This window comes from Pseudomonas sp. Q2-TVG4-2, assembly GCF_013620795.1.
Classification (GTDB): domain Bacteria; phylum Pseudomonadota; class Gammaproteobacteria; order Pseudomonadales; family Pseudomonadaceae; genus Stutzerimonas.
In genome coordinates this window covers 284,164-340,466 of sequence record NZ_LGLW01000004.1, presented here as the reverse complement: position 1 = coordinate 340,466, position 56,303 = coordinate 284,164, and the positions used below count along the sequence as shown (strand labels likewise).

The following is a 56,303-nucleotide window of genomic DNA, read 5'->3' as shown; positions in this document are numbered from 1 at the left end:
CAATGCCCGCCTTCACGAACAGCAGGCACAGCCCTGACCGGCCAAGGACCGCCTGCCAGCGATGTGAGAAACCTATCGAGCCGATAGCCTTTCTTTTGCAGAACCCCTGCTGATTGGCGGCGCCTAACGATCTCCGCCTCGACTTTTCCGGAGCCGTCATGACTGAGGAACGAAACACACTCACGACCCGACAGGGCCACCCCGTCAGCGATAACCAGAACCTGCGCAGCGTCGGCGAGCGCGGCCCGGCGACGCTGGAGAACTACCAGTTCATCGAGAAGATTACCCACTTCGATCGCGAGCGCATTCCCGAGCGGGTGGTGCATGCACGCGGTACGGCGGCGCACGGGTGGTTCGAGCCCTACGGCACCATCGGCGATGAGCCGGCGAGCAAGTACACCCGTGCCAAGGTGCTGACCAAAACTGGCGTCCGCACCCCGGTGTTCTTGCGCTTCTCCACAGTGATCGGCGGCAAAGAGTCACCGGAGACGGCCCGTGATCCACGGGGCTTTGCCATCAAGCTTTATACCGAAGATGGCAACTGGGATCTGGTGGGCAACAACCTCAAGGTGTTCTTCATTCGCGACGCGATCAAATTTCCGGACATGATCCACGCGTTCAAGCCTGATCCTGTCTCCAACCGCCAGGAGCCCTGGCGCTTCTACGATTTCGTCCAGCACCACCCCGAAGCATTGCACATGGTCACCTGGGTCAAGAGCCCTTGGGGCATTCCGGCCAACTACCGCCACATGCAGGGTTCCAGCGTGAACACCTACAAGCTGGTCAATGACAAGGGCGAGGCGGTGCTCTGCAAGTTCTCCTTCGAGCCCAAGCTCGGCGTGAAGAACCTCACCGCCCAGCAGGCCGCCGACATTCAGATGAAGGACGTCGGCCATGCCACCCGAGATCTCTACGATGCCATCGAGCGCGGCGAGTATCCGGAATGGGAGATGGCGGTGCAGATCATGTCCGACGATCCGCACGAAGAGCTCGACTTCGATCCGCTGGATGACACCAAACGCTGGCCTGAAGATCAGTTCCCGCTGTTGCCGGTGGGCCGGCTGGTGCTCGACCGCAACCCGTCGAACGTCTTCGCCGAGACCGAGCAGGCGGCCTTCGGCACCGGCGTACTGGTGGACGGCATCGACTTCTCCGATGACAAGATGCTGCAGGGCCGGACGCTCTCGTATTCCGACACCCAGCGTTACCGCGTCGGCGCCAATTACCTGCAACTGCCTATCAACGCACCAAGAACCCCCGCTGCGACCAATCAGCGCGACGGTGCCATGGCGCACTTCGTCGACACCGGCGGCGAAAACCCACACGTCAACTACGAGCCCAGCTCGATGGGTGGGCTCAAGGAAGCGCCCAAGCCCAAGCCTGACTATCACCAATGGGTCGAAGGGCACCTGGGGCGCTATCAGACCACTAAAACTGCCGCGGACTATCGCCAGACCGGTGAGCGTTACCGCAGTTTCGAGGATTGGGAGCGTGACGACCTGATTGCCAACATCACCGCAGACCTTAAGGAATGCCCTGAGGAAATCTGCCTGAGGATGATTTGGCATTTCTGGCATTGCGATCCGGATTACGGGCAGCGTCTGGCTGAGGGTGTCGGCGTGGATATCGAAAAAGCCAAGGCGCTGCCGCCCTTGGAGGGGCGTGCCGCACCGGGGGACGATTTGGCGGGGGCAACCTACAGCAGCGGCGAGACCGAAGGCAGCGACAGGCACAACGCCACCCAGCCCAGTGTGAAGCGCTAGTAGCTGTCAGGTGCGGCAGTGGCGGCCCACTGTCGCACCTGGTGTTTGCCCGCTGGTGGCAATTCACTAGAATTCGCTGTTCCCGCGCGCGCGTTCAGCCCGTACCAGATCCGTTTCATTCCGTTGTAAAAGGACCGTCATGACTTCCGACCAACCGGCCGCCAGCGATCTCGATATCGCTGCCCGTTATGCCTGTGCCAAAGCCCTCTCTCTCGAGGCGGCACAGCTGGGCATGGACTACTACCGCAAGCGCGAGGCGCTGACGGTCGAGCACAAGGGCGACGATTTGCAGGACGTGGTGAGCATCGCGGACAAGCAGATCGAAGATTTCATTCGCGCCCGGCTGGCCGAACGCTTTCCCGAGGATGGCTTTCTCGGTGAAGAGAGCGGCTCAGCCGACCTCGGTGCCCGCTGCGTGTGGGTAATCGATCCCATCGACGGCACGGCCTGTTTCGTCAACGGGCTACATAACTGGTGCGTGTCGATCGGCCTGCTGATCGACGGCGAGCCGCATCTGGGCGCCATTGCCGACCCCAACCACAACGAGCTGTTTCATGGCTGTCTGGGCCAAGGCGCGTTCGTCAACGACATGCCTTTGAAGGTGAGCGGCGCTACCCACGTGGGCCAAGGCGTGACTGCCACTGGCACCTTTCACCCGCGCGGCAAAGAGCATTTCATCCCCTTCCTCGAGAAGCTGCTGGCTGAAGGCGGGATGTTCTTTCGCAACGGCTCCGGTGCGCTGATGACCGCTTACGTGGCGGCCGGACGCCTGCTCGGCTATTACGAGACCGAGCTTAAAAGCTGGGATTGCATGGCAGGGCTGGTGCTGGTGAAAGAGGCGGGTGGCCAGGTCAACGACTTCTTCCGCAATGACGGCTTGCTACGTGGCAATCCTTATCTGGTCGCCTGTCCGGGCGTTTATCCCCAGTTGGCCGAAATGATCGGACCATCGCTGGACGGTTGAGGCCGACGTTCAGCTTCAGTTCGCGAGCAAGCTCGCTTCTACGGGCGTGGTGTTGCGCTTATTCGTAGAAGCCAGCTTGCTGGCGATCAGGCTTACCGCTTAGCGCTGACCGCCAATCCAACCATTCGCTCAGGTGCGTAGCTCCGGCGGAACCGTGCCGCCGTGCTCGGCGAGCTTGTGCATGACGGTGCGGTGCAGCCAGACATTCATCTGCGCCGAATCGGCCATCTTGTCTGGCGGGCAACCCAGTTCGGCGGCGAGCTCCTTGCGTGATTCCAGGCTGCTATCGAGGCCCAGCAGCTTGAGCAGATCGACGATGGAGGTGCGCCAGTTCAACTGCTCCGGATGGTTCGCCGCCATGCCGTCGAGTTTGGCCGGTACGTCAATGGCATTGGTGGTGCCGCCAGCGGTACCCACCGTGCCGGTTGTGCCGGTCATGCCAGTTGCCGATCCGCCGGCAGCGGGGGGCGCGGTGGTGGCGTTGTTGGCCGTGGTGGGCCGTTCGGAATCCACAACCGTATCGGTGGCGTGTTGATTGGTGCCCGAATCTGGCGCGGCAGGTTTGTGCGCTTCGTTGCTTACGCCGCCCATGCCCAGTTTTTCTTTGATCGTGTCGAACAGGCCCATTACATGATCCTCGGTTGATGTAGGTCTTCGTTGGACCTTCGCGGCGTTCGGGTCATTCAGCTCCACAGGTCGGAAGGGAAGCATCGGAGCAACCGTCTGTCTGCCTGCGGGCGGAGGTTGCAAGCGGTTGGGCCGATGTACCTCCGCCGAGAGAGACATAGAGCTCGACCAGATTCTGCACCTGCGCGCGTTTGACCTCGATGAATGCCTGTTCGGCATCGAACAGATTGCGTTCGGCATCGAGCACCTGCAGGTAATTCACGGCTCCCTCGGCATAGCGCTCACGCGCCAGATCGGCGATGCGCCTCAGCGTGGCGACATTCTCCTCTTGCGCGACCACCTGCTCAGCCAGATAGCGGCGCCCTGCGAGCGCGTCGGCGACTTCACGAAAGGCGGTTTCGATGGCGCTTTCATACTCGGCGACGGCGATGTTCTCGCGAGCTTCGGCGACCGTCAGGTTGCCGCGGTTGCGGCCGAAATCGAACAGGGGCAGGCTGATTGAAGGCCCGATGCTCCAGGTGCGATTGTCCCGGCTAACCAGATTGTCGAGTTCATTGGAGACGTAACCGAAGCTGCCGGTCAGCGAAATCTGCGGAAAGAACGCGGCACGCGCCACGCCAATATTGGCGCGCGCGGCGCGCAAGGTCTGCTCGGCGCCGATGATATCCGGGCGCACCAGCAACAGTTCGGAGGGCAGCCCCGCGTCCAATGTCATCGGGTCGACCTGTTCGCTCAGCGGTAACGACCCTGGCACAGGCTGTTGCAGCGGGCCGCCTACCAGCTGGGTGAGATAGTTTATTTGCTCGGCCCGCAGCAGGCGCAGGCTCGACAGCTCGGTTTTGGCCTGCGTCAATAACGCCTGCGCCTGGTTAAAGTCCAGTGCCGAGGTGATGCCGGCATCGAAGCGCACCTGCGCGATGCGTAACCCATCGCGGCGGCTCTGCAAGGTTGCCTCGGCGAGATCGATGCGCGCCTCGGCGCCGCGGATAGCCAGGTAAGTCGAGGCCACGTCGGCAATCAAGGACAGCTGAAAGGCGCGCTGCGCTTCGATGGTGGACAGGTATTGCGCGCGGGCGGCTTCGGTGAGATTGCGCACCCGGCCCCAGAAATCGAGCTCGAACGCGGTAATGCCGAGGCCCACCGAGAACCGCTCGGTGATTTGTCCGCCCGGACCGGCGGAGCTGCCGAGTGTTCTGCCACCCGCCGAGCCGCTACCGGCTGAACCGGCGCCGGTCGTGCCTGCACCGCTGGCCGGAAAGCGGCCACGGCTAGCATCGGCGGTGGCGGCCAGGGTGGGGTAACGATCGGCGCCCTGCACACCGAACTGCCCGCGGGCTTCTTCGATACGCGCCACGGCGATCTGCAGGTCCCGATTGCGCCGCAATGCTGCATTCATGTAAGCGTGCAGGCGCTGATCGCTGAGAAATTCCCGCCAGGCAATTTCGTTGGCCTTCGCTTCGCCGTGCATCGGTTGGTACTCGGCCGGATACTGTGCGGCGCTGGGTGAGGGCGGTTGTTCATGGGGCGGGGCGAGCTGACAACTGGCAAGCAGGACGGCTATGAACAGCGGCGCGACCCGAACAGGCCATTGAAAAACGACCTGCGTTGGCAAGACTGCGTTTTTAAATGGCCCGTCATGCATTGTTCGGCTCCTCTCGAGCATCGGCCGGGTGCGCCTTGTCTTCGGCGGTCGGCGGGCGGCGCTTGGTCAGCCAGCGGCGCACCGAGAGATAGAACAGCGGGATGTAGAACAGCCCGAGCAAGGTGGCGACGATCATCCCACCCATGACCCCGGTGCCGACCGCGATTCGACCGGCCGCGCCCGCGCCGGTCGACAGCACCAGCGGCAGCATCCCTAGGATGAAGGTTAGCGACGTCATCAGGACGGGGCGAAAGCGCAGCCGAACCGCACTCATCACCGCATCGGTGAGGCTTTTGCCACGGCCCTCTTCCTCGATGGCGAACTCGACGATGAGAATCGCGTTTTTTGCCGACAGACCGATGATGGTCACCAGGCCGACATTGAAGTAAACGTTGGCCGGCAGCTCGCGAGCCATTGCGAACAGCACCGCCCCCAAGGCCCCGAACGGCACCACCAGCAATACTGCAATCGGCACCGTCCAGCTTTCATAGAGTGCCGCCAGCACCATCAAGACCATCAGCAGTGACAGGCCCAGCAGCAAGCCAACCTGACCGGAGGCCTGCTGCTCCTCCAGCGAGGCGCCGGTCCACTCGTAGCTGAAGCCTCCTGGCAGCTCGGTCGCCAGCCGCTCCATCTCGGTCATCGCCTCACCCGTGGACGAACCTGGCGCGGCACTACCGGAGAGCGTCAGCGCCGGGTAACCGTTGTAGCGCTGCAGCTGGGTCGGACCTTCGGTCCAGTTCACCGTCGTGAAGGCGCCGAAGGGCACGCTCTCGCCCTGATCGTTGATCACCTTCAGATCCAGTACGTCTTGCGGCGTCATGCGATAGGGCGCATCGGCCTGTAGCAATACCTGCAGCACCCGTCCGTCACGGTTGAAGTCGTTGGCGTAGGCGCTGCCGAAGGCCATGGCGAGGGTCGCATTGATCTCGTTGATAGAGAGCCCCAGGGCGCGCGCCTTGATGCGGTCGATATCGACCCGCAGGCGCGGCGCATCGTCAGCGCCTTCGGGGCGCACGTTCTGCAACACTGGGCTCTGACCTGCCTTGGCCAGCAATTGGTTGCGCGCATCGAGCAGCGCCTGGTAGCCCTGACCGCTGCGGTCTTCGAGCTTGAAGGTGAAACCGCCAGCCACGCCCAGGCCGGGAATCGACGGCGGGTTCAGGGCGAACACACGCGCTTCCTTGATCTGCGAGAAACGTCCCATGGCCTCGCGTACCAGCGCCTGGGCCGAGCCGCCATCTCCGGGGCGCTGCTCCCAGGGAATCAACCGCACGAAGGACATTGCGTGCGCCTGTCCTTGGCCGAAGAAACTGAAGCCGTAAACCGTGATGGCGTCTTCCACCAGCGGATGATCGGCATAGAACCCCTTGACCTGCTCGATGGCCTCCTCGGTGCGCTTGACCGTGGCGCCAGGGGGCGCCTGGATGACCGTCATGAGCGAGCCCTGGTCTTCGTCCGGGAGAAAGGCGCTAGGCATGCGCAGATAGAGAAACGCCGTCAGCGCCAGCAGTCCGACGAACGCCAGCAGGAACCAGAGCGGTCGCGCGAGCATGCCGCCAACGGCGTGGTGATAGCGATCAGTGGTGCGCTCCATCCAGCGGTTGAAGGGCGCGAAAATACGCTGACCCAAACCGGGCTTCTGTTCTTGCGGCCTGGGTTTGAGCAACGCAGCGCAAAGAGCAGGCGTGAGCACGAGCGCCAGTACCGTCGAAGTGGCTACGGCAATCGACAGGGTCGCTGCGAATTGGCGGTAGATTCCGCCGGTCGAACCGGGAAAGAACGCCAGCGGCACGAACACCGCGATCAGCGCCAGCGTCGTACCGATGATCGGCGCCGTGACCTGCTCCATTGCCTTGACCGTGGCCTGATAAGGCGGCAACTGTTCTTCGTCCATGATCCGTTTGACGTTCTCCACCACCACGATGGCATCGTCCACCAGGGTGCCGATCGCCAGCACCATGCCGAACAGGCTCAGCAGGTTGATCGAGAAGCCGGCAATCCACAGGCCGAGGCAGGTGCCCGCCAGTGTGATGGGAATGACAATGGTGGGGATCAACGTGGTGCGCCAGTTCTGCAGGAACAGCAACATCACCAGCACCACCAATGCCATTGCCTGCAACAAGGTCACCACGACCTGCTGGATCGATGAAGAAATGAACGGCGTCGAGTCGAACGGTACGCTCCAGGCGACATCCTCGGGAAAGCCTTCGGCCAGCTCGCGCATTCGCTGTTTGACGGCGGCGGCGGTATCCAACGCGTTGGCGCCGGGCGACAGCTGTACGGCGAGGCCCGCGGCTGGCTGACCGTTGAGCTCGCTGCGAAAGGTATAGTTCTGTGCGCCCAGTTCGACCCGGGCAACGTCCCGCAGCCGTATGGCCGAGCCATCCGGGCCGGCACGCAGGATGATCGCCGCGAACTCCTCCGGCGTGCTGAAGCGGTCGCGGGTTTCCAGCGGTGCGTTGATCTCGATGTTCTCGGCCAGCGGCAGATCACCCAGCGCGCCGCCTGCGGATTGGCTGTTCTGCTCCTGTACCGCCGCCAGTACGTCGGCGGCCGACAGGCCAAAGCTTGCCAGCCGGTCAGGGTCGAGCCAGATGCGCATGGCGTAAGCGGTGTAGAACTCGCGAATGTCGCCTACACCTTGAACCCGACGCAGCTCGTCGAGTACGCGTGTCGTGGCGAAATGGCCCAGTTCCAGCGTGCTCATTGTGCCGTTCTCAGAAAACAGCGAAATGATCAGCAGAAAGTCCTGTGACGCCTGGAACACCTGAATGCCTTGGCGGCGAACCTCCTCGGGCAGGCGTTGTTCGACGCGGCTCAGGCGGTTTTGCACTTCCATCTGGGCGATGTCGATATCGGTCCCGGCCTCGAACGTCAGCTCGATGGACGCGCTGCCGTTGGAGCGGCTCGATGAGTCCATGTAGAGGAAGCCCTCTACACCGTTGAGCTCCTGCTCGATCACCTGGGTGACGTTGGTTTCCAACACCGATGCGTCCGCGCCGGGGTAGGTGACGCTGATACGCAGGCTTGGCGGCGCGATACTCGGGTACTGCTCGATCGGCAGTGAGCGCACGGCCAGCAGGCCGCCAAGCAGAATGCCCAGGGCGATGACCCAGGCAAAGACCGGGCGGCGAATGAAGAAGGCCGGAGTCATAGGGCCGGTCCGGAGGGCGACGACGGTTCCGGCGGCTCCTTGCGCTCGTAGGCTATGGTTCGTACCGTTGCGCCGCTACGGACGTTGCCGCCGCCCTCGACGATCACTACGTCTCCGGCTTTCAGGCCGTCCTGGATGACCCAGTCGCTGCCTTGTAGCTCGCCCAGCTCTATCTCCTGCGGGGCCACCTTGTTATCCCCACCGACAAGCAGCACTCGCGCCGCCTGGTCGTTGACCATCACCGCACGCTGCGGAATCAGCACGCCGTTCGGGCGAGTGCCGGCATTGATCCGGGCGCGGACGAACTGGCCCGGCAGCAGCAATCTGTCCGGATTGGGGAATTCGGCGCGTACGGCCACGGTACCGGTGTTCTCGTCGATGCTCATGGCGTAGAAGTCGACGTAGCCCGGGTGCGGGTACTCGCTGCCGTTTTCCAGGGTCAGTTTCACCTCGACGCGCCCTTCGTCCGGCAGCTTCAGTTGTCCGGAGGCGAGCTGCGCGCGGATTTCCAATAGATTAGAACTCGATTGCGCGAAATTTACGTAGACCGGTGCGAACTGCTCCACGGTCGTCAGCAAGGTGCCTTCGCTGTCGCTGACCAGCGCGCCCTCGGTGACCTGGGCGCGGCCTGCACGGCCTTCGATGGGCGACTCGACGGTGGTGTATTCCAGGTCGAGTTCGGCTGATTGCACGTTGGCTTCGGCTTGTGACACGTCTGCTTTAGCCGTGCGCAGCGTGGCCAGCGCGGTGTCGTATTCCTGCTGGCTGATCGCCTGTTTGGCGACCAGACCTTTGTAGCGTCTGACGTCCTGCGCCGCATTCAGCGCGGTGGCTTCGGCGCGTTCCAATGCCGCCTTGGCGGCCTTGAGGTTGGCGCGCATTTCCCGCGGGTCGATCTGGAACAACGGCGTGCCGACTTCGACGTCGGTGCCTTCCTCGTAGAGCCTTTGCTGGATGATGCCGTCGACCCGAGCGCGAATCTCGGCAATGCGTACGGCCTGGACGCGTCCTGGCAGCTCGATGATATTAGCGATCGGCTGTGGGTCGACCGTCATGACCTCTACCTCGGGCGGAGGCGGAGCGGGCTGGTCGGCATTCTTGTCTTCCGAGCAGGCAACCAGCAGAAACGTGGTGGCCACCATTAACGCTGGGTTTCTCAGTAACTGCCTCATTCAGTCTGGCCTTCGTTGGGCTTTCGCACGGCTTCGCTGCGGGATTCCGCGCGGACTTATACTCGACCGCCGTGGGGTGAACGCGGTTCCGGCAAACTTCTGCTGGCGGCCGTGGGCCCTTGCGGATCGCTGCCGAACGCTGGCCGGTGGCTTGCCTCTGCTGCGCTCCTGGCGCGCCTCGGCACGTACAAGGGAAGAATGCCGGCGGCGGATTGGGGTTTGGTAAACGTTTGTGTCGGCGCTGTAGATCAGCCGTTCAGCTCTTCGGGGTGTGCAGCACCAGGTGTTGCCTTGCCTGGTCGGGCAGCGCCACGCCCGCGGCACGCAGGGCGACCACCAGTGCCTTGCGCACCTGCGACGCGGTCATGACGAAATCCGATCGCCGCGAATCGCACCAGAACTCCACATCGAACACCAGCTCGGCCGTGCCCAGTTCGCTGAGCTGCACCGAAGCGGGCGGCGTGGCGAGCACCCCGGCAGTGTCCTGCGCGGCCTGGCACATGACCTGGCTCGTAGCGTCGATGTCGATGCCGTAGCCGAGGGTGCAGACAACCTTGCCGCGGCGGATCGGTGCAGCGGTATTGTTGGTCACTCGGGAGGTGAAGGTTTCGGCGTTCGGCACCAGCACGCGGCGGCCATCGTAGGTGCGAATCTGCGTCGCCCGCAGTTCGATGCGCTCCACGCTGCCCTCGGTTTCACCGATGATGATCTGGTCACCCAGCTCAAAGGGTCGCAACGTCAGTATCAGCAGCCCGCTGACGAAGTTGGAGAGAATGTCCTTCAAGGCAAAGCCAAGCGCCAAACTGGTCAGGCCCAGGCCGGTGGCGAGCGTTCCGGGTTCCAGGCCGAAGGCGCTCGCCGCCACGATCAAGCCGAGCAACCACACGGTGTAGTAGCTGACCTGGCGGACTAGATTTTCCACGGTCCGATCGTCACCCAGGCGACTGAAGATCAACCGCATCAGGGCTCGCACGCCGACCGCCAGCCCCCAGAACAGCAGCAGTACCAGCACCGCGGCAAGGATCCGCGGAATGGTCTGGATCGCTGATTCGAGCAGGCGGGCGAAGGCCGTCTCGACGCTTGCCTGGACCGAGGTGACGAAGCGCCCGCGCTCCGAGTCGCGGCGCTCCACCGCTGTTTCCAGCGCGCTGTCGATCAGCGCCGCCCATTGCCGCGCCAAGGTTTCGATCGTCTCGCCATTGGCTTCTGCATCCATCGGCGTGACTTCCACTAGCGGCCGGCCGGCGACGCTGATCTGGCGATTCTCACCGTCTTCGCCGGCCTTCTCGATTCGCGCGCGGGTGATGCCCTGGGGCGTCTCCAATACGGCAGCCAGCTGCTTCTCGACCTGCCGCGCCCGAGGTCTGGCTTCTAGCTCGGCATCAGCGCCGATGCGAAAAAGCGTGCGGCCGTCGAGACGCACCGTGGCGACGCTTTCCTGCGCTATCGATGAGGGTGATATCAGCGCCTGGCAGACGAGCATCAGCAGGACCATCCACATGATGCGAGAGGGCTGCGGATCGGTAGTGGGCTTGTGCATGGGAGGGCTACGATCCCCAAGTGGCTGATCGACGGCTCATACAAACAGGCCGCCAAAAAAACTCGGCGGCCTTGTCGATAACGTTTTTCATCAATCCGATGCAGCGGCTGACCATGATTGGCTCGGTCGTGCGTTGCTCGGCTGGAGCGGTGTCAGAACACCAGCATGAACAGGCCGATCACCACCAGCAGACCGATCAGGAAAATGATGCCAATTGTGCTGCCCAGAAACTTCAGCATGAGGATGACTCCTGTTGCAGTGGGTACCTTAAATCCGACTGGGGCGGGCGGTGATCGTTCAGATATGCCGCGCCGCGTGCGCATCGTTCGGGATCGGTCGCGCCTGGCCGTGGTCAGCATGAACACAGCCGGCGTCGTACGACGCCGGTCTTGCCTCCGCGAAATCAACCAGACGGGTGCCACATGCTATTACCCAACTTAGCCGACTCGACCGCCCTCGCCAGAACGCCGCTGCGATGCCTTTTGTTCGGCTCGACGCTGCTCCTGACAGCTGCATTCGCCGGCGGAGCGAGCGCTCAAGAGGCGGATGAGCTGGTGAGTTTGATCAACGACTTTCGGGCTGCGGGTGAAGGCTGTGGGGGCGAAGAGGCAGAACCGGTCGGGCCGCTCGCACCGGTCGATGCGTTGGCATCGATACCTGCCGGCGCCGGCGCACAGATGCAGCAGGCGCTACGCGAGTCGGGCTATCAGGCCGCCAAATTGCAAGCCATGGCGGTAGCTGGGCCGGGCGATGCGGCCAGTGTGATGCGGCTGTTCAAGCAACGTTACTGCAGCGCGCTGTTGAGTGAGGAATTTGCCGAACTGGGCGTTTCGCGCGATGGCAACACCTGGCAGGTGATTCTGGCCAAGCCGCTGCTGTCGGATGACCTCGGTGACTGGCAAGAGGCGGGCAAAACGATTCTCGAAGAGGTCAACCAGGCGCGTGCCGAGCCACGTCGTTGCGGCGATCAGTCGTTCGAGCCGGCGCCGCCGCTGAGTTGGGATCAGCAATTGGGCGAAACATCGCTCGCCCACAGCCAGGACATGGCCGAGAAGGATTACTTCAGCCACCAGGGCCGGGACGGCAGCCAGGCTGGCGACCGGGCCAGGCGTCAGGGCTACAGCTGGCAGCGTATCGGTGAAAACATCGCCGCCGGCCAAGGGTCGGCTGAGCAGGCGGTATCTGGCTGGCTCGTCAGTCCAGGCCATTGCAAGAACATCATGAACCCTGACTTTACCGAGATGGGCGCCGCCTACGCGACCAACCCTCAGAGCGCAGCCACCGTTTACTGGACACAGGTATTCGGTACACCGCGTTAGGCCAGGGTTACGCCAGGCTTTCCAGCCAATTATGCGCCTCGGTGGTCTGGTGCTGGTCGAAGGCCTTGACCGTCAGACCAGGGATGAGCGCACCTTCGATCTCACTGGTTTTTCTCACCCACTCTTTGGCCGACACCACGGCGCATCGATCGAAGCGGCGCATGAAGCGAAACATTTGCGGTATCCGCGACAGCTCGACGCCGACCGCGCCGAGTGTGGGCATGTCGAAATCGCCGACGTGAAAGAGCATCTGCCCATGGCTGATACCCTCGGACTTTCTCATCAGCTCATCGAGCGCGAAGCGCATTTCGCTGCTGTCGAGCTTGCCGGAAAAATCCACATCGATACGGTTGTCGCCTATACGCGTTACATGGAACATCACGTCGCTCCTGGGAAAGGTGGAAGGACGGCAGGTTTCCTTTGAAGATAGTCGTTGTAGCGCGTTCGTCTGTAAAAACGCATCGCACGACGATTTCTTGAGTTGATCCGGGCTGCGGCGCTGGTGCAAAACCATAGCAACCAGTCCGTATCGAGGGCTTAGCGATAAACGCGGACGGAGCCGTCGCGCGGGTTGGCTGGCAGGGCGCACCGATCAGCTGGGAGGCGGGCTTCTGAAGGGAAAGCGAGGGGTAAAGCGAGGAGAAGCATCCCCGCGCCGTAGCGCGGGGGGGCGGAATCAATCCTGGCGGCTGGTCACTTCCAGCAGGTGGTAGCCGAACTGGGTCTTCACCGGACCCTGCACGACGTTGACCGGCGCGCTGAACACCACGGTGTCGAACTCCTTGACCATCTGGCCGGGGCCGAACGAACCCAGATCGCCGCCTTGACGGCTGGACGGGCAAGTGGAGTTGTCTTTGGCAACCTGAGCGAAGTCGGCGCCGCCTTCGATGGCAGCTTTCAGTTCGTTGCACTTTTCTTCGGTGGGAACCAGGATGTGGCGGGCAGTGGCTCGGGCCATGGGGAGTTACTCCGTCTTGAGAAGTCGCTGAGCCTACCGCAATCGGATGCGATCCGAAACGCCGCCATCGCAGGCCGTGAGAAAACGTCGCGAGCGAAGGTCAGAAAGGCAAAAGCAGGCGAAAAAGCGCAGTTTACGGGCGCTGTAAATGAGCAGTTTGACTGAGCTCGCAACCAAGCCTGTGTTCAACGCAGCATGACCGAGCGCAGTAGCTTTCACACAACCTGATCAGGCGGCGTGTACGTCGGTTGTCTTGGCTGCTGCAGGTTGCGCATCCAGGTATTGCTGCAGCTGGGCGGTTTCCTGGGCGGTGAAGGAAAGACCGAGCTTGGTGCGGCGCCAGAGAATGTCGTCTGCACGGGTCGCCCACTCCTGACGGCGCAGATAATCCACCTCCAGAGCATGCAGGTCCTGACCCAGCGGCTCACCCAGTTCGGCGACGGAGCGGACGTCACCCAGCATGCGCCAGATGCGATTGCCGTAAAGGCTCGCCCAACGCCGAGCCAGGGTGACATCGATGCCCTTGATCTTCGCCAGCAGTTCTTCGGTCAATACGTCCGGCGAGCCCATCCCCTCGCCACCGGGCAAGCTGGCGTTTGCCGTCCAGCGCTCGCCCATGTTCGGGAAGAATGGCGTGAGCTGCGCCATCGCCGACTCGGCCAGTTTGCGGTAGGTGGTGAGCTTGCCACCGAACACCGAAAGCAGGGGGGCCTGCTTCAGCTCAGCGGATAAGGACAAGGTGTAGTCGCGGGTAACTGCCGAGGGGTTATCAGACTCGTCGTCACAAAGTGGCCGTACACCCGCGAAGGTATGCAGGATGTCCTTGGGCTCAAGTTGCCGCCGGAAATGGCTGTTGGCCACGCCGAGCAGATAGACGATCTCTTCGTCGCTGATGCTGACTTGCGCCGGGTCGCCGTGATATTCGCGATCCGTCGTGCCGATCATGGTGTAGCGACCCAGGTAAGGGATAGCGAAGACGATGCGCCGATCCTCGTTCTGCATAATGAAGGCCTGCTCGCCTTCGTACAGCTTGGGCACGATGATGTGGCTGCCCTGAATCAGGCGGATGCCATACGGCGGGCGCTGCTGCAAGTTCTCACCGATAAACTGAGCGACCCAGGGCCCGGCGGCGTTAACCAGCGCCTTGGCGCGCAGGGAAAACCGGGTGCCGTCTTCGTGCTGCAGCTCGACGTGCCAGATACCGCCGGCGCGTTTGGCACTCAGGCACTGGGTGCGGGTATGGATGTGCGCGCCTTTCTCGCGGGCAGCCATGGCGTTGAGCACCACCAATCGCGCGTCGTCGACCCAGCAATCGGAGTATTCGAAACCGCGCTTGATCGCTGGCTTCAACGGGCTGTCGTCACCGAAGCGCAGGCTGCGCGAAGCCGGGAGTTTTTTCCGCTTGCCGAGGTTGTCATACAGGAACAGGCCGGCGCGAATCATCCAGGCGGGGCGCAGATGAGGGCGATGGGGCAGCACGAAACGCATCGGTTTGACGATATGTGGCGCCTTGGCGAGCAGCACCTCGCGCTCGGCCAAGGCTTCGCGCACCAGGCGGAACTCGTAGTGTTCGAGATAGCGCAGGCCGCCGTGAATCAATTTGCTGCTGGCCGAAGAGGTATGGCTGGCTAGATCGTCACGCTCGCACAGGAACACCGAAAGACCGCGACCAGCCGCATCCGCCGCGATACCCACACCATTGATGCCTCCGCCGATGACGGCGATGTCGTAGAGCTCGGAGACGGTCTCAGTCACGGATTTCTCCTCAAGAACGAACATTTATTTTCGAATGTGAACATCTTAGCGCACGAGCGAATGTCTCTCTAGCGATGATGTTCATTTTTTATATCAAAAGAAAATAAACGAACCGATATGAACTGCAAATTGTGCTGAGCAGCTCTGTGGGATACGCCCTGGCATTAGGGGGAAAGGTAAAAGCGGTTTGTGACATTCGGTTGGTGCTCGCTTGCTCGGCATTGCACCGAGCAAGCGGCTGGTCGAGATCAGCCAGTACGTTCTTTAGAAGCCAGGGGGGACGCCTAGGCCTTGCTGGCGATCGTCATCGCACCGTGCGGTGCTGGATCGCGAGCAAGCTCGCTCCTACGAAAGGCGGACCGCGATGTGCGGCGATCGAAGGAGGGCGGACCGCGATGTGCGGCTCATACACCCGAATTCCGTGCAATCACCAGATTTCAATCGGTGACTTCGAGTCTCACTTTGTGCCGAGTCAGTAATTCAATGAAGGCCTCCGGTGGCCGGGCTTCGGTAAACAGCATATCAATCTGCTCCAGCGAGCCGAGTCGGGTCATGGCGCTGCGGCCGAACTTGCTCGAATCCGCGGCGAGAAAGATCTTTCGCGCATTGCTGATGATGGCCTGGGAGACGCGCACTTCCTGGTAGTCGAAATCCAGCAGGGTGCCGTCTTCGTCGATGCCGCTGATGCCGATCAGGGCGAAATCCACCTTGAATTGGCTGATGAAGTCGGCCGTCGCCTGACCCACCACGCCCCCATCACTGCGCACGTTGCCGCCAGCGATCAGTACGTCGAAGTCTTCCTTGGGGCTGAGAATGCTCGCCACGTGCAGGTTGTTGGTGATGACTTTGAGGTCACGGTGATTGAGCAGGGCGTGCGCGATGGCTTCGGTGGTGGTGCCGATGTTGATGAACAGCGACGCCTGATCGGGAATGTGCGCGGCCATGGCATCAGCGATGCGGCGCTTCTCGTCGCGCATCTGTCGGGCGCGCTGGGTGTAGGCGGTGTTCTGTACGCTGGAATCGTGGGCGGCGCCACCGTGGTAACGGCGCAGCAGGCCGGCTTCGCCGAGTTGATTGATGTCTCGGCGGATGGTCTGAGGCGTCACCGTGAACTGTTGCGCCAGCTCTTCGATGCTGACGTAGCCGCGTTCGCGCACCAACTCGAGAATGCTCTGCTGTCGTGGGGCCAGACTCATGGAGGCTTCCTTGTTATCGATATGCCGGGAAGCATGCCGCAGTCTGGTCCGTGATTAAAGAATTGTTCGTTTGCGAATCGAGCGCCCGGCGAAATCGAATCCGGGCCGGGCGCCAATGGTGCGTGGCAGCTTGGGGCTGAGCTTATTCTTCTTCCCAGTCCCGGGTGCGACTTACCGCCTTCTTCCAACCTTTATAGAGCGCTTCGCGTTGTTCGCTATCGCAGGCCGGTTCGAAGATGCGTTCGATGGTGGCCTTGCTGCGCAATTCGTCCAGGCTGCTCCAGAAGCCGGTCGCCAAACCTGCCAGGTAGGCTGCGCCGAGGGCGGTGGTTTCCTTCATCTGCGGGCGTTCCACCTGCGTACCGAGCAGGTCGGCCTGGAATTGCATGAGGAAGTTGTTCGCCACCGCGCCGCCGTCCACGCGCAGCGAACGCAGGCGCTCGCCGGCGTCCTGCTGCATGGCATCGAGCACGTCGCGGGTCTGGTAGGCGATGGATTCCAGTGCCGCGCGGATAATGTGGTCGACCTTCACACCGCGGGTCAGGCCGAACAGGGCGCCGCGGGCGCGAGGGTCCCAATAGGGCGCGCCAAGGCCGGTGAATGCCGGCACAAGATACACGCCGTTGCTGTCCTTGACCTTGGTGGCGAAGTATTCGGAATCCAGCGAATCGTTGATTACCTTCAGCTCATCGCGCAGCCACTGCACGGTGGAACCGCCATTGAATATCGCGCCTTCCAGCGCGTAGTTGACCTCGCCCTTGGGCCCGCAGGCGATGGTGGTGAGCAGGCCATGCTGGGACTGCACCGCCTTGGTCCCGGTGTTCATCAACAAGAAACAGCCGGTGCCGTAGGTGTTCTTGGCCTGGCCCGGCTCGACGCACATCTGCCCGAACAGCGCGGCCTGCTGATCGCCGGCGATGCCAGCAATGGGGATGCCGGTGCTCTGGCCCGAGCCGAGGTAGGCATGGCCATAGATTTCGGAAGACGAACGTACCTCCGGCAACATCTCACGTGGGATATCAAGCGCTTCCAGCATGACCGGGTCCCAGTCCAGCGTGTGGATGTCGTAGAGCATGGTGCGCGACGCGTTGGTGTAATCGGTGACGTGGGCCTTGCCCTGGGTCATCTTCCAGATCAGCCAGCAATCGACCGTGCCGAACAGCAGCTCGCCACGGCGCGCGCGCTCGCGGCTGCCCTCTACGTGGTCGAGAATCCACTTGATCTTTGTACCGGAGAAGTAGGGGTCGATGACCAGGCCGGTGGTCCTGCGAATGTGCGCTTCCATGCCGTTACGCTTGAGCTGATCGCAGATCGGCGTGCTCTGGCGGCTCTGCCAAACGATGGCGTTGTAAATCGGGCGGCCGGTGACCTTGTCCCAGACGATCGTCGTTTCGCGCTGGTTGGTGATGCCGATCGCTGCGACCTGTTCGTTGGTGATGCCGGCCTGCGCCAGTGCTTCGACGAACACACCGCTTTGGGTGGCCCAGATCTCCATTGGGTCGTGCTCCACCCAGCTGGGCTGCGGGTAGATCTGCGCGAATTCGCGCTGAGCGATGGTCACCACGTTGGCGTTGCGGTCCAGTACGATGGCCCGGGAGCTGGTGGTGCCCTGATCGAGCGCGACGATGAATTGCTTGTTGTTCTGATTGCTCATGGTGTCGATTCCTTAACGAGCTTCTTGGGCGGTGACATCGGGCTTGGTGTAGCGCTCGGCCTTGCTGTCAGCCTCGAGATCTTCTGCGCAGGCGCCGGAGCCGAGGCCCGGCAGGTGCTTGCAGATCAATGCCTTGTAGCCGGCCGCACCGATGCAGGCGCCAAGCACCGGGGCGATCAGCGGGACCAGGAAGTAGGGGATGTCCCGCCCGCCGCTAAAGGCCACCTCGCCCCAGCCGGCGAAGAACGTCATCAGCTTCGGGCCGAAATCCCGCGCCGGGTTCATCGCAAAGCCGGTCAGCGGACCCATCGCGCCGCCAATCACGGCAATCAACAAACCGATCAGCAAGGGCGCCAGCGGGCCGCGGGGCAGGCCGTTACCGTCATCGGTCAGCGCCATGATCATCCCCAGCAGAATAGCGGTAATCACCACTTCCACCAGAAACGCCTGGCTGACGGACAGCGACGCGTGAGGGTAGGTGGAGAACACTGACGCCAGCTCGAGGCTTGCTAGCGTGCCGCGAGTCATTTGTTGCGCCTGTTCGAAATCGAAAAACAGACTGCTGTAAAGTCCGTAAACCAACGCGGCGGCACAGAAGGCCCCGGCGGTCTGCGACAGGATGTAGGCGGGCACTTTGTTGCGCTCGAACGTCCCAAATAGCCAGAGCGCGATGGATACCGCAGGATTCAGGTGGGCACCCGAGACACCGGCGGCAAGGTACACCCCCATGCTGACTCCAATTCCCCAAATAATGCTTATTTCCCAAAGACCTAGCTCGGCACCACCCAGCTTGAGCGCGGCCACGCAGCCGGTACCGAAGAAGATAAGCAGAGCCGTGCCGAGGAATTCGGCAATGCATTGCCCCCGGAGTGTCGGGGTGGAGGGGTTACTCATGCGCAGGACCTCTTGAAGACTGTTGTTTTTATAATCCGAATACTGCGAGGGTTCGGAAATGTTCGGAATCGAAAACTTAGGATCAAAGTAGATCGCTGTCAAAGTAAAAATATGAACATTTCGCTGGTAAAGGACGAACGGCCAGCCGAAGTGACGGCCTAACGTAAGGCCCTTCTTGGGAGGACCGTAATTTACGGCGCCTGTAAGAGGGCTGGATTTCGTTCAAGTTCGTTTTCTGGCAGGAAGGCGGCACGGCTACTGGTGAAAGGGCAGGCCGCTGCGCTGCATGCCTCGCGCCGCCGCATCACGACGCTTCGCTCAGGGCCGCAATCGCGACAGCGTGGCCGGGTCGGCTTCGCCATCGAAGAAAGCGTCCAGCACCTGCCGGAAGACCGGCTGGTCGGGCGCCGCAGCGGCGAAGAGGGTCATGCTTGAGCGCAGCTTGAGGTCGTCCGGCGAGCCCAGTATCTGTCTGGCCGAGCGCTCTATATGTAGCAGCATCGCCTGGGCACATTCATGCAGCCGTGGCCCCAGTACGTCGTGGCCGAGGTAGGCGCGCGCCTCGTTCAGGTCGGAAATCGCGTAGCGCCGAGCCATTTCGCTGCTGCCCAGCCCGGCGATCTGGGGAAAGATGAACCACATCCAGTGGCTTTGCTTCTGGCCAGCGCGCAGCTCTCCCAGTACACGGTGATACACAGGCGCCTGGGCCTCGACGAATCGCTGGAGTTCATCTCGATCGCTCATGGTGCCTCCGGGCGCTGGTTCGGGATGTTTTCTTGAGAGCGGCCAGGCGGCGCATTGATTCCCCGGCTCGTGTGCTCTGGCCTTTGATGTCAGGTTGTTTTCGGCGGCTTCGCCTTGGAGTGAGGTTGGCGCGTTGGTTGGCGGTCAAGCTTTTTCGCCGCGGGGCGCGCCTCCCACTGGACGGTGCAGGTCTGCTCGTCTGTGCAAGAGCCCAGCCCTGGGCAGCTCACACAGGTTGGTGCGGGCCTGCTCGATCTGTATGTGAGACTTGCCCTCGGGGCGAAGCTCTTTGGCGGTGGGTGCAGGTCTGCTCGTCTGTGCAAGAGCCCAGCCCCTGGGCAGCTCACACAGGTGGGTGCGGGCCTGCTCGATCTGTCTGGGAGGCCCGCACCGAGGCGAAGCTTTTGGGGTTCTCCGGCGACGGATCAGCGCCGCTCTTGTGTCGCGCCGTTCAGCCGGCGCTGTCCAGGCCGCCGAGACGCGCGGCGGCGATGTAGAACAGCTCTCCGCCACGCACCGGGGTGTCGTTTGCCGGGTTAATCGACGGCTGGGTCTGGCCGTCAGCGCGGTAGCCGATCAGCGTCGCGTTGTGCGTGTCCTTCAGCTGCTTGTACAGCGCGCCAATGGTGCTTTCGAAGCTATCGGGCAATTGCAGGCGGTACTGCGTCGCGCCACGGCCTACGCTGAGCAGCTCGTTGATGATCACTGACGAGCCCGGATCCTGCGAGGATCGCACCAGCATTTCGATGGCCATGCTCGACGTGCACTCCAGCTTCGGGGCGTAAGTACGGGCGAGTTGCGCGGTTTCGCTGCTGCTGAAATGTGCCACCACATGGCCGATCGGCTCGAGCTGGTTAATGGTCAGCACCACTGCCAGGGTCAGATCGTCCGAGCCGGTGCGCACCAATGTCCGCTCCGCCCCTTGTACGCCCGCGCGCTGCAGCAGTGCTGAGGAGGAGAGGCTCTCGCCGCGAATGAACTCGGCCTTTCCCGGCATCGGGTTTTCCTCCAGCACGGTGTCGCAGATCACGATCAGGTGATCGTTGGAGGTCTCGTCTTCGTGCAGCAGCTCGACGACGCGCTCGCTGATCGCGCCTTCCCAGCCCACCACGACGGTATGGCCCGTGCAGGTGGCGAACGTCCCTTTGCCTTTCATGCCTTTCCTCCAGAGTTCGATTGCGGAATTGGTGGTTTTGCCGATCACTGCGGTGAGCAGAGCGATGCCACCGATCATCAACCAGGTGGAGACGAAAATGCGGCCGCCGGCCGTTTGCGGCGAGAAGTCGCCATAGCCGACGGTCAACGCAGTGGTGAAATAGAAATAGATGAAGGTCCGCAGCTCGGTGAGGGCTGTCTCATCGAATAGCCGTAGGCCGAGGTATGACACACCGGCATGGACGCACAGTGCCAGCAACAGACCGACCCAGCCGAATCTTCGGCTGAACGCGGCCAGTTGCTGGCGCAGCTGAAGCATGATCGACATTGGCCCTTCTCCTTGGCAGGCGAGTGAAACGTGACGGTAACGATGCGGGTATCCGATCGCCGTGAGCCCGCCGCATCCTAAAGTCCTCTGCGCCCGCTGGCCAGCCCGGCAGACCCGTGCCGAGTCGCCAAGCGCGTTATACGCGGCTTCAGGCGGGCTCGTCAGTCAGCCTTTTGCGCTCATCGCTGATCGCGGAAACAGCTCTGGCACAGCCGGAACTGCCGACTCAACACTGGCATTGCCTTGCCGCACTGTTGGCAGTGGCGTGTTTCGCCCGACAGGCGGCGCCGGTCGCTGCCGCGCGGCTTCTTGCGGCGCGACAGTTCACGGGTGATGGCCTCGTTAAGCAGGCTGCGGTGTTGTTCGGCCTGCTCCAGCGACGGGAAATGCGCGGGCAAGGTACGCGCCAGATGCAGGTAGGTCTCGATGATGTGCAGCGAACCTTCCAGCGTGGCCAGATCGGCATCGATCATCAATCGGGGCAGATCCACGACTTTGTCTTGCGCGACCTTCTTCAACCATTGCTGGGTGAAGATGGCCGCCGGGCTGTCGAGACCGCCACGGATCGGTGTGCAGGCGAAGACCCAGCGCAGCGGCAAGTCGATGGTGGGGTCGTCGATCAGCTTGATCCACTCGGCCAGCTCGTCCGGCAGCACCGAGATGAACTCGTCGCCGTAGTTGATGTTGCGATTGAAGGTCAGCCAGGCGCGCAACAAGCTGGGTTCGCCCATCAGTTCGGCGATGGCCTGCAGGTGTTCGATGGAGGGCCGCACCTGGAACTGCGACAGGTCCACCGGCAAGTCCTCGCTGTGGAACAGACGCTTGATCGACTGCAGCGTCTGCGCATCGAGCGCGGTGATGGTGCCGCTGTCATGGTGGCCGAAACGGCCGGCACGTCCACCGATCTGCTTGACCTCCTGGACCCTGAGCTGGCGATTCTGAATGCCGTCGTACTTTTCGTCGGTGTAGAAACACAGGGTATGCGCCGGCAGGTTGAGGCCCATGCCAACGGCGTCGGTGGCCACCATGATGTCCGCCTCGCCTTCGCGAAAGCGCCGCGCCTGTTCGCGACGTACTTCCGGAGACAGCGCACCGTAGACCACCGAGACGCTCTTGCCGGTCATCTCCAGCATCGCCTTCAGCTCTAGTACCGTCTTGCGGCTGAAGGCGACCAGCATCGAGCCTTCGTCGAGCTGCTTGAGGCTGGTCGAGCGTCGCGCCACCTCGACCGGTGACAGGCGCTTGGTGCGCTTGACCACCAGCTCGTCCTCACAGAGCTCGCACAGCGTCGTCAGCGATGGCCGGATCAGTTCCGGGCCGGTCATGATCAGATCGCGGGTGTAGGCGCTGACCAGTGCGTCGACCCACGCCCAGCCTCGTTGCGAGTCGGCCATCATCTGCACTTCGTCGATCACCACCACATCCCAGGGCTGATGGCGGAAACGCGCGAACTCCTCTACCGTGCAGCAGTAATGAGTCGCTCCCTCGCGGATGATTTCTTCCTCGCCGGTGACCAGCGAGCAGGGTACGCCCATGGACTCGATGCGCTCCTGGTTCTCCAATGCCATCAGGCGTAGTGGTGACAGGTAGATCGCGTGCTCGACGCCCGTCATCGCCTCGATCGCCTGGTGGGTCTTGCCGCTGTTGGTGGGGCCGAGCAGCGCCGTCCAGGTGCGGGTGATGCGTCGCGCCGCGTAGAGTTTGTGGTAATGCACGAAGCGCGGGTTGTTTTCCAGCAGCACCGCGAAGGCCATCTTTTCCTTATGGTCCTGGCGGGCGAAGCGGATGGTGCGCCGAAGTTTTTTCGGCTCCATCATGAAGATCTCGGTCAGGCGCTTTTCGCCCAGCACCTGCAGGTCGAAGTCGCCGGCTTCCTCGACCATCATCTCGAATTTGGCGTTCATCGCTTGACGGTCGTCTGCCTTCAGCTCGGCCACGTCCTGTTCGCTCAGCACATGGCCTTGACCGCCCGGAATGCGCCGCTGCATGTCGAGCGCAATATCGCCGTGGCGCAGCTCCACCACGTAGCGCAACTCGTGCTTCACCTCGTTGACGATATCGACGGCCTTGGCGGCGAAGTCGTCGAGCCGGGAAAGCTTCGGTGGCAGCCGCTGCAGGCATCGTTCCTTCTGTTCGTCCGTCATGCTGACGAAAGGGCGTTCCAGTACGTGCAGGCGATCTCTCACCAACGTCTCGATGGCGTCGCGAACATGCGCCTCGAACGCATCGGTCGAGGCGCTATCGCCGATGCGCAGGGCGAAGTCAGGCTCGAGCAAATGTTGAACCGGGCCGCAGTCGAAGGTTTTTTCGACCCCGAAGACATCAACGTTGCAGCTGTAGTCGTTCAGGTCACGGTTGAGCAGCCGGCCAATCAGGCTTTCGGGATCGACACGCTCGAGCCTGGCGTTAACGGTCGGTGCATCCAGCCCCAGCCAGAATAGCCGAGCGGCGCGGCCAATCTCGGGCGGCTGATGGCCGATGTAGGTGCTGAACCAGTTTTCCTGATGGTTCTTCTTCGGCACAAAATCCGGATGGCGCTCCGTGGCCCAATCGAGGAAACGTTGCAACCGCTCCAGCTTGCGAGCGTGACGATGTTTGATTTCAGCCTTGCGCATGATCGACGCCTCTCTGATCAGTTCTGCTGCCCATTATGGACAACCTGATAGCGAGTTCCGATCGTGACCGCCACGATTGGGCCGACAGAGCGCCGCGCCGCTACATTGATGCTTGATGGCTGAACGTCTCAGGTGCCCCAGGGTCGCAAAAAAGATACGTCCCCTGGAACTCGCCTGCGGAGAAACGCCAATGAAGCGATCCAGTAACGCCGCTCAACGCCTTCGCACTGTCTCTCCAGCTATTGAACAGTCAGGACACCCTGCGGGCCGATTCAGACGGTTCGGGATCGCCGCATTGCTCGGGGCGATGGTGCTGGCCGGCGGCTGCGGTGACGATACCGTTTCGACGAGCGAGGCGAAGTCCGCTGCCGGTGACCAGAGCACTGCGGCGGCGGATAGCGCTGGGTCGAGTGGCAGCGAGCGGCGGGTAAAACCCGAACTGGAGCATCCCAGTGAGCACCTGCGAGTCACCCAGTATCCTGGCACCCTGGCCGATGCCGAGCTTTCCCGCTGGCGTGACGAGACGCCCGATATAGAAGACATCCAAATCCCATCCAGCGCCGACGACAGCGAGCAGGCCGCGCTGTTCTACGACTCGGAGTCGGACGAGAAAAAGCCGCTGCTGCTGGTTCTGCACAGCTGGAGCACCGACTACCTGCAAAACATCGATATCCCGCTTGGTCAGTTCGCCATCGCTAACGACTGGGTGTTCATGCATCCGAATTTCCGTGGCCAGAACGATGGTCGTCCTGATTCGACCGCCTCGGACCTGGCGATCTCCGACATGGAGGACGCCCTCCGCTACGCGCGCGAGAACGCCGAGATCGACGAGTCGCGGATCTACCTGCTCGGGTATTCGGGCGGGGCAATGAACGCTTTGCATCTGGCGAGCCGTCATCCGGATGTATTTGCTGGCGTTTCGGCCTGGGTGCCGGTCTATGACCTGGTTACCTGGCATCAATGGAACGAGGCGCGCGGCGAGAAATACGCTGGCGAGATCGCACAGGCCTGCGGCGGCGAGCCGAGCGAAGGCTCCAGTGCGTTTGATGAATGCCGCAAGCGTAGTCCCAGCACCCACGTGCCGGATGTAGCGGGCGAAATCCGGGTGTTGATTGCTCATGGCATCGGCGACACCACGGTCCCGCCGGAGCAGGCGCTGCGAGCCTTCAACGATCTGGCAGACGAAAAGGATCGCATCCCGCAGGAGCAGATCGACCAGCTCATGGAGACCCGCCAGGTCCCCGATGCCTTGCGTGAGCGCTCGGCTCAGAATAACGATGAATTTCCACATTTCGCCGAGGCAGACGCCGATGTGCTGCTGCATTTGAAGTCCGGTCCTGCCGAGCTGGTGCTGTTCGAAGGCGAGCACGACATGCTCTACCGACCGGGGCTGGAATGGCTGGCGCGGCAGCGTCGCTGATGCGGTATTCGAATCGGAACGAGGGTTTTTGCTAGCTATGCGTTGTTGCCATCGAAACGTGAATCGGCTCGTCTTGCAGGCGTGGGCCGCCTGCGGGATTCTCGCAACCTTTCCCGCCACAACGGACGCGGCAGGCAGAGACTGGTCCAGCGTGACCGGGCCGCTACCCGGCGAGCCACGAATCATCGGCGAGCATGGCGCGGCGTGTCTCGTCGGCGCGGTGCAGCTGCCGCCCGAGGGGGTGGGCTATCAGGCCGTGGACCTGCAGCGCAATCGCCATTACGGCCACCCGGATCTCGTCGACTACATCGAGGGGCTGGGACGTCGGCTTGAGGAAGCCAGCATCGGTCCTATGCTGGTCGGCGATATGGCGCAGCCGCGCGGAGGGCCGATGTCCTATGGGCACGTGAGTCATCAGAGCGGGCTGGACGTGGACATCTGGTTCCGTCTGGATCTGCCGACGCTTGAGCGCAGCGAGCGCGAAGGCATCGAACAGCCGATTCTGGTCGACGAAGCGACCGGCGAGCTCGACAGCACGAGATGGACCAGCCAGCAGGCTGAGCTGATCCGTATGGCCGCGCAGGATCCGCGCGTGGCGCGGATATTCGTTGATGGCGCGGTCAAACGCGATCTTTGCGAGCGTGAATGGGACGACCGCTCCTGGCTGCAACGCATTCGCCCCTGGCCTTTCCATGACGAGCATTTGCACGTGCGCTTGCGCTGCCCAGTGGGTTCCACCGAATGCGTTGATCAGCCGGCACCGCCGCCAGGCGAGGGTTGCAAGGCGATTCTCCCCACGCCGCGCCCTGAGGCTATGGCTAGCCCACAACGTCGACTTCCTGCCGCTTGTGCCGCCGTGTTTGCTCAGTAAGGCGGCCGGCACACCGGTTTTCACTTACGGCGAAGCGCCTGGACCGCTGCCCCTAGAAAGGCATAGGTTTCCTGCTCGTGGCTGTCCATCTCGGGCTCAGGCCAGGTGCTCCAGACCACGGCCGTTACGTTTTCCTTGCGGTTGACGTAGAGAAATTGTCCAAAGATGCCCTGGGCTTCGAAGGCCCCGTCATGGTTCGGCAATGCCTGCGCGCCCACGGGAAAGGTCCACCACTGATAGCCGTAACCCAGCGCGTATTCACCGTCGTAGAGTTTGCCTGGGGCAAGGTGCGAGTCGGGGTCGACGCGACTGGCCCGCTCGACCCAACCACGCGGCAGGATGCGCTCGCCGTCGATCACTCCGTCGTTGAGGATGAACTGACCGAAACGGCCGTAATCGCGCAGCGTGGCGGAAAAACCGCTGCTACCGATTTCCTGACCAGCCTTGGCATCGAGCTGCCAATAGGCGTCACGCTCCATGCCCATCCGCGCCCAGACTCGCTCGGAAAGGTAGTCGCTCGTGGTCATGTTCGTTGCGGCGCGCACGATCTCGCTCTGCAGGTGAGATTCTCCGGTGCTGTAGTTAAATGCCATGCCCGGGGCCTGTTCACGCTCCAGACCAGCCATCAGCCGGAGCAACCCGCCGGGGTTGTTCGCCAATTGCAGGTCGAACAGCTGGCGCCGGTCTGATTCAGGGTCTCGGTAGGTCTCGTTCCAGCCTGCGCCTGAGCTCATCTTCAGCAGTTGTTCGATGGTGACGCCGTCGTAGGCGCTGCCTTTCAGTTCGGGCAGGTAGCGGACGACCGGATCCTGCAGGCTGCCGATCTTGCCTTGCTGCAAGGCGGCACCGATCAGGCTGGAGGAGATCGACTTCACCACGCTGAACGACGTCCAACGAGTGGTTTCATCGTTGCCTTGACCATAGCGTTCCAGGACTACCTGGCCGTCCTTGATGATTAGAATCCCGGCAACCTGATTGCGCTGCATGAAGTCATCAGTGCTTAGCTGCTTGCCTTCGACGGTGTACTCGACATTCAGCGATACACCCTTTGGCAACGGATAAACGTGCGGGCCGCGTGCGACTTCTCGGGTAAAAAACAGCTCATCCATGTTGCGGTAGGTGCCGGCCTGGTAGGCGGGAGGCAGCTCGTAAAGATCCTGTGCGCGACCCACCAGTTCCGGCTTCGTCGGCGTGGTTTGCTGGGTGCCGCATGCGGAGATCAGTACGGAGAGCGATGCCAGGGCGAAGACCCTTTGGGCGATTCTCATAGGGCGGTTCTCTTGTGAATAAGGGAGCGCAAGCCTGCATCAGCATTATTGAAGCGGCCCGTCGTAGCGCTTGCACGCCTGTCGAGTGTAGTAACAGCGGGGCAGCGTGCATGGCTTTGCTGGCATTGGGTCTGCTGGAATCGCTGATGCGACAAGTGCCGCCTGGCAGACATGTGGACGGATTCTGATGATGCAGGGTGCATGGAAATCGACGAGCCAGCACCGAGCCGGTGGCTTGTCCGCCGCGCCGCGCAGCAGCACACCGCATCCACACGAAGCCGCCAGGGGGGCAATTTCACCGGCGACGCCAGCGCGAAAAATCTGCGCAGTTGGGTTTTTCCTCTACTGTTGCTTAGGTTCACTACTTGATTGGAGCGGGGCGATGAAGAAGCTGTGCATTCCTTTGGCGCTGGCCGGAATGGTCGGCTTTGCCGAGGCCGCCATCGTGGTCAAGCCGTTGGCCTACGAGATCGACGGCGAAGCCTTTGAAGGTCTACTGGTTTATGACGATGCGATCAGCACGCCGCGACCGGGTCTGGTGATGATGCCCAACTGGCTCGGCGTGACCGAACGTTCTGCCGAGAAAGCCGCCCGCGCGGCGGGGAAAGAGTATGTCGTGTTCATGGCGGACCTTTACGGCAAGGCCGTACGGCCATCCAATCCGGACGAAGCCAAAGCCGCAGCCACGACCTTGCGCAGTGATCGAGGCCTGATGCGCGCGCGCGGGCAGGCGGCGGTCGATGCATTCAGGGCACAGAATGAGGTGGCACTGGACACCGGCAAGATGGCAGCGATCGGCTTCTGCTTCGGCGGCGGCGCCGTGCTGGAACTGGCCCGCTCGGGCGCCGACCTGGATGCATTCGTCTCGTTTCATGGCAACCTCGACACGCCCAACCCGGACGATGCCAGCCAAATCAAGGCACCGGTGCTGGTGCTGCACGGTGCCGATGACCCGGCGGTGCCGAAGGAGCAGGTCGATGGCTTCATTGCCGAGATGCAAGCGACCGATGTCGATTGGCAAATGAACATCTATGGCAACGCCGTGCATTCGTTTACCGACCCGTACGCGAACGTGCCGGGGCGCAACGAGTACAACCCGTTGGTGGCGAAGCGCGCATTCCAATCCATGAACAACCTGCTCGATGAGGTGTTCGCATCACAGTGAGCCGCCAAACAGTGAAGCAGCTCGGCGTGTTACGGGTCGGTGCTGCCGAGCGGCTGCACGATGTGTCATCGCGGAATGATGCGGACTCGACCGGCCGTGTTGTCGCGTCGCGAAGCCCTGTCGTTTTCGGTCCGGCCCGGAATTGACCCCTCGTCCGCGCCGCGCTCCGGTGTGGCGGTGCCGTCCAGCTGGCGTTGGTCGACGCTGATGGAAGTGGCATCGGGATAGCCGGTGGTCAGGGTCTCGGTGCTGGCCGTTACTGGCGTTGCATCTGTATCGCCCCAGCTGGTGCTGCGCTCGTCGACGTCGATGGCACCGTTTCGCTCCATCACTTGCTCGACCATCGACACCAACCCCTCGTCACTCACCGTGACGGTGACCACTGTCGAGCCGCGTCGGGCCGCCTCTGGATAGCGACCGGCGTGTTTGCTCGCATCGTCGCCGAAGACCTTGTGAAAGAAGCTGCCGAGTTTTTCGGCGACGGTAGCGTCGTCATCAGGCTCCTCCCCGATCACTTCCACCCGGCTGCTGTCGACGGTGGCGGGGTTGAAGGATGCGGATAGCTGGATGGCATCGCTGGCCACACCCTTGGTCAGGAGTTCGGCCTTGACCTGCTCGGCTTCGGCGTAGCGATCAAAGGCTGCTATGAGAATCTGCGTCATGACTTCACCTTGGTTTTCGTGCAGGTCTGGCTGCGGTACAGGAACGTGGCAGTGCGGCTGTCTGCCGCGAGCTCGGGGGGTGCGTATCGCTTGGGGGCGAATATGAGCGTCCTGATTGTTGGGTCGGAGGCCGGGCTCAATGGTTCCGTAAGGTGTGGTGACCTGATGATTCAGAGCCGTCCGAGATGCCAACAACCGCGATTTCGATGGGGCAGTGCGCTCGTCACGTCAGCCATTCCACTCCAGCCGATACAGCGACGTAGTGCTCCGATCACGTTTCACGGAGTCAACACCGGCTAGCCGTGGTCGCATCAACAGGCGCGTCAGATACGACAGGTCGGCTGGCTGGCCAACTGTGACAAGCTCTCACTGGACACGGCCTTGTCGCCTGGAGCGAACCAGATCATAGATAACGAGGAGTGAAGCGATGGCGATTGAAGTGAAGGTCTGGTCGGACTTCGTCTGCCCTTTCTGCATGATCGCGGAGAAACCCCTGCTGGATGCGATCACAGCGTCGGGCGCGGAGGTGGAGCTGCAATGGATGCCGTTCGAGCTGCGTCCTTATCCCGCCGAGACCTTGCGACCCGAAGACGCTTATTTGCAATCGATTTGGCCGCAATCGGTGTATCCGGTAGCCGAGAGGCACGGTGTCACGCTCAAGTTGCCCTCCATCTCACCACAGCCGCATACCGGGCTCGCGTGGGAGGGCTATCAATTCGCGCAGGAACAGGGCAGGGGCAACGCCTACAACGATCGGGTACTCAAGGCCTTCTTTCAGGAAGACCGCGACATTGGCGACGTTGAGGTTCTGACGCAGCTGGCGACCGAGGTGGGGCTGGATCAGGCATCGTTCAGGTCGGCATTGGAGCAACGACGCTACCGGACTCAACACCAGCAGGCGCTCTTGCTTGCAGAGCGCATGGGCGTCCAGGCGGTGCCGACCATCCTGATTGGCGAGCGGCTGTTTTCCGGCGTGCAGTCGGAGCAGACGCTGCTCGAGGCGCTGCGACAGGAAGCGGAAGGCTGAGATCGCGCCCCGCTGGCAGCACCGCTCACACGCGCTGCCCCGGCTCAGCGTGCATTTCGTTGCTAGTAGCTGGCGCTTGGCTATCAAAGGGTCTTGCCCTATAGTGCCGCCCGCAATGGACGGCCATCAGATCAGCTCTGCCTCGTGAACGAGGCCGTCTGTCTTTGACTCTGCAAGGGAATGAAAATGAAAGCCAAGCAACTCCTGGCGCTGCCGCTGTTCGCCGCACTGCTCTCTGCCTGCACCGCCACAACCTCGCTGCGCTCCAGCGATCCCACACTGGCGGTAAAGATCAACGATGACGCGCCGCTGATGTTGAAAAGCCCGGTCAGCAAAACCTACAAAACCACCAGCTTCGGCCAGTACCGCTTCCGCGCCACGCAGGAAGGCATGGAGCCCATGTACGGGCTGATCCCGCTCAAGTTCAACAGCGGCTACCTGGTCGCGGACATCCTGTTTTTCGCGCCCGCCGCCTTCTACAACCTGCGTGAGGTCTATCCGTTCTACGAGTTCGATGTGGCCGAGGGCGTGGTGCGCTACAAGAAGAACGAGCAGGACCAGTGGATCAGCTACATACCAACCGCTGCTGAAGTGGCGCGCGCGCGAGCCTACTTCAACCAGTAATTACGGCCCCACAAACTGACTGCTACACCACAGCGCCTCGAAAAGCCTCGTTCCGGGGCGCTGTTGCGGGGCGCAGCTGCCATTGGTCGCCAGCCATCTCCGGCACCTGACAGGGTCCTGCCGCAGGCGTAGAATCCGCGCCGCTCAGACCTTCCGCCTGAAACACATCCTCTGTTTTTTGAACGATCCCCCGCGCTTTCGAAGTGGCGGTGCGACTGCGTTGTGGTTTTTCAGGCGGCTTGCCATCTTCCAATCGCCATTCGTTGCCGGGGTGCCATGCGGCCTCTCATTCACGAGTGCACCGCAATCAGACCTGTCTACATGAACGAATCGAACGCCCACCCTGGGAGTTGGCTCAGTGTTGTTGCACTGGCCCTTGCTGCTTTCATTTTCAACACGACCGAGTTCGTCCCGGTCGCCTTGCTCAGTGATATCGGACGCTCGTTCGATATGCGGCCATCCCAGGTCGGCCTGATGCTTACCATCTACGCCTGGGTGGTCGCGCTGATGTCGTTGCCGATGATGCTGTTGACGCGCAATGTCGAGCGTCGCACGCTGCTGATGTTCGTCTTCGTGGTGTTTATTTGTAGTCATCTGGTGTCGAGCATGGCCTCGAGCTTCGGCATGCTGATGCTCAGCCGGATCGGCATCGCGCTGGCGCACGCGGTGTTCTGGTCGATAACCGCATCGTTGGCCGTCCGTGTCGCCCCTGAAGGCAAGCAGGCTCAGGCGCTGGGTCTGTTGGCGACTGGCAGCGCACTGGCGATGGTGTTGGGCATTCCGCTGGGTCGCGTAGTGGGTGAAGCACTCGGCTGGCGGACGACGTTCCTGTCCATCGCTGGGATCGCAGCGTTGGTGATTGTGGTTCTGGCGCGTACCTTGCCGTTGCTGCCGAGCCAGAATTCCGGATCGCTGCGCAGCCTGCCGGTGCTGTTCAAGCGTCCGCCGCTGGTGGCCGCTTACGTGCTGACCGCGTTGGTGATCACAGCGCAGTTCACCGCTTACACCTATATCGAACCCTTCGCCCAGACCATCGCGCACCTCAGCGGCGAGATGACGACAGGGCTGCTGTTGCTCTTCGGCGGCGCGGGCATCCTTGGCTCGGTGCTCTTCAGTCGCTACAGCGGCCGCTACCCGAAGGGCTTTCTGATTGCGGCGATTTCGGTCATGGCGGCCTGTCTGCTGCTGTTGCTCCCCGCCGCACGCGACAGCTCGTTGCTAGGCGTGCTGGTGATGGTCTGGGGAATCGCCGGGATGTGCTTCGGTCTGGCGCTGCAGACAAAGGTGTTGAACCTGGGCTCCGATGCGACCGACGTCGCTATGGCCATGTTCTCTGGTATCTACAACGTCGGCATCGGTGGTGGCGCTCTGCTCGGCAGTCTGGTGACCAGTCACCTGGGGCTGGCCCATATCGGTATCGTCGGCGGGCTGCTTGCCGTTAGCGGGCTGATGTTGTGCTGCTTCGCGACCTATCGATTCGCCAGGCCAGTGGAGACGGCTGCGTTATAGGGAGATGCGAGAGTCCGAGGTGGAATCGTAAATCGCTTTCCATCTCGGTTGCTCGTCGTCGGGATTACTGGCTCGACAAAGCGCCCGACCGCGGCCACGACTTGCTGATTTAGAGAGATCCGTTAATCAACCTTCTCGAGGCGCACCGGGATCACGCCGCGTTTGGCGTCGCCGATGCGCTGAAAGGCCGACTTCGATAGGTCGATAATCCGTCCGCGCGCGTAGGGGCCGCGATCGTTGATGCGCACCACCACGCTTTTGCCGTTGCGGGTATTGGTGACTTTCACACGGGTGCCGAAGGGCAACGTGCGGTGAGCCGCCGTGAGTGACGCCTGATCGAATCGTTCGCCATTGGCGGTCAGCTTGCCCTGATGAAAGCTGCCGTAATAGGACGCCTCGCCGGATCCGATGTGTTCGGCAGGGGCTGTGGGAGGTTCCGCGGGCGGCGGCGGTTCCTGGATCGGTAGGGGCGTGGTACAGCCGGCCACAGCCAGGGCGAAGAGCACGGCGGTTATCCAGCGGGTCGGCCAGCTATGCATATCGATCCTTCTTGTGTCGGGGACGGGTTGCGATTATTTCCAACCTGACGCCCCGGCGCGAGCAAAGTTTTGCCGTCGTCATTCTCTATGCCTGGTTCTGGCTGTGCTTTCGCAAGCGCTCGGGACATGGTTTGTGTCCCGAGCGGCTCGCTGTTTCGTCACTCGCCCGGCTTGGCCAGCCACTTGTCGGCGATGCGTTGATACTCGCCGGTCGCCTTGGTCAGGTGCAGCCACTGATCGACGTAAGCCTTGAAGGCGCTATCGTCGCGCGGCAACAGGAAGGCCTTTTCGCTGTATTGCAGCGGCTTATCGGCATTCACCGCGCACAGGGTCGGGTAGTTACGTTGCTGGTACAGGGCTTCGGAGGCGTCGGTGATCATCACGTCGGCCTTGTTCTCGGCGACGGATTTGAAGATCACCGTGTTGTCGTGGAACAGCTCCAGCTGTGCCTTGGGCAACTCGCGATGAACGAAGGCCTCGTTGGTGCCGCCCGGTGGCTCGATCAGGCGCACTGACGGTTGGTTGAGCTGTTCGATGGTCTGGTACTTGTCGACCTCATCGCAACGGACGAAGGGAATCTTGCCGTCCACCGTGATCGGGTTGCTGAAGAAAGCTTTCTTCTGTCGCTCAAGGGAAATCGAGATGCCGCCCACGCCCATGTCGCAGTTGCCTGCAAGGAAGTCCGGCATTAGCGTTTTCCAGGTGGTCGGCACCCACTCGATCTTGACGTTAAGGGTTTTGGCCAGCGACTCGGCCAGTGCAATATCGATGCCTTCGTACTGCTTGTCGTCGCGCAGGAAGGTGTAGGGCTTGTAATCGCCGGTGGTGCAGACCTTAAGGGTTCCGCGCTGTTGGACGTCATCGAGCAGCGAATTCGAGGGTGCGGCGAAACTCGCGCCGCTGGCTAGCAAGACGCCGGCCGCAATCAGAGATCTCATGGGGTTTCCTTGCAAGGGCATGCCTGGGAAGGCCGCGGTTATTGTTCTGGCCCGCCAGTTGCGCGGGCACTATCGAACCTACCGGACGGCGGCCTCGACTCACAAGGTTTTTACGGAGCGGAACAGCAGTTGGTTGAGGCGCGGACGCGCTGGTGACGTCCGGATCTCGGGCAAGCGTGTTACTCAGGCGTGCGGCTTGTGGCGAATGGTCTTCATCAGATCGGCCGGCGTGATGTGCCCGACCACGCTGTCGGCGCTGCCCGGCTGCGGCAGATTTAGGATGTTGCCCTTGATCTTGCCGATCACGTGCATCTCGCAGGGTTTGCAGTCGAATTTCAGGGTCAGCACTTCATCGCCATGCACCAGCTGCATCGGCGCGACCTTGGTGCGTACGCCCGTCACGCCCTTGGCCTGTTTCGGACAGAGGTTGAAGGAGAAGCGCAGGCAGTGCTTGGTGATCATAACCGGCACCTCGCCGGTTTCCTCGTGGGCCTCGTAGGCCGCGTCGATCAACTGAACGCCGTAGCGCTGGTAGAACGCGCGCGCCTTCTCGTTGTAGACGTTGGCGAGGAAGGAGAGGTGCGATTCGGGATAGACCGGCGGCGGCACGCTGACTGCCTTGCGGCTGCCCAGCGGGCGGATGACTTCGCGCGCGGCGGTCAGTGCCTCGATGGCCTCGCGGCGCAGGGCCTTGAGTTGCGAATTGGGGATGAAAAAGGCCTGTGGTGCGTCAACATCCACTTCTTCGGCGTGGTAGATCGTGGTGCCCAACTGGCTCAGCAGGTCGGCGATCTGACCGGGCACTTGCTCGGGCTTCTTGGCTTCGCCGAAGGGGCCGGTCAGCGAGACGGTGGCATAGGCGCCTTCCTCGCTGGTCACGTGGAGGTCAAGCTCATCCGCACGCAGCCTGGCCAGCCAGCGCACGCCAATGCGGCGCTCGGCAGAGGTCTTCAGTAAGGCCTGCTGCCAGTTGTGGTCCAGGTTGCGATTGAGCGGATGGTTCGGGCGCAGCTGGCGGATCGCGGCGGGCATCTCGTTGGGTTCGACGCGGTACTGCCAGAGCGCCTGGCCTTCCTCTTCTGATTGCCCCAGCGGCTCGACCACGCTGGCGCGGAAGCCCACCACCTCACGCTTGACCAGCACATTGAGGCCGTCACCGTTGGACAGCGGCTCGCGGGTCTGGACGGTCAGGTCATGCTTGCCGACCTTGAGCACTTCGCCCACCGCGAGGCCGGTGAAGGTCGGCGAGTCGAACGCGCCAATGTCGATCTTGCGGTCAGTGACGAAGTAATCGGTGCTGCCACGGTGGAAGGTCTTGTCCGGATCCGGGACGAAAAAATGCTCGGTGCGGCCGCTGGAGGCGCGCTGCAGGTCGGTGCGGTCTTCTAGGATTTCGTCGAGGCGCTGGCGGTAGTAAGCGGTGATGTTCTTCACGTAGCTCACATCCTTATAACGCCCCTCGATCTTGAACGAGCGCACCCCAGCATCGACCAGCGCACGCAGGTTGGCGCTCTGGTTGTTGTCCTTCATCGACAGCAGATGCTTGTCGAAGGCGACCACCCGACCCTGGTCGTCTTTCAGCGTGTAGGGCAGGCGGCAGGCCTGGGAGCAGTCACCGCGGTTGGCGCTGCGCCCGGTCTGCGCATGGGAAATATTGCACTGGCCGGAAAAGGCCACGCACAGCGCGCCGTGAATGAAGAACTCGATGGCCGAATCCACCTCATCGGCAATCGCGTGGATCTCTTGCAGGTTCAGCTCGCGGGCCAGGACCAGCTGCGAGAAGCCGGCCTTGGACAGGAATTTCGCCCGCTCCAGGGTACGAATGTCGGTCTGGGTGCTGGCGTGCAGTTCGATCGGCGGGATGTCCATCTCCATCACCCCCATGTCCTGCACGATCAACGCATCGACGCCAATTTCGTAGAGCTGCCAGATCAGCATCCGCGCCGCTTCCAGCTCATCGTCATGCAGGATGGTGTTGATGGTGACGAACACCCGCGCATGGAACAGATGAGCGAAGGTCACCAGTTCGGCAATGTCCGCCACGCTGTTTTCAGCGTTGTGCCGCGCACCGAAACTCGGCCCGCCGATGTACACCGCATCGGCGCCATGCAGGATCGCCTCCTTGGCGATGGACACATCCCGCGCGGGGCTGAGCAGTTCGAGGTGATGCTGAGGTAGGGACATGGGCGCGGACCGGGTGTTATTCGAAAGTCGCGCATTGTAATGGCTTACGGCCGGTTTGGGATTGGCCGCTGGGCGTGTGGGCCACGACAATCCGGCCGGAGGAGAGCGGCCGGCCTTTTTCTCGGCGCCCATGCCCGAGCGTGATGGAGCGACCTGATGGCCGCTCATACCAAAGCCGCGACCATCCACAGCAGTCCTCCGGCCATTGGCAATCCTGCAGCCAGGCGCGGCGCGTGGGGGATCAGCAGCAGCAGGGCGAAGCCGGCAAGCGAGATCAGGCCAAACCAGCCAACCAGCGCCATTCCGCCGGGCCAGACATAGCCAGCCGCGTACGCCGCCAGGCCGAGCAGCAGACTGCCGAGCGGGGCGCCGAGGCGGCGCAGTCGAGCGGGCACGCGCGGGCTGACCAGCTGTTTCCAGTGGCGTTCCTTGCCGAGACAGAGACACAGCATGCCGGCGTAGGCCAGCAGGAGGCTGGCAAACAGAGCTGAACCGCTCATGACGAGGCTCCGGGGGCTGGGCGGTTGAGCGGTTGAGCGGAGCGTGCCTTTCTGGCGGCGGCTTGGGGTATTTTCCAGGCTGTCCACGCGAGCGACAGGCCCATCACCGATACGCTTGCAACGAGGGGCAAGCGCATGTTGTCCAGTGTCAGATTGTCGGTCATCAGGTCCAGCAATGGCAGGCCGAGCGCCAGTACCGAGGCGGCGAATAGCTGCTCGCGCCAAGCGTGCATGGGCTTGCGCGCCCAGCCGTGCAACCAGCTCAAGGCCCAGATACCGAAGAACAGCCGCAGCTCCCAATCCTGCCGGCCGGCCAACGCTGCCGGCAGCAGCCGATTGCCCCAAAGCAGCGAAATGCAGGCCAGAGAAAGCCCGGCCACTATCGCCACGTTGGTGCTTTCCACGAACCGAAGGAAGGGCTGGTTGGCCTTGGCCTGCTTGCGTTGCTTGACGGTATAGAGCACCAGCCCGGTTGCGATCATGGCGCAGCTGACCAAACCACAGATGAAGTACAGCCAACGCATCGGGTAACCGCCAAACTGCGCGAAATGTAGGCCAGCCATCACCCGTTGGGTCAGTTGACTGGTACGTGACGGCTCCGGTGCCCGGATCAACTCGCCGGTCACGCCATTGAAGAGCATACCTTCGCCTTTGGTCAGTTCGATGCGATTACCCAGTACGGGGCGCGCCGTGACCTGGGCATTGGCTCGGCCTGGGTTACTCACGGCCAGGCCACCGATCATGCCGGCGCCATAGTGCGCCTCGGCACGGGAAACGATTTCACTCAGCGACAGCAGCGGCGCGACCGGCGCTTGGACGGGCTTGTCGCCACGACCTTCGCCGCGCGGCGCTTGCTCGGCGGCGCGGCTCGATTGCGCCTCCTTGAAATAGGCCTGCCGATCACCGTCGTACAGTGCGTCGACTGCTGCTGGCATATAGAGCAGAAAGAAGATCGCGAGCCCTGTGTAGGTGATCATCAGGTGGAACGGCAGGAGCAGGACGGCGCTGGCGTTATGGCCGTCGAGCCAGGAACGCTGCCCCTTGGCCGGACGGAAGGTAAAGAATTCCTTGAAGATCTTTTTGTGAATGATGATCCCGCTGATCAGCGCCACCAGCATGGCCATCGCCGCGAACCCGACGACCCAAACCCCTAGCGTTCGGGGCAGGTGCAGGGTGTAGTGAAAATGGAAGAAGAAATTGCCGCCGATGGTTTCGCGTGCCTCGACGGTTTCGCCTGTCTGCGGGTCCAGCTGCATGCGTTCGGCACCGCGGCGTCGCTCGCCTACGCTGACGCTGAGGTCCGGAGATCGTTCACTGGGCAGGCTGATGTTCCAGTTCGATTCGTCCGGGTGATTCTTCATCAACCAGCGCTGCGCTACATCGGCGGCGGCTGCCGGTGACTGCGTCCGATCGGTCAGCTCCGGCTGCATCCACCAGCTGATTTCTTTGTCGAACACCGCGAGCGTGCCGGTGAGGAAGATGGCGAATAACATCCAGCCGAGCAAGAGCCCGCACCAGGTATGCAGCCAGGACATCGATTGCGTCAGGCTGCCTTTCATCGCACGGCCTCCAGCAACTGTGGCCAGAAGCCGATGGCCGCCAGCGGCACCGCGGCACTCAGACCGACCAGCACCCGGCGTAGCGAGGCTGCGGCGAAAGCCCAGAGAATGAATACCAGATAGATCGCGAACGACAGCAGCGAGGCGGTGGTCAGCGCATCTACGCGATCCACCGGCAGCAGGCGCGCCAGTGCGGCGGTGAATGCGTAGGTGAAGGCGTAGCCGCCAAGCACGGCGAGGGCGGCGCGCGCGGCGATGTCAGGCCAGGCATTACGCGATTGCGATACGGAACGAGTCACGACAGGCTCCCGGTGGGAAACGGCTGAAGTCATACGAAAAAGCCCGACAGCTGCGGCGCAAGCCTATCGGGCGGTCGGTTTGAGGCGGTGTGCCGTGTCTTGAAAGCAAGCAGCACGCCGCGTCGCGATCGCTTAGAAGTCGACCGTCATGCCGACGACCAGCCGGCGGCCGTCCAGCACCACTTCGTAGTCATCGTTGGTGACTTCCTTGTTGGCGATGTTGTACAGGCCGGCTTTCACATCGACCTTGTTCGTCAGCTGGTAGACGACGCCGGCATCGAAGAAGCCGTAGCCCGGTGTACCGTCGGACATGCTGGTGCGGCTGATGTAATCGCTGGTTTCGCTGCGGTAGTTACCCTGCAACCAGGCATTGAGGCGGGACGTTGCCTGCCAGTCGAGCAGCGCGTTGGCCATGTGCTTGGGCTGCTTGTTCAGCGGGTCGCCTTTGAACTCGCCAGTCTTCTGCTCGGAGTCGGTGAAGGTGTAGCTGGTGCTCAGGCGCAGATTGGGCCTGAAGCTGTAATCCAGGGTCCACTCGATGCCCTGCATGATGGCTTCATCGACGTTCATCCGCGTGCTGAGGAAGTAGTAGTCGGTGCCGCCGAAGTCGCAGGACCAGGCGGCCACGTTGTTGCGGTTTGCATTGGAGCCGTCGGTGTCGGTTTCGCAGAGACGGTCCTCGGTGATCTTGTCCTTGTACTGGGTGTGGAAGGCCATGAGGCTGGTGGCAAAGCCCAGTTCGGGATTGTCGTAATTGAAGCCCAGCTCGAAGTTGGTGCTGGTTTCGGGGTCGAGTTCCGGATTGCCGATGATCAGCGCGCGCGGATGTGGCGCTGGTGATCCGCCGCCGCCCGTACCACGGCCGAAGCCTTCGGTGGCGTCGGCGAGGCCGGGCTGCTTGTAGCCGGTGGAGACGCCGCCTTTGAGGGTCAGGTTCGGCGTGGATTGGTAGACGCCATACAGGCGCGGAGACAGGTAGCCGCCGAACAGCTCGTCGTCGTTGTAGCGCAGACCGGTGGTGATCGCCAGGTCCTCGGTTACGCCCCACTCGGCCTCGGCGAAGATCGCCGCCAGCCAGCGATCGACGCTCGCTACGGCACCCGGCACGTTCGACGCCAGCAACCCATTGGATTCGTCGACGAAATCTTCGTATTTGTACTGACCGCCGAATGTGAACACATGCGAGCCCCAGAAGTAGCTGGCCTGGGTGTTGAGCGTGGTGATCTCTTCGCGCTTGGTGAGGTCTTGAACACGCTCCGATTCGTCATGCTGCAAGTAACTACTGATTTGCCAGTCGGCGTACTGGCCGTCATGGGCCAGTACGTAAATGTCCTTTTCGTAATCGGTGGTGTTCTTCGTCGCGGTGATGTCGACGCTCTGGCCCGGATGATGGGTTTCGTTTAGGCGTGCGGCCTGGTAGCTGACGGAGAAGCGATTGCGCTCGTCGGGTGTCAGATAGAGTTCGATGCCGCCCTGCCTGCGCTGGCTGTCCGGTGTGCTGGCCGCGCCGTCGTCTGCGCCAATGTGGTCGCTTTCGTCGGCACGGGTATAGCTGCCGTTCAGTTTGGCGCCGAGCAGGCCCGGAATCAGCGCGCCCCCGAGATAGAAGTTGGTCGTCGCTTCCTCTTCGTTGATGTCGTTCAGCGAATGGCTGTAATCGGTGGAAATGGTGCCAGCCCAGGCGTCGCCGCCCTTGCGGGTGATGATGTTGATCACGCCGCCCATGGCTTCGGAGCCGTACAGCGATGACATCGGGCCGCGGATCACTTCGATGCGTTCGATCATTGCCAGCGGTGGCAGGCCGATCTGTTTGCCTCCGTCGCTGCCGTTGGTATTGACCGAGCGGCCAGCGGAGACGGGGCGCCCGTCGACCAGATAGAGCGTGTAGGCCGAGGTCATGCCGCGGACACTGATGTCCTGCATGTTGCCGCCACCGGTGACGTAGACGCCGGGAACGTTCTTCATCGCATCGACGATGTTGGTGTAGGACTGCTTTTCCAGCTGCTCCCGGGTAATCACGGAAATACTGGCCGGGGCCTTGGCAATGTTCTGCTCATAACCGGCGGCGGTCACCACTGTGGTCGGCTGGAGCTCGAGCGGTTCTTCGGCATGGGCCGGTGCGCTGATCCAGGTTGCCATGGCGATGGCGCCAGCCAGCCGATGTCGATTGAAAATGACCATTCCCGCGTTCTCCCTGAGCCTTAGCATTCATCGTCCGCGGCCGACAGAGGCTGCGAATCGGACGCGTCGCCCGTGTCGGCGGTCGCGCCGTTCGCAATGCTAAGTATTCTCATTTGAGAGTAAAGCGCATTTACAATCTATACACTTCGCAGGCGGATGGTCATGCGCAGCCCGGGGTCACTGTTCTCGGCCCAGATGTCGCCACCCTGCATCAGCACCATGCTGCGAGCGATTGCCAAGCCCAGCCCGAAGCCGTCGCCGCCAGGCCGGGCCGCGCTGAGCCGGGCGAAGGGCCGGAAGATTACTGGCAACTGGTCTGCCGGCACGCCAGGTCCCTGGTCCTCGATGTGCAGCTGCCAATAATCGCCGTCGGGTTCCGCCGACAGGCAGACCGTGCCCACGGCGGGGGAATAGCGAATGGCGTTGCGCAGAATGTTCTCCATGGCCTGTGCCAGCGCGTTGAGATTGCCGAGCACCAGGCAGTCTTCCGGCACCCGCGCCTGGATGCGCTCGCGCGGCCAGCCGGACTCGAAGCAGGCGTTCTCGCTGAGCACATCCCAGAGTGCCGCCACTTCCACCGGCTCGCATTCGAAGCGGGGCTGCTCGCTGTCCAGCCAGGCGAACTCCAGGGTGCTGTCGACCAAGTGTTGCATGCTGGTGATTTCGCGGTCGGTGCGACTGCGCATCTCCTCGGCGCTCAGCTCACTCTCACAGGCGACGCGCAAACGGCTGAGCGGCGTGCGCAGCTCGTGGGAAAGATCGCGCAACAGTTGCTGCTGCTGCGTAATGGAGTCGCGCAGGCGCTGGGTGAGGTACTCCAGCGAACGGCCCAGTTCGCCGAGTTCATCGTTACGCCGGGCAATCGACGGCGGCAGCAGCGAGTCGAGACGGTTCCCGCGCAGCGCATTGGCCTGCCGACGCAAGCTGTCCAACGGCGAGACCAGCAGGCGGTAGAGCAGCCAGCAGAACAGCACTGACAGCAGCACCAGGGGCAGATACACCGCGCCGGCGGTGAGCAGCGCATGATGCCGCCAGGGTCGGAAGCGCTCCGGTAGGCGAATGATCAGCCGTGCACCGCTGCCCTCGATCGGTATGGAAACCAGTGGCAAGCCTTCATTACGCCGGCTCATCGGCCATTCGTAATGCCGCACGAATGTGAGACCCTTCCGCTCTTCGTCGTTCAGCGCCTGCCCCCCGAGGGGTTGCAGCTGCTCATCCACCACCACCAGCCAGCTTGATTCGCGCTGACGCATGCTCCTGAGCCATTGTTCCAGCGCTTCCGGTCCCTGTTGCAGGGCGGTACGGGCTTCGTCGGCATAACCGGCGAGTACCTCATGCGCCTCCTGCGTCAGATAGGAGCTGGCCCGGTCTATCTGACGGCCGACGTAGCCGCCAGCCCAGATCATCGACAGGCAGAATCCGGCGACCAACACCACCAGGCGCCAAAACAGCGAATGACGGTTGGGCATCAGCTGGCCTGCAGTTCCAGCACGTAGCCCTTGCCCCACACCGACTCCAGACGCAGCGCCAGAATCTCTTCACGCGCCAGCTTGCGGCGAATGTTACTGACGTGCATGTCCAGGCTGCGATCATGCTGCGAGTAGCCGCGGCGCAGCGCTTGCTGGTAGAGAAACGGTTTGGTCAGTACTTCTCCGGCTGCGTTATGTAGCACCTTCATCAATCGGTATTCAGTGGCCGTCAGGCCGACCCAGCGCCCCTCGTAACGCAAATCGCAACGCTGATCGTCGAAGCGCATCGTGTCATCGTTGGCCGCCGGCTGGACGCTGCGCTCGTACGCGACGCGCCGCAGAATGGCGGCGATGCGTACCTGCAGTTCCTCAATGCTGAACGGCTTGGGCAGGTAATCGTCGGCGCCGCTATCAAAGCCCTGGATGCGATGCGCCTCGTTACCCAGCGCAGACATCATGAGTACGGGTGTACGGCGCTGTTCGCGCAGCTGGGTCAGCAGCTCCATGCCGCTGAGCGCCGGCAACATCACGTCCAGCAGGATCAGATCGAACGCCGATTCGCGGGCCAATGTCAGGCCGGTGAGCCCGTCATCCGCGAGAGTGACTTGGAAGCCGCGGCTTTCCAGAGATGTTTTCAGATGGTTACCGAGAATCGGGTCGTCCTCGATTGCCAAGATTTGTCGGGCTGCGGAAGAAGCCATGGAAGGTCCGGTGCAAATAAGAACGATTATAGATTGGTGGCCAGCTGAAGCGGCAAGCGATGAATGAGCAGGAATCACACCTGGACTGAAGGCGTATTGCCTCGCATGCTCGACTTGGCTAGCGCTCCCGGTGCATCTTCACTGCTTCTGGTTACCGGGTTCGCTGGAGACAATCATGCGCCTGTTTTCTGCCTCGCTACTTTTTGCCGCATTGCTCGGCGGCGGTCGTCTTGCCGTCGCCGCTAACGAAGGGCAAGCGCGCCAACTAATCGAGTCGATTAACGTTTACCGCAGCGAAGTGCAGCGTTGCGACGACCGGGCGAGCGAGGAGCTGACAGCGCTTTCGCCCGAATCACGCCTGGTATTGTCCGCCACCGGTGCTGGTGATCTGCAGGGTTCCTTGGCCCGCAACGGTTATCCGATGGCCCACGTTCAAGCCATCAGCCTATCCGGCCCGCGCGATGCGCAAGCCGCGATGCAGGCGCTGCGAGAAAGCTTTTGTCGCGTGGTGCTCGATCCGCAGTACGCCGACATTGGCGTCAGCCGTGAAGGCCGCGACTGGCGCATCGTCGTGGCACGGCCGCTGCTTGGTGGGCACCTGAGGGATTGGCAAGCGGAGGGGCGGATGCTGCTCGAGCAAATCAATCGCGTACGCGCAACGGCGCGCCAGTGTCGTGGCAAACCATTCGCCGCGGCGCCGCCGCTGACCTGGAACGCGACGCTTGCCAGCGTCGCTGAAGCCCACAGCCGAGCCATGGCCAACGGCAACTTCTTCAGCCACCTCGACCGCGATGGGCGTACACCGGGCGATAGGGCAGAACTGGCCGGCTATACCGGCACGCCGATCGGCCAGAACATCGCCGCCGCGCTGGACCGACCGCGCCGCGTTGTAGAAGGCTGGATGGCGAGCCCAGGGCATTGCGCCAACCTGATGAACCCGCGCTTCAGCGAGCTGGGCGCTGCTTATGCAGTGGATCCCCAGAGCGATGCAGGGATCTATTGGGTGGGGATGTTTGGCGGGCGGTGATTGGCAAAGCGACCCGCAAGGGTATTTAGGTTCGTTAACGTTGTGACGTTAATACACCGAGGACCTCCTAGCCCTCGGTGCATCTGTTGGGGGCGTTGCCTGGTCAGATCAGATCCTTGCCCGCGGCTTCTTCCAGGTTGCTCTTCGTTAGTTCGGTCAATAGCGGGTCGACCGACTCGTTGAAAGGCAAGGCGAAGATCAAAAGCAGGTGCATCCAGGTCGTCAGTTTTTCCTGTTTCTCTACCCGCCCCAGCTTCTTGCCTTCACTGTCGCGGAACATCATGTCCATGATCAGCGTATTGTCGAAGGTGCCTGGTACCAGGAAGAAGGTGGCGCCTGTGACCACAGCCAGTCCGAGGTTGCCGGTTTCCTGATTGCGCAGCGTAACCGTGACATAGAGATCGGACGCTTCCTGCTCGGTGCTGACCCGAGAGAACCGGCCGCTGTCGACGAAGCCCTGTTTAATGAGCTGTTCCAGCTTGGCAATGTTGGGGGTGCTCGCCGTCGGCGTGCCGTTCACCGAATGCTCGGTTTGTACCTTGATGTATGCGGTTGGCTTTGCCTGCACGGACTCGGCCAGCGGCCATTGCTGGACCTCCGGCAACATGTTGTGCGAGTACGTCATGCAACCCTGCAGAGTCAGGGACGCGGCAATGGCGAGAAGGGCTATCAGTTGTTTCATATTCGGCGTCCTTGTCAATGTGCGAGCTGGCGAGTGCCGTCTTGCAGCAGCTGTTCGACCAGTTCAGTGAGCTGCCGCGAGCCCAGCGACGTATTGAAATAATCGTAGTCCCACAGGCCAGTGTTCTGATTGCGTACTAACGTCTTCTGCGAAAGCGCCAGCTGCTTACCTGCCGCGTCGATAATCTGTAGCTCGGCGGCAAGGTCGTATTTGTCTACATAGATCGGGCCGTTGACCCAAATCCAGACGGTAAGGGTCAGCAGTGCACCGGGGAAATAGCCGGGGTGCGGTGTGCGCTTACCCTTTAGCGAGGTGAAGTTGAATTGCAGCTGGACGTCTTGGTCGTCCAGTTTGGCCGGGAAGCTGATCATGCGTTCGAAGTATTCGCCGCGCTCGACGTGCTGGGCGATTTGCGCCGTCAGCGCATTGCTGATGTTTCTGCGCTGGGTCTCATTCAGGCGAGAGTCGGAAACCTCAACGTCGTTGAGCATCGCGCCGGCAGGCACCGAGTGTTCCATAACGCCCGCAGGTAAGCCGATCGGCCCTGATGGAGTGAAGGAGACGCAACCGGTCAGCGCCAGGCTCAGTAACCCCGCGACCAGATAGTTAAGCTTGTTCATGAAGGACATCCTTGAGTTCGTGCAGAAAGCGTTTGGCTTGCCTTGGACGGTCGTGGTGCTCTCTATGGAGTGGTCGCCATCCTTGGGCGCGGCGGAGTTTAACGTCAGATTGCCATCATTCGTACTCGCAAGTGTTCTCCCGCCGGTACTGGTTCACATTTGGAGCTCGGTGTTGACATACGGCCCAGGACGGTTTGGCCGGACGAGACGCTTGGCAACCATTGCAACGAGACAGAACGGACCTGCTCGCTCGCCAGCACCGCGCTAACGGCGAACAATGAAGCAGCTCGCGTGTCCCTACAGACAGGCCGCTCTGGTCTTTTTACTCTTGACGAGGACCGCTGACATGACCGATCCAAAAGATCCGCTCAAGGATGGCCTGACACCGCCGGACTACGATGAGTACGGCGACGAGTCAGGAGAGAGTGCCGAGCCGGAAGAGGGCACCGACCCGAAGAACCAGCCGAATCCGGGAGAAAGCCCGCTCGGATAATGGCTAGCCACGCGCATGATCCAAGGCATTTCCTCGGCGAAAGGGTAGCGACTCGCTGGACAATCCGACCCTCACGGCCTACAAAGGCGCGCGTTGTGCTGGAGAGCAGGTTTAACCCGTCTCCAGCGTGTGTTGTATTTACCAACGACAGGTGGATTGTGAGAAAGAAAAAGCCCGTGGACCCTGTACGCCAAGCCGAAAAGAACCGTGCACACCGGATTGGCTGGCTGATTGCCCTGGCCGGCATTGTGGTGGGGTTCGTGTTGATAATGATGAAGCCGGCGTGATCATAAGTCGTACCGTTTGATCGGCCTGGCCATAGGGGCATGTTCCGTCTCAACGATTGATCGTTCCTAGCCCTGCACGGGAGCGCGTTGGGTGAGCTCCAGCGTCTGCTTTTGCTGTGAATGCTTGCGCTGGTGCGCTTGGTCCAGGGCGGCCGTGCGTTTTCTTGGTATCCGCAGGGCCCTCTCCGTTCTGTACCGGTATAGCTGCGAGCTGCTGTGCCTATTCCACCGTCTTCGCCGCACTGAGAATGAGCCGATCACTCCCAAGCGACGAGCTGCCATGCATATCGCCATCCTCACCTTCGACGGTTTCAATGAACTCGATTCGCTCATTGCCCTGGGCATCCTGAACCGCATCAAACAGCCAGGGTGGCGCGTGTCCCTGGCGTCGCCGAGCGAAACGGTGACGTCCATGAACGGCGTCCGATTGCATCGTCAGGTCGCACTGGACGAGACTGAGTCATTCGATGCGGTGCTCGTCGGCAGCGGTATCAAAACGCGCGAGATCGCCGAGGATGCCACCGTGATGCAGGTGTTAGCGCGGCTCGATCCCGCGCGCCAGCTGATTGGTGCGCAGTGCTCGGGCACCTTGCTGTTGGCCAAGTTGGGATTGCTGGATGGCGTTCCGGGCTGCACCGACCTTACTACCAAACCGTGGGTACAGGAGGCCGGCATCGAGGTGCTCGAACAGCCGTTCTTTGCGCGCGGCAACCTAGCGACGGCGGGTGGCTGCCTGGCCTCCATCTACCTCGCCGCCTGGATCCTTGCTCGCCTCGTGGGACGCGAGGCGGCAGCCGAAGCCCTGCACTACGTCGCACCGGTCGGGGAGAAGACGGAGTATGTCGAACGGGCGCTGGCTAATATCGAGCCTTATCTTCCCTAGCACCGAAGCACTGCGCCTGACGTCCATGTCGAGCTGCTCCCGCGCCGCTCAGCCCCCTTACGTCGGCATCCGGCAAGCCTAAACGCAAGCCCGGATTCGCCCGGAAATCTTCCTCAAGCGTTCGCCGATAGCCGTGCAGGCCGATGTGCTGACCGTTGTAATGCGCCTCGTCATCAACGAAAGACAGCTCTGGTCAGTTGTGGCTGTTCAGGCAATCGAGGCGTGCCCATGCCATGCATGGGAACGCTCAAGCTGCCGTGACAATCAGGCGAACACGAAGTACTTGCGGACTGTCTCGACGACTTCCCAGGTGCCTTTCATACCGGGCTCGACCACAAAGATATCGCCTGCCTTGAGGTGGATGGGCTCCATGCCGTCGGGCGTGATGATGCAGTAGCCTTCCTGGAAATGGCAGTACTCCCATTTGACGTATTCCACCCTCCATTTGCCGGGCGTACAGATCCAGGTGCCCATGATCTTGCTGCCGTCTTCGGAGGTATAAGCGTTGAGATTGACGGTATGCGGATCGCCTTCGATGCGTTCCCATTTGCAGGCATCGACGACGGGCATCGGTTGGGTCTCGCGCAGTACGGTGATCGGTGTGTTGGCCATGGGCGCTCCTGGTGAGGCGGGGTAGGTCGCCCACCATAGAGCGGCGTTACGTTGGCCAATTGTCTGGGTTCGACGCCTGGATGCTCATCTGCGCTGTGCGGAGCCGGGAAAAATTCGCCGCGCGCAGTGAGTACCGGCGTCAAGGGTCCGATTGGCTGCGTTGCTTCAGCCTGCTGAGCGACAGACTTCCTACACGCGGAAGCGGCTGACCATTGCCTGCAGTTCGCTGCCCAAGCGAGCCAGCTCGGTACTCGATGCGGCGGTCTCGTCGCTGGCCGTTGCGGTCTGTTCGGAGATGTCGCGCACGTTCACCACGCTGCGGCTAATCTCTTCGGCAACGGCGCCTTGCTGTTCGGCTGCTGCGGCGATCTGCTGGTTCATCGCCTGGATATTCGAGACCTTAGCGGTGATGTCGTTGAGCGCCAGCCCGGCCTTGCGGGTGAGTTCCACGCTGCTTTCGGTCAGGTTGTGGCTGTTCGTCATCGCCACGGCAACTTGCTGCGTACCCTGTTGTAGGCCAGCAACCAGTTGTTCGATCTCTTCGGTCGATTTCTGAGTGCGCTGAGCCAAACTACGGACTTCGTCGGCTACCACCGCGAATCCACGCCCTGCCTCACCGGCTCGCGCCGCCTCGATCGCCGCGTTAAGCGCGAGCAGGTTGGTCTGATCCGCAACTGTCCTGATCACGTCCATGACAGTGCCGATGCGTTTGCTTTCAGACTCCAGCTTGGTCATGGCCTCGGTAGAACGGAGCATTTCCTGGGACAGTCGTTCGATCTGGGCGGCCGCCTCGGACACGACCGCATCGCCCGCACGTGCTTCTCGATCCGCGTCACCTGCAGCTTGCGAGGCATCTTCTGCGCTGCGAGCTACCTCTTGCACCGTAGCCGACATTTCCTGCATGGCCGTTGCGACCTGGTCGGTCTCGATTTTTTGGCCATTCATACCGATGCTGGTCTGCTCGGTCACGGCCGATAGCTGCTCTGCAGCGCTGGCCATCTGCGTAACGCTGTCGCGGATGCCACTGATGAGTTCACGCAAGGTGGCGGCCATGCCCATTACCCCCTTTTGCAGGGCACCGATCTCATCCTTGCGCTCGATTTGGCGCTGGTCGGTCAGATCACCGTTAGCGATATTGCGGATGACCGCAAGCGTATCTGCCAGAGGGCGCGTGATCTGCCGCGTAATCAGCCAGGCAGCCAGCAGGCCGATCAACAGGGCCAATACAGAGACTGTGATTTGCGTAATCTGGGCCTGAACGGCTTCCTGGTCCCGACTCGCGTTCTGCACCTGGCTCAGGGCCATGCCGAGACGATTCACCTCATTCGTTTGATTCGCCATCTCCCGACGTGCTGCCGTAATCGCTTCGGTCTGCGCAACCACGGCTTCGAGCGCAACCAGGTACCCGTCAAGAGCCTGTTCGGTAACCGCGACCTGAGCGGAATAATCTTCCCCCAGCACATCTTTTACGCGCGCAGCGGAACGCCGAGCCTCTGTGATCTGGTGCTCGACCTTGGCGGCGACCTCGGCCGTAGGCGTCGTGTTGTAACCACGCATCTGGTAGCGCACCAATTGCCAGTTCATCCGCAGTTCGGAGATTACCTTCAGGCCTTCGTAGCGATTGTTCGCGAGGACTGACAATCGCTCCACGGCCTTACCCATGGCATCGATTGGCTCGCTGGCGAGTGCCGCATACTTGCCCATATCTGCCCGGGCAGCAGTGCCCAGGGCATACGCGTCCCGCATCTTTTTCAATGAGGCGCGGTAGCGCTGGATCTGCTCGCCTTGCTGACGTAGAAGCGCGACGTCTTCAGGCCTGGAGAAGTTTGGTGAGATAGCCTCGAGCATATCCGCGAAGCGCTCCAGATGCTCACTTACGGCCTCGGCCGATTTCGGATCGCCGTTGTCGAGCATGTATTGCAGGCGTGCAGCTCTCAGATCGGCTACTACGCCGTTTAGCGAGGCGATCTCTTCCATCAGAGCGCTGCGGTGTGTCACGTCAGCCAGGCTGCGCCAGTTTGAAACGGCCAATACAGCCGTAAGCAGCAATACCGAGCCGAAGCCAATAGCCAACTTATGGGTCATGCTGATGTCGGCGAACCAATTCTTCATCCGGTTTTTCTCCTTACCAATGGGTTGAAAAGCCGAGGCGCCTGACAGCCCTGATGATGCAACCACCGGCTGGCATCTCGTTGGTGTGGTAGGTAGCGCCCAGGGCAACCGCCAATGGCAATGCCAGTCAACAAGCGCCTGGGCCAAAGTGGCGGGGGTTGAGGTCCATGCATGCACGAAGCTCGGAGCCACGACGGCCCCGAGCTACAGCGCTGGCTCAGTAAAAGAACGTCAGCAGTGCGTTGAAGATCAGTGCCGCGACGAAGCCCAGAGGGGCTGCACGGAACAGTAGTTGCGGGAACAGCGAGGTACGGCTCTGTTCCGTGGGGCAGGAGCCGAGAATCAGGCTGCCACCCGAAGAGAATGGCGAGATCGAAGTGGCCTGGGCACCAACGACGATAGCGATGAAGAGAATCATCGGATCGAGTCCCAGCGCCGAAGCAATCGGCGGCACCATCGGGAACAGCGCAGGCGTGACGACGCCGAGGGTGCTGGAAAATAGCGACATGAACGCTGCAACCATGCCGAAGACGATCGGCACCAAAATCGGCGGGATGCTATTGCCCATCCACGATGCCAGCACGTCGATGGTGCCGGCCTTGATGGCGACCGAAATAAGCATGCCTACGCCGCAGATCATGATGAGGGTTCCCCAGGGCACCGAGGCCATGGCCTTGCGCTCGTCGCCCAGTTTCAGCAGCAGCGCAATAACGGAGAACAGGCTGGCGATCAGGCCGATGTTCATCTTCGAGTTGATGAAACTGACCGTCGCGTTGTCCGGAAGGGCGATGCTGGCGATCGGCGCGGCCAGCACGATGGCCATCATCGTCAGCGTCAGCCACAGCGTCATCTTCTGCTCGCGGTTCAGCGGTGTCGGCTCGGTTGCAACGAAGGCTGATGTCTTCATCGCCTTGCCATGCCCGGTCAGGAACACCAACACGGAAATCACCAGCAACGGAATCACCAGCGTGCTGACAAAGATGCCCGCCGCATTGAGGAAGGCTTCGCTTTCCGGAATGCCAGCGTTCACCATCAAGCCACGGAAGATGATGCCACTCTGGCTGGATACGAAGTTGGCACCGCTCAGGGCGCCATAGTTCACGGCCATCCCGCCAGCAATCAAGCTCATCCCAGTGCGCTCACAAAGGAGCAGGGTGATCGGGGCCATGAATGCCAGGACTGTGTAATAGCCCGCCCCCATCGCAGAAATGACCGTTGCCGTGAAAAAAACTGCGAACGGCAATAGCTGCGGTACCGAGCGACACTGATAGATCAGGTGCTCGGCCAGCTTCTCCAGGGTGCCGTTGACCGTGGCGAAACTGTAGAACAGGCAGACCGAGAAGATTATGAAGAATATCTTCAGTGGCCACAGACTGATGACCTCGGAGGGGCTTAGGCCCATGCCGAAACAGCCGATCAGGTAGGCAAAAGCAATGGCGAACAGACCAATGTTGATCTTGGTTTTGTAGCCAAGGGCGACGGCGACGACAATGGCCCCGACGACGAGCATGCTCATCATGATGTTAAGTGTCCTGTTTTTTGTTGTGCAGTGTTTAGCGGGAGGGGTCGAAGCTGAACAGCTTCGCCGGGTTATTCATCAGCACTTGGGCGCGTTCGCCCGTATCCGGTAGCAGTGCCACGAAGAATGCGACCTGTCGGTCATAGTCGGTCTGATCTTCGAACTGGGTGTTGGGCCAGTCACTGCCCCAGAGAAATCGTTCGATGCCACCGCTGGCCTCACGCACCTGCGCCAGCACCTGTACTGCTTGGGTCAGATCGGACTGGCTGCGATAGGCAGCCGACAGCTTGAGCCATACACGTTCATTGCCCAGCAACTCGAGAAAGGCCCGGTGGTTGGGGTTCAACACATCGAGGCCGCCACTAGGCAATCCGAAATGATCGATCACCACATTGACGCCGCAGTCCAGGATCGTCGGCACGATCAGCGCCACATCATCGATGCCACGCTGAATCTCGATCTGCCACCCCCGTGGCGCCAACCGCTCGAACAGCGCCGTCCAGGCAGCCCCGCTGTAATTTGCCAATGCCTTGCCAATCAGGTTCAGCCGGATACCCACCACACCGGCTTCGGCCAGCTCGTCCAGCTGCGCCTCGCTGACATCTACATCGACCACTGCGACGCCGCGCAGCCGCTGCGGGTAACGGCGTAGCGCTTCGAGCATGAAGCTGTTGTCGGTGCCGAGGAAGCTCGGCTGGATCAGCACGCCGTGAGACAGGCCGTTGCGATCGAGGTGCTCGAGGTAGTGCTCAATCTGCGCATCGTAGTGCGGGCTGTAACGACGGTTGGGAACCATCGGCAGATCCTGGCGAAAAATATGAGCATGCGTGTCCACGCCGGTTAGGGCGGGGGGATGGAGGCTGGTCATAAGCAAAACAACCCTGTTCGATTGTTGTTGTGGTGAATGCCCTTTCGTCCTCTGACGTCAGGTCGTGAAACGCAAGCCAAGGCTTGCTGTCAGATTTCTTCGGCGACATATGGTCATATATATGAATATATGACCATATATGCAGCGATGGATATCTGTCAATTGGCGGGTCAGTGGTAGAGTGGTTGCGCTGCGAAAAAAGGATCGATAAGAAAATGAATGCCCCGACTCTTGGATACGACGAGCGCTTGCCGCTCTATCAGCGCCTACGGGAAGAAATGCTGGCCAAGATTGCTGCCGGCGAGTGGATGCCCGGCTCGCCCATTCCGACCGAAGCGGAGCTGACCAAGTTGTATGGCGTCGCCATTGGTACGGTGCGCAAGGCGGTGGATACGTTGGTCAATGAAGGCCTGCTGTTGCGCAGCCAAGGCCGCGGCACCTTTGTGCGCCGGCCCAACTTCGATGCCTCGCTGGCACGCTTCTTTCGTCAGGTGAATGCCAGCGGCGGCCGTGAGATCCCCGCCAGCCGGATCCTCTCCAAAAGGCTGCAGAAGCCTTCAGATACGGTGGCAACGGCGCTGAAGTTGGGGCACGGCGAACAGGTCGTGCACATGGAGCGCCTGCGCATGATCGAAGGTCGCACCCTGTTTCATGAGGAAATCTGGCTGCCGGCCATGCGCTTCGCGGTGTTACTGGAGGTCGACTCCGAAAGCTTTGGCGAACTGCTCTATCCGTTCTACGAGCAACAGTGCGGGCAATGCATCGCCTCGGCCACGGAAACCCTCACCGTCGGTGCCGCCGACAGTGCCATGGCGAAAACGCTTTCGATCGAAGAGGGCGCGCCGGTGGTCGTCATCGAACGCACGGCCTTGGGTTACGACCGAGCCCCGCTGGAATACCGCCTGTCCCGCGCCGCGGCCGAGGGGTTTCGGTACCAGATCGACATTTCCTGATAGCTCTGCGGAAGGGCCGATAAGCAGGGCTGCTTCAATGGGAAGCGGCGAAGCCGCTTGTATTCAAAAGGCTGGCTGGATCATTCCGGTTGATCCTTCATGGGTATTGAAGCTGAGCGCCAACCGCTGCCTTATCGATCACTGACCAAACATGCCGAATCTTTCCGTTCTGAAATTCGTAGAACACGTTCTCGCTGAAGGCGACTCTTCTTCCATTGACTGGAAAGCCGAACAACATGCCTGCTGGCGTGCAATCGAACCGTAGCCGGCATGCCACACGAGGCGGCTCGGCAATCAGCAGATCGATATTGAAACGGAGATCGGGAATCGCCCGAAAATCTTCCTCAAGCATCCGGCGATAGCCTTCCAGCCCGACTCGCTGATCGTTGTAATGCACCTCGACATCGACAAAACGGCCCAGCTCCGGCCAGTTCTGGCTGTTCAAACAGGTGATGTAGCCGCGGTAGCGATCGGTCAGCTCGGTGCCGGTCATTTGTCGTCTCCTGTGTATTAGGGCCAGTCAGGTTGAGGTGGCACCGATCGATCCTTGGACTGTCGATCACCGGCAGGTTTGCATCCTGGTGATGCGCTGACGCGACCGAGCGGCCGGTTGCGTCACAGGATGGCATGCTGATCACTCCTGTTTGACCAGCCGCTCGACTGCGCGACGGGCCAATGGAGTGACCACCAGTACCGCCGGGAAAGCGAACAGCCAGGCGGCCAGCCACCCACTGATCCACAGGGCAACGAAGCCGGGCGCAAGGCCTGTCGCGCGCAGCGTCGAAATGGCGGACACCATCAGCGACATGAACCCGGAGAGAAGCAGGGCGAACAGCAGCGGCGCGTATCGACGAGCGATCATTGGCGTACCTCCAGCTTAGCGGGGACTTGCGCCTGGCAGTGCAGACGCTGCAGCGTTTCAGCGGAGTGCTGGCCAAACAGGGCATCCGCAGCGGTGACGAGCGCTCCGGGCTCGAGCAGCTGCGCTTCGGTACCGGGCACGTTGGCGATGCCTTCGATGATCATTCGGGCGACGTAGGCGGTGTGGCCTTGGGCGCTGTGGTAGATGACGGCAATCTGTTTCATGACCTGCTCTCCAATCGGTGATCGAGGTAGGAAGCTAGCCCGCTCATTTCAGCCAACCGGCGAGCGCCACCGCGGACAGATACAGCCCGAGGCCGAACACGCCGTGATTGGCCAGGCTGCGCAGGCAGTTCTTCAGCGGTGAAGGCGTACGGCGCCCGGCGAAGCCCGAGCCCATGGCGGGCTGGACGATGAACAAGGGGACAACGACGGTGCCGAGTCCCATCGCCAGTGCGGGCAACAGGGTCGGCTCGTAGGCCCATGCGCTGCCTTGGAATGCGAGCAGCAGCGCGGCGAAGACGATACCAGTGGCGTAGTGCAACAGCCAGCCGAGCGCCAATTCGCCTCTGACCGGTTGCGACCTGGCGATCGCCTCGTGCCTCAGCCGGCCGCGTAACAGATGGCCGCTCCAACGCCCGATGAAGGCGAAGTTGAGCGTTGTCACGCCCAGGCGTTTGAGCACCATCAACCACAGGTCCATGACTGCGGTGGCGCCAATACCGAGGCCGCTGGCCAGAATGAGTGAGTGTGTCAGTGATGTCATGGAAGCCTCCCGCTGCTTGACCGATTGGTGGTACGGCGCGACTCTACAAGTTCAAGTGAACTTGAGGTCAAGGGGCTCGCTCATGGATATTGCCGATGTAGCTCGGCGTTCGGGCGTACCGGCGTCGACGCTGCGCTTCTATGAAGAAAAGGGGTTAATCGCCTCGCTCGGCCGCCCGGGCGAACGACGCCGTTTCGCGCCGCATATCCTCGATCAGCTGGCGCTGATCGCGCTCGGCCAGTCGGCCGGTTTCACGCTCGAGGAAATTCGCGCGATGTTCGCACCCAACGGCAAGCCGAACATCGACCGGTCCATGCTGGCGGCCAAGGCTGATGAGCTGGAAGCGACCATCAGACGCCTTCGCGCCATGAGTAAGGGCCTGCGCCACGCCGCCGCCTGCCCGGCGCCCAGCCATGCCGAATGTCCCACCTTTCAGCGATTGCTCGGTGCGGCGGTGCCGGGAACCCGCAAGCGCGGGCAGACAAAGCGCGTCGGTCGCCTGGAAAAGTGATCGAAAGGCACATGGCCCCTAAGCGTCACCTTGGGCTCGCCATGCCGCGGCTTCAGCCGGCAGACTCGCAGGGAGGCGACAGAGCGTCAGTGTCGTCCAACAGCTCGTCAGCCATGAAAAATGCTTCGCGCCGGGACAAGGCGGGCTCTGCGGCAAGCCCGAGGCAAGCGTAGTTGTCGCCCTGGGAGGGCTTGATGACGAGGCTGTTATTACACGCGAACGCGAGCGTTCTTATTCAGGTAGACCTCGTACTCGCCGAACATCTTCTTGTATATCAGCCGACTCCCCAGGGCCACTTGTTCCGCCACGCCACGCCACGCCACGCCACGCCACGCGGCTCGGGCGTACCACAGCGTGACCCGTTAACGGGTTGATGTCGTGTCCGGTGGGCTAGACGGTTTGCTGAGGCTCGCGTCCGAACCCTGGGCCGGAGCGGGTGTTGTTGCCCTTCGCCAGTCGGTCGTAGAGCACTACGTTGACCGTCGCCGCGAGGTTCATGCAGCCGTTGGTGGGGATGTAGATCACATCCTCGCACCAGTCCCGGATCTCCTTGCTCAGCGAGCCATCCTCGGCACCGAAGATGTACAGGGCACGATCCGGATGGGTGTAGTCGGGTAGGGCACGTGCACCCTCGACCAGTTCCACGGCGACCGGCACGCAGCCGAGCGGCAAGATCTTGCGCAGGTCATCGATGTTGATCAGCGGGATGTCCTGATGGACCTTCTTGGTATCGGTGATGAAGTCCTTGGCGCGGTCGTAACGGGTGCCGGTGTAGAACACCGAGGCGGCGCCGTAGCAGCCCGCCGCACGCATGATCGCGCCCACGTTGGAAGGCGATTTCGGGTTGCTCAGGCCGATGCAGGCATATCGTTTGTTGCTCAAAGTGTGCGGCTCTCAGAAGGCGTACTCGCGCGGGAACGCGCGAGTATACGGGACAGCGCGTCGGCGGTCGGCCCGAGGTGCTGGCTGCGATCAGGGGATGAGTTTGCTGCCACGCAGTGTCGAGAACACTTGAAAAAACGCCTCGTCACTCGCCTGGTAATCCAGAAAGCCGAGCGTTCGGCTTTTGGTCATGTCCGTCACCACCTCGATTGGACGTCCCAGATCGGCATCCGTGTGCCATGGCGAGATGAGCGTGGCGATGTCCGGCTCAGCCAGGCTGAACTGCTTCGCCATCTCTGCCCACACCTCGGCGTCACCCGCCATCTGCTGTTCCAGTGGAGCGGGCTGGCCATCGAACGGCGCCGCTTCGATGCCGAACCACTCGGCAATACGAGACCACATCCACTGCCAGCGGAACACATCACCATTGACGATATTGAAGGCCTGGTTGGCCGCGGCAGGTGTGGTGGAGGCCCAGCGCAGATGCCTGGCGAGCTGGCCCGCATCGGTCATGTCGGTCAGGCTGTTCCACTGCACCTCCGAGCCTGGAAAGCGGAATGGTCGACCGGTGAACCGGCAGATCGAGGCGTAGACGGCCAGCGTGGTCGCCATGTTCATCGCGTTGCCCACGGCGATGCCGGTGATGGTGTGGGGGCGGTGCACGCTCCAGCTGAAGCCGTCTCGGGCTGCCGCCGCGAACACCTCGTCTTCCTGCGCATAGTAGAAGTTCTCGACGTCCAGCCGGCCCTGTTCCTCGCGAAACGGCGTTTGCGGCAACGAACCCTTGCCATAGGCCTCGAACGGGCCGAGGTAATGCTTGAGGCCGGT

At 61.8% G+C, this 56,303-nt stretch carries 53 protein-coding genes (2 of these 53 only partly in view); 15 read left to right on the top strand and 38 right to left on the bottom strand.

From position 1 onward, the window contains the following. From H3028_RS09780 to H3028_RS09770, 3 genes are all read left to right on the top strand, one after another. Positions 1–37, top strand: partial view of a DUF2789 domain-containing protein gene (locus tag H3028_RS09780; protein ID WP_181296825.1) — the 3' portion only. 212 nt of this gene lie to the left of the window's left edge; only the last 37 of its 249 coding nucleotides appear in the window; its start codon lies off the left edge, out of view; it ends in the stop codon at positions 35–37. A gap of 121 nt (positions 38–158) precedes the next feature. Next, positions 159–1,763, top strand: coding sequence for a catalase (locus H3028_RS09775; RefSeq protein ID WP_181296824.1), 1,605 nt, complete (start codon positions 159–161; stop codon positions 1,761–1,763). Between the two features lie 139 nt (positions 1,764–1,902). Beyond that, positions 1,903–2,727 carry an inositol monophosphatase gene (locus tag H3028_RS09770; protein ID WP_181296823.1) on the top strand — a complete coding sequence of 275 codons (825 nt, stop codon included), beginning with the start codon at positions 1,903–1,905 and terminating at the stop codon, positions 2,725–2,727. A gap of 129 nt (positions 2,728–2,856) precedes the next feature. Here the strand turns inward: H3028_RS09770 and H3028_RS09765 are convergent, their stop codons facing one another. From H3028_RS09765 to H3028_RS09740, 6 genes are all read right to left on the bottom strand, one after another. Further along, positions 2,857–3,354, bottom strand: a complete 498-nt coding sequence (locus tag H3028_RS09765; RefSeq protein ID WP_181296822.1) for a DUF3597 domain-containing protein — start codon at positions 3,352–3,354, stop codon at positions 2,857–2,859. Between the two features lie 52 nt (positions 3,355–3,406). After that, a complete protein-coding gene (locus tag H3028_RS09760) occupies positions 3,407–4,996 on the bottom strand; it encodes an efflux transporter outer membrane subunit (RefSeq protein WP_181296821.1) in 1,590 nt (529 codons plus the stop codon). Then, positions 4,989–8,153: a multidrug efflux RND transporter permease subunit gene (locus H3028_RS09755; protein WP_181296820.1), complete on the bottom strand. Its 3,165-nt coding sequence runs from the start codon at positions 8,151–8,153 to the stop codon at positions 4,989–4,991. The genes H3028_RS09760 and H3028_RS09755 overlap by 8 nt, the downstream gene beginning before the upstream one ends. Further along, positions 8,150–9,325 (bottom strand): efflux RND transporter periplasmic adaptor subunit, encoded by a 1,176-nt coding sequence (locus H3028_RS09750; protein WP_181296819.1) that lies wholly within the window; start codon positions 9,323–9,325, stop codon positions 8,150–8,152. The genes H3028_RS09755 and H3028_RS09750 overlap by 4 nt, the downstream gene beginning before the upstream one ends. Positions 9,326–9,581: 256 nt before the next feature. Continuing rightward, entirely contained in the window at positions 9,582–10,865 is a 1,284-nt protein-coding gene (locus H3028_RS09745; protein ID WP_181296818.1) for a mechanosensitive ion channel family protein, read from the bottom strand. Positions 10,866–11,017: 152 nt separating this feature from the next. Continuing rightward, the gene (locus H3028_RS09740) at positions 11,018–11,224 is read right to left on the bottom strand and encodes a hypothetical protein (RefSeq protein ID WP_181296817.1); all 207 of its coding nucleotides are present in this window, start codon (positions 11,222–11,224) and stop codon (positions 11,018–11,020) included. Between the two features lie 195 nt (positions 11,225–11,419). On the opposite strand from H3028_RS09740, the gene H3028_RS09735 reads away from it, so the two are divergent. Continuing rightward, positions 11,420–12,184, top strand: coding sequence for a CAP domain-containing protein (locus H3028_RS09735; RefSeq protein WP_309109536.1), 765 nt, complete (start codon positions 11,420–11,422; stop codon positions 12,182–12,184). A 7-nt stretch (positions 12,185–12,191) separates the two neighbouring features. Here H3028_RS09735 and H3028_RS09730 read toward each other — a convergent pair whose 3' ends face one another. The 9 genes from H3028_RS09730 to H3028_RS09690 form a co-directional block, all read right to left on the bottom strand. Continuing rightward, on the bottom strand, positions 12,192–12,563 hold the full coding sequence (locus H3028_RS09730) for an STAS/SEC14 domain-containing protein (protein WP_181297108.1): 372 nt from the start codon (positions 12,561–12,563) through the stop codon (positions 12,192–12,194). A gap of 297 nt (positions 12,564–12,860) precedes the next feature. After that, positions 12,861–13,142, bottom strand: a complete 282-nt coding sequence (locus H3028_RS09725; protein ID WP_181296815.1) for a peptidylprolyl isomerase — start codon at positions 13,140–13,142, stop codon at positions 12,861–12,863. A gap of 228 nt (positions 13,143–13,370) precedes the next feature. Beyond that, complete coding sequence (glpD, locus tag H3028_RS09720; RefSeq protein ID WP_181296814.1) at positions 13,371–14,921, bottom strand: glycerol-3-phosphate dehydrogenase; 1,551 nt, start codon at positions 14,919–14,921, stop codon at positions 13,371–13,373. A 413-nt stretch (positions 14,922–15,334) separates the two neighbouring features. Further along, positions 15,335–16,093, bottom strand: a complete 759-nt coding sequence (locus tag H3028_RS09715) for a DeoR/GlpR family transcriptional regulator (RefSeq protein WP_181296813.1) — start codon at positions 16,091–16,093, stop codon at positions 15,335–15,337. Positions 16,094–16,235: 142 nt separating this feature from the next. Further along, positions 16,236–17,747, bottom strand: a complete 1,512-nt coding sequence (gene glpK / locus H3028_RS09710) for a glycerol kinase GlpK (RefSeq protein WP_181296812.1) — start codon at positions 17,745–17,747, stop codon at positions 16,236–16,238. A gap of 12 nt (positions 17,748–17,759) precedes the next feature. After that, the gene (locus H3028_RS09705; RefSeq protein WP_181296811.1) at positions 17,760–18,641 is read right to left on the bottom strand and encodes an MIP/aquaporin family protein; all 882 of its coding nucleotides are present in this window, start codon (positions 18,639–18,641) and stop codon (positions 17,760–17,762) included. 318 nt (positions 18,642–18,959) lie between these two features. Further along, a complete protein-coding gene (locus H3028_RS09700) occupies positions 18,960–19,385 on the bottom strand; it encodes a DUF1810 domain-containing protein (RefSeq protein ID WP_181296810.1) in 426 nt (141 codons plus the stop codon). Between the two features lie 451 nt (positions 19,386–19,836). Next, complete coding sequence (locus H3028_RS09695) at positions 19,837–20,868, bottom strand: ion channel (protein ID WP_181296809.1); 1,032 nt, start codon at positions 20,866–20,868, stop codon at positions 19,837–19,839. Positions 20,869–21,047: 179 nt separating this feature from the next. Then, positions 21,048–23,483 carry a helicase-related protein gene (locus tag H3028_RS09690; RefSeq protein ID WP_181296808.1) on the bottom strand — a complete coding sequence of 812 codons (2,436 nt, stop codon included), beginning with the start codon at positions 23,481–23,483 and terminating at the stop codon, positions 21,048–21,050. A 190-nt stretch (positions 23,484–23,673) separates the two neighbouring features. Between H3028_RS09690 and H3028_RS09685 the strand changes: the two genes are divergently transcribed. Further along, positions 23,674–24,903: a S9 family peptidase gene (locus H3028_RS09685; protein WP_219920048.1), complete on the top strand. Its 1,230-nt coding sequence runs from the start codon at positions 23,674–23,676 to the stop codon at positions 24,901–24,903. Between the two features lie 151 nt (positions 24,904–25,054). Beyond that, on the top strand, positions 25,055–25,774 hold the full coding sequence (gene mepA / locus H3028_RS09680; protein WP_219920047.1) for a penicillin-insensitive murein endopeptidase: 720 nt from the start codon (positions 25,055–25,057) through the stop codon (positions 25,772–25,774). A 20-nt stretch (positions 25,775–25,794) separates the two neighbouring features. On the opposite strand, the gene H3028_RS09675 is transcribed toward mepA, so the two are convergent. After that, on the bottom strand, positions 25,795–27,042 hold the full coding sequence (locus H3028_RS09675; RefSeq protein WP_181296806.1) for a serine hydrolase: 1,248 nt from the start codon (positions 27,040–27,042) through the stop codon (positions 25,795–25,797). Positions 27,043–27,424: 382 nt separating this feature from the next. Here H3028_RS09675 and H3028_RS09670 point away from each other — a divergent pair, with 382 nt between their 5' ends. Next, the gene (locus H3028_RS09670) at positions 27,425–28,207 is read left to right on the top strand and encodes a dienelactone hydrolase family protein (protein ID WP_181296805.1); all 783 of its coding nucleotides are present in this window, start codon (positions 27,425–27,427) and stop codon (positions 28,205–28,207) included. 65 nt (positions 28,208–28,272) lie between these two features. Here H3028_RS09670 and H3028_RS09665 read toward each other — a convergent pair whose 3' ends face one another. Further along, the gene (locus H3028_RS09665; RefSeq protein ID WP_181296804.1) at positions 28,273–28,869 is read right to left on the bottom strand and encodes a hypothetical protein; all 597 of its coding nucleotides are present in this window, start codon (positions 28,867–28,869) and stop codon (positions 28,273–28,275) included. A 427-nt stretch (positions 28,870–29,296) separates the two neighbouring features. Between H3028_RS09665 and H3028_RS09660 the strand changes: the two genes are divergently transcribed. The 3 genes from H3028_RS09660 to H3028_RS09650 all read left to right on the top strand — a co-directional run bounded on the left by H3028_RS09660 (position 29,297) and on the right by H3028_RS09650 (position 32,029). Continuing rightward, positions 29,297–29,896, top strand: coding sequence for a DsbA family protein (locus H3028_RS09660; protein ID WP_181296803.1), 600 nt, complete (start codon positions 29,297–29,299; stop codon positions 29,894–29,896). Between the two features lie 186 nt (positions 29,897–30,082). Then, a complete protein-coding gene (locus tag H3028_RS09655; protein WP_181296802.1) occupies positions 30,083–30,520 on the top strand; it encodes a hypothetical protein in 438 nt (145 codons plus the stop codon). Positions 30,521–30,841: 321 nt separating this feature from the next. Beyond that, positions 30,842–32,029, top strand: a complete 1,188-nt coding sequence (locus H3028_RS09650; RefSeq protein WP_181296801.1) for a sugar transporter — start codon at positions 30,842–30,844, stop codon at positions 32,027–32,029. Between the two features lie 122 nt (positions 32,030–32,151). On the opposite strand, the gene H3028_RS09645 is transcribed toward H3028_RS09650, so the two are convergent. The 9 genes from H3028_RS09645 to H3028_RS09605 form a co-directional block, all read right to left on the bottom strand. Continuing rightward, entirely contained in the window at positions 32,152–32,568 is a 417-nt protein-coding gene (locus H3028_RS09645) for a septal ring lytic transglycosylase RlpA family protein (RefSeq protein WP_181296800.1), read from the bottom strand. 158 nt (positions 32,569–32,726) lie between these two features. Then, positions 32,727–33,506, bottom strand: a complete 780-nt coding sequence (locus H3028_RS09640; protein ID WP_181296799.1) for a transporter substrate-binding domain-containing protein — start codon at positions 33,504–33,506, stop codon at positions 32,727–32,729. Between the two features lie 183 nt (positions 33,507–33,689). Beyond that, positions 33,690–35,690: a U32 family peptidase gene (locus H3028_RS09635; RefSeq protein WP_181296798.1), complete on the bottom strand. Its 2,001-nt coding sequence runs from the start codon at positions 35,688–35,690 to the stop codon at positions 33,690–33,692. 164 nt (positions 35,691–35,854) lie between these two features. Then, on the bottom strand, positions 35,855–36,190 hold the full coding sequence (locus H3028_RS09630) for a DUF3325 domain-containing protein (RefSeq protein WP_181296797.1): 336 nt from the start codon (positions 36,188–36,190) through the stop codon (positions 35,855–35,857). Next, complete coding sequence (locus H3028_RS09625; protein WP_181296796.1) at positions 36,187–37,749, bottom strand: PepSY domain-containing protein; 1,563 nt, start codon at positions 37,747–37,749, stop codon at positions 36,187–36,189. The genes H3028_RS09630 and H3028_RS09625 overlap by 4 nt, the downstream gene beginning before the upstream one ends. Further along, the gene (locus H3028_RS09620) at positions 37,746–38,048 is read right to left on the bottom strand and encodes an iron transporter (RefSeq protein WP_181296795.1); all 303 of its coding nucleotides are present in this window, start codon (positions 38,046–38,048) and stop codon (positions 37,746–37,748) included. Before H3028_RS09620 ends, H3028_RS09625 begins: the two co-directional genes overlap by 4 nt. Before the next feature lie 132 nt (positions 38,049–38,180). After that, positions 38,181–40,229: a TonB-dependent receptor domain-containing protein gene (locus H3028_RS09615; RefSeq protein ID WP_181296794.1), complete on the bottom strand. Its 2,049-nt coding sequence runs from the start codon at positions 40,227–40,229 to the stop codon at positions 38,181–38,183. A 137-nt stretch (positions 40,230–40,366) separates the two neighbouring features. Next, positions 40,367–41,698 (bottom strand): sensor histidine kinase, encoded by a 1,332-nt coding sequence (locus H3028_RS09610; protein WP_181296793.1) that lies wholly within the window; start codon positions 41,696–41,698, stop codon positions 40,367–40,369. Further along, entirely contained in the window at positions 41,698–42,399 is a 702-nt protein-coding gene (locus H3028_RS09605) for a response regulator transcription factor (RefSeq protein ID WP_181296792.1), read from the bottom strand. Before H3028_RS09605 ends, H3028_RS09610 begins: the two co-directional genes overlap by 1 nt. Positions 42,400–42,574: 175 nt before the next feature. Between H3028_RS09605 and H3028_RS09600 the strand changes: the two genes are divergently transcribed. Then, positions 42,575–43,426, top strand: a complete 852-nt coding sequence (locus H3028_RS09600; RefSeq protein ID WP_181296791.1) for a CAP domain-containing protein — start codon at positions 42,575–42,577, stop codon at positions 43,424–43,426. 103 nt (positions 43,427–43,529) lie between these two features. Here H3028_RS09600 and H3028_RS09595 read toward each other — a convergent pair whose 3' ends face one another. Together H3028_RS09595 and H3028_RS09590 are read right to left on the bottom strand one after the other, a co-directional pair. Further along, entirely contained in the window at positions 43,530–44,108 is a 579-nt protein-coding gene (locus tag H3028_RS09595; RefSeq protein ID WP_181296790.1) for a hypothetical protein, read from the bottom strand. A 14-nt stretch (positions 44,109–44,122) separates the two neighbouring features. Further along, entirely contained in the window at positions 44,123–44,728 is a 606-nt protein-coding gene (locus tag H3028_RS09590; RefSeq protein ID WP_181296789.1) for a hypothetical protein, read from the bottom strand. A 346-nt stretch (positions 44,729–45,074) separates the two neighbouring features. On the opposite strand from H3028_RS09590, the gene H3028_RS09585 reads away from it, so the two are divergent. Next, positions 45,075–45,221, top strand: coding sequence for a hypothetical protein (locus H3028_RS09585; protein WP_181296788.1), 147 nt, complete (start codon positions 45,075–45,077; stop codon positions 45,219–45,221). A gap of 567 nt (positions 45,222–45,788) precedes the next feature. Further along, a complete protein-coding gene (locus H3028_RS09580) occupies positions 45,789–46,391 on the top strand; it encodes a DJ-1/PfpI family protein (protein WP_181296787.1) in 603 nt (200 codons plus the stop codon). Between the two features lie 264 nt (positions 46,392–46,655). Here the strand turns inward: H3028_RS09580 and H3028_RS09575 are convergent, their stop codons facing one another. The 4 genes from H3028_RS09575 to H3028_RS09560 form a co-directional block, all read right to left on the bottom strand. Continuing rightward, positions 46,656–47,003 (bottom strand): cupin domain-containing protein, encoded by a 348-nt coding sequence (locus tag H3028_RS09575; RefSeq protein ID WP_181296786.1) that lies wholly within the window; start codon positions 47,001–47,003, stop codon positions 46,656–46,658. A 189-nt stretch (positions 47,004–47,192) separates the two neighbouring features. Further along, positions 47,193–49,115, bottom strand: a complete 1,923-nt coding sequence (locus H3028_RS09570; protein WP_181296785.1) for a methyl-accepting chemotaxis protein — start codon at positions 49,113–49,115, stop codon at positions 47,193–47,195. Between the two features lie 217 nt (positions 49,116–49,332). Next, entirely contained in the window at positions 49,333–50,634 is a 1,302-nt protein-coding gene (locus tag H3028_RS09565) for an SLC13 family permease (protein ID WP_181296784.1), read from the bottom strand. A 34-nt stretch (positions 50,635–50,668) separates the two neighbouring features. Next, a complete protein-coding gene (locus H3028_RS09560; protein WP_181296783.1) occupies positions 50,669–51,502 on the bottom strand; it encodes an amidohydrolase in 834 nt (277 codons plus the stop codon). 215 nt (positions 51,503–51,717) lie between these two features. Here H3028_RS09560 and H3028_RS09555 point away from each other — a divergent pair, with 215 nt between their 5' ends. Continuing rightward, positions 51,718–52,455, top strand: a complete 738-nt coding sequence (locus H3028_RS09555) for a GntR family transcriptional regulator (protein WP_181296782.1) — start codon at positions 51,718–51,720, stop codon at positions 52,453–52,455. Between the two features lie 97 nt (positions 52,456–52,552). Here the strand turns inward: H3028_RS09555 and H3028_RS09550 are convergent, their stop codons facing one another. From H3028_RS09550 to H3028_RS09535, 4 genes are all read right to left on the bottom strand, one after another. Next, positions 52,553–52,948 (bottom strand): ester cyclase, encoded by a 396-nt coding sequence (locus H3028_RS09550; RefSeq protein ID WP_181296781.1) that lies wholly within the window; start codon positions 52,946–52,948, stop codon positions 52,553–52,555. A 141-nt stretch (positions 52,949–53,089) separates the two neighbouring features. Then, complete coding sequence (locus H3028_RS09545; RefSeq protein ID WP_181296780.1) at positions 53,090–53,317, bottom strand: DUF2798 domain-containing protein; 228 nt, start codon at positions 53,315–53,317, stop codon at positions 53,090–53,092. Next, positions 53,314–53,541, bottom strand: a complete 228-nt coding sequence (locus tag H3028_RS09540; protein ID WP_181296779.1) for a hypothetical protein — start codon at positions 53,539–53,541, stop codon at positions 53,314–53,316. The genes H3028_RS09545 and H3028_RS09540 overlap by 4 nt, the downstream gene beginning before the upstream one ends. A 43-nt stretch (positions 53,542–53,584) precedes the next feature. Beyond that, on the bottom strand, positions 53,585–54,082 hold the full coding sequence (locus H3028_RS09535) for a DUF2938 domain-containing protein (RefSeq protein ID WP_181296778.1): 498 nt from the start codon (positions 54,080–54,082) through the stop codon (positions 53,585–53,587). Between the two features lie 82 nt (positions 54,083–54,164). Between H3028_RS09535 and H3028_RS09530 the strand changes: the two genes are divergently transcribed. Then, positions 54,165–54,593: a helix-turn-helix domain-containing protein gene (locus tag H3028_RS09530; RefSeq protein WP_181296777.1), complete on the top strand. Its 429-nt coding sequence runs from the start codon at positions 54,165–54,167 to the stop codon at positions 54,591–54,593. Between the two features lie 390 nt (positions 54,594–54,983). Here the strand turns inward: H3028_RS09530 and H3028_RS09525 are convergent, their stop codons facing one another. Together H3028_RS09525 and H3028_RS09520 are read right to left on the bottom strand one after the other, a co-directional pair. Continuing rightward, positions 54,984–55,475: an RNA methyltransferase gene (locus H3028_RS09525; RefSeq protein WP_181296776.1), complete on the bottom strand. Its 492-nt coding sequence runs from the start codon at positions 55,473–55,475 to the stop codon at positions 54,984–54,986. 90 nt (positions 55,476–55,565) lie between these two features. Continuing rightward, on the bottom strand, positions 55,566–56,303 hold the 3' portion of the coding sequence (locus tag H3028_RS09520) for an SDR family oxidoreductase (RefSeq protein WP_181296775.1). 324 nt of this gene lie beyond the right edge of the window; the window shows 738 of its 1,062 coding nt (coding positions 325–1,062); its start codon lies off the right edge, out of view — the gene reads right to left on this strand; the stop codon is at positions 55,566–55,568.

Bases quoted from the DNA above. Each gene is read 5' to 3' on its own strand.
- H3028_RS09775 (WP_181296824.1), top strand. From the start codon at position 159: ATGACTGAGGAACGAAACACACTCACGACCCGACAGGGCCACCCCGTC.
- H3028_RS09770 (WP_181296823.1), top strand. From the start codon at position 1,903: ATGACTTCCGACCAACCGGCCGCCAGCGATCTCGATATCGCTGCCCGT.
- H3028_RS09765 (WP_181296822.1), bottom strand. From the start codon at position 3,354: ATGGGCCTGTTCGACACGATCAAAGAAAAACTGGGCATGGGCGGCGTA.
- H3028_RS09760 (WP_181296821.1), bottom strand. From the start codon at position 4,996: ATGCATGACGGGCCATTTAAAAACGCAGTCTTGCCAACGCAGGTCGTT.
- H3028_RS09755 (WP_181296820.1), bottom strand. From the start codon at position 8,153: ATGACTCCGGCCTTCTTCATTCGCCGCCCGGTCTTTGCCTGGGTCATC.
- H3028_RS09750 (WP_181296819.1), bottom strand. From the start codon at position 9,325: ATGAGGCAGTTACTGAGAAACCCAGCGTTAATGGTGGCCACCACGTTT.
- H3028_RS09745 (WP_181296818.1), bottom strand. From the start codon at position 10,865: ATGCACAAGCCCACTACCGATCCGCAGCCCTCTCGCATCATGTGGATG.
- H3028_RS09740 (WP_181296817.1), bottom strand. From the start codon at position 11,224: ATGCTGACCACGGCCAGGCGCGACCGATCCCGAACGATGCGCACGCGG.
- H3028_RS09730 (WP_181297108.1), bottom strand. From the start codon at position 12,563: ATGTTCCATGTAACGCGTATAGGCGACAACCGTATCGATGTGGATTTT.
- H3028_RS09725 (WP_181296815.1), bottom strand. From the start codon at position 13,142: ATGGCCCGAGCCACTGCCCGCCACATCCTGGTTCCCACCGAAGAAAAG.
- glpD (WP_181296814.1), bottom strand. From the start codon at position 14,921: ATGTTCGTTCTTGAGGAGAAATCCGTGACTGAGACCGTCTCCGAGCTC.
- H3028_RS09715 (WP_181296813.1), bottom strand. From the start codon at position 16,093: ATGAGTCTGGCCCCACGACAGCAGAGCATTCTCGAGTTGGTGCGCGAA.
- glpK (WP_181296812.1), bottom strand. From the start codon at position 17,747: ATGAGCAATCAGAACAACAAGCAATTCATCGTCGCGCTCGATCAGGGC.
- H3028_RS09705 (WP_181296811.1), bottom strand. From the start codon at position 18,641: ATGAGTAACCCCTCCACCCCGACACTCCGGGGGCAATGCATTGCCGAA.
- H3028_RS09700 (WP_181296810.1), bottom strand. From the start codon at position 19,385: ATGAGCGATCGAGATGAACTCCAGCGATTCGTCGAGGCCCAGGCGCCT.
- H3028_RS09695 (WP_181296809.1), bottom strand. From the start codon at position 20,868: ATGTCGATCATGCTTCAGCTGCGCCAGCAACTGGCCGCGTTCAGCCGA.
- H3028_RS09690 (WP_181296808.1), bottom strand. From the start codon at position 23,483: ATGCGCAAGGCTGAAATCAAACATCGTCACGCTCGCAAGCTGGAGCGG.
- H3028_RS09685 (WP_219920048.1), top strand. From the start codon at position 23,674: ATGAAGCGATCCAGTAACGCCGCTCAACGCCTTCGCACTGTCTCTCCA.
- H3028_RS09675 (WP_181296806.1), bottom strand. From the start codon at position 27,042: ATGAGAATCGCCCAAAGGGTCTTCGCCCTGGCATCGCTCTCCGTACTG.
- H3028_RS09670 (WP_181296805.1), top strand. From the start codon at position 27,425: ATGAAGAAGCTGTGCATTCCTTTGGCGCTGGCCGGAATGGTCGGCTTT.
- H3028_RS09665 (WP_181296804.1), bottom strand. From the start codon at position 28,869: ATGACGCAGATTCTCATAGCAGCCTTTGATCGCTACGCCGAAGCCGAG.
- H3028_RS09660 (WP_181296803.1), top strand. From the start codon at position 29,297: ATGGCGATTGAAGTGAAGGTCTGGTCGGACTTCGTCTGCCCTTTCTGC.
- H3028_RS09655 (WP_181296802.1), top strand. From the start codon at position 30,083: ATGAAAGCCAAGCAACTCCTGGCGCTGCCGCTGTTCGCCGCACTGCTC.
- H3028_RS09650 (WP_181296801.1), top strand. From the start codon at position 30,842: ATGAACGAATCGAACGCCCACCCTGGGAGTTGGCTCAGTGTTGTTGCA.
- H3028_RS09645 (WP_181296800.1), bottom strand. From the start codon at position 32,568: ATGCATAGCTGGCCGACCCGCTGGATAACCGCCGTGCTCTTCGCCCTG.
- H3028_RS09640 (WP_181296799.1), bottom strand. From the start codon at position 33,506: ATGAGATCTCTGATTGCGGCCGGCGTCTTGCTAGCCAGCGGCGCGAGT.
- H3028_RS09635 (WP_181296798.1), bottom strand. From the start codon at position 35,690: ATGTCCCTACCTCAGCATCACCTCGAACTGCTCAGCCCCGCGCGGGAT.
- H3028_RS09630 (WP_181296797.1), bottom strand. From the start codon at position 36,190: ATGAGCGGTTCAGCTCTGTTTGCCAGCCTCCTGCTGGCCTACGCCGGC.
- H3028_RS09625 (WP_181296796.1), bottom strand. From the start codon at position 37,749: ATGAAAGGCAGCCTGACGCAATCGATGTCCTGGCTGCATACCTGGTGC.
- H3028_RS09615 (WP_181296794.1), bottom strand. From the start codon at position 40,229: ATGGTCATTTTCAATCGACATCGGCTGGCTGGCGCCATCGCCATGGCA.
- H3028_RS09610 (WP_181296793.1), bottom strand. From the start codon at position 41,698: ATGCCCAACCGTCATTCGCTGTTTTGGCGCCTGGTGGTGTTGGTCGCC.
- H3028_RS09605 (WP_181296792.1), bottom strand. From the start codon at position 42,399: ATGGCTTCTTCCGCAGCCCGACAAATCTTGGCAATCGAGGACGACCCG.
- H3028_RS09600 (WP_181296791.1), top strand. From the start codon at position 42,575: ATGCGCCTGTTTTCTGCCTCGCTACTTTTTGCCGCATTGCTCGGCGGC.
- H3028_RS09595 (WP_181296790.1), bottom strand. From the start codon at position 44,108: ATGAAACAACTGATAGCCCTTCTCGCCATTGCCGCGTCCCTGACTCTG.
- H3028_RS09590 (WP_181296789.1), bottom strand. From the start codon at position 44,728: ATGAACAAGCTTAACTATCTGGTCGCGGGGTTACTGAGCCTGGCGCTG.
- H3028_RS09585 (WP_181296788.1), top strand. From the start codon at position 45,075: ATGACCGATCCAAAAGATCCGCTCAAGGATGGCCTGACACCGCCGGAC.
- H3028_RS09580 (WP_181296787.1), top strand. From the start codon at position 45,789: ATGCATATCGCCATCCTCACCTTCGACGGTTTCAATGAACTCGATTCG.
- H3028_RS09575 (WP_181296786.1), bottom strand. From the start codon at position 47,003: ATGGCCAACACACCGATCACCGTACTGCGCGAGACCCAACCGATGCCC.
- H3028_RS09570 (WP_181296785.1), bottom strand. From the start codon at position 49,115: ATGAAGAATTGGTTCGCCGACATCAGCATGACCCATAAGTTGGCTATT.
- H3028_RS09565 (WP_181296784.1), bottom strand. From the start codon at position 50,634: ATGATGAGCATGCTCGTCGTCGGGGCCATTGTCGTCGCCGTCGCCCTT.
- H3028_RS09560 (WP_181296783.1), bottom strand. From the start codon at position 51,502: ATGACCAGCCTCCATCCCCCCGCCCTAACCGGCGTGGACACGCATGCT.
- H3028_RS09555 (WP_181296782.1), top strand. From the start codon at position 51,718: ATGAATGCCCCGACTCTTGGATACGACGAGCGCTTGCCGCTCTATCAG.
- H3028_RS09550 (WP_181296781.1), bottom strand. From the start codon at position 52,948: ATGACCGGCACCGAGCTGACCGATCGCTACCGCGGCTACATCACCTGT.
- H3028_RS09545 (WP_181296780.1), bottom strand. From the start codon at position 53,317: ATGATCGCTCGTCGATACGCGCCGCTGCTGTTCGCCCTGCTTCTCTCC.
- H3028_RS09540 (WP_181296779.1), bottom strand. From the start codon at position 53,541: ATGAAACAGATTGCCGTCATCTACCACAGCGCCCAAGGCCACACCGCC.
- H3028_RS09535 (WP_181296778.1), bottom strand. From the start codon at position 54,082: ATGACATCACTGACACACTCACTCATTCTGGCCAGCGGCCTCGGTATT.
- H3028_RS09530 (WP_181296777.1), top strand. From the start codon at position 54,165: ATGGATATTGCCGATGTAGCTCGGCGTTCGGGCGTACCGGCGTCGACG.